This window comes from Rhodoferax ferrireducens (assembly GCF_031458075.1).
Lineage (GTDB): Bacteria > Pseudomonadota > Gammaproteobacteria > Burkholderiales > Burkholderiaceae_C > Rhodoferax_B > Rhodoferax_B ferrireducens_A.
In genome coordinates, this window is record NZ_JAVDXT010000004.1 from 449084 (window position 1) to 505416 (window position 56333).

At 65.4% G+C, this 56333-nt stretch carries 53 protein-coding genes (2 of these 53 running past the window's edge); 15 read left to right on the forward strand and 38 right to left on the reverse strand.

The window, feature by feature from the left end:
- The 13 genes in view from J2X19_RS20615 to gspG are tightly spaced (at most 55 nt apart) and all read right to left on the reverse strand, a layout consistent with a single transcriptional unit that may run on beyond the window.
- Positions 1-1630 carry the 5' portion of an ABC transporter ATP-binding protein/permease gene (locus J2X19_RS20615; RefSeq protein WP_310376082.1) on the reverse strand. The gene continues 146 nt to the left of window position 1, outside the view, so only the first 1630 of its 1776 coding nucleotides appear in the window; its start codon is at positions 1628-1630; its stop codon lies beyond the left edge, outside the window.
- A 55-nt stretch (positions 1631-1685) separates the two neighbouring features.
- Positions 1686-2588 (reverse strand): 5'-nucleotidase, encoded by a 903-nt coding sequence (locus tag J2X19_RS20620; RefSeq protein WP_116604201.1) that lies wholly within the window; start codon positions 2586-2588, stop codon positions 1686-1688.
- Between the two features lie 2 nt (positions 2589-2590).
- Complete coding sequence (gene gspF, locus J2X19_RS20625; protein WP_310376085.1) at positions 2591-3823, reverse strand: type II secretion system inner membrane protein GspF; 1233 nt, start codon at positions 3821-3823, stop codon at positions 2591-2593.
- Positions 3824-3827: 4 nt separating this feature from the next.
- Positions 3828-5216: a GspE/PulE family protein gene (locus J2X19_RS20630; protein ID WP_310376087.1), complete on the reverse strand. Its 1389-nt coding sequence runs from the start codon at positions 5214-5216 to the stop codon at positions 3828-3830.
- A gap of 2 nt (positions 5217-5218) precedes the next feature.
- On the reverse strand, positions 5219-7438 hold the full coding sequence (gene gspD, locus J2X19_RS20635; protein WP_405048705.1) for a type II secretion system secretin GspD: 2220 nt from the start codon (positions 7436-7438) through the stop codon (positions 5219-5221).
- A 3-nt stretch (positions 7439-7441) separates the two neighbouring features.
- Positions 7442-8239, reverse strand: coding sequence for a type II secretion system protein N (locus J2X19_RS20640; protein WP_116604198.1), 798 nt, complete (start codon positions 8237-8239; stop codon positions 7442-7444).
- 8 nt (positions 8240-8247) lie between these two features.
- Positions 8248-8760, reverse strand: a complete 513-nt coding sequence (gspM, locus tag J2X19_RS20645) for a type II secretion system protein GspM (protein WP_310376090.1) — start codon at positions 8758-8760, stop codon at positions 8248-8250.
- Complete coding sequence (gene gspL, locus J2X19_RS20650; protein ID WP_310376092.1) at positions 8757-10001, reverse strand: type II secretion system protein GspL; 1245 nt, start codon at positions 9999-10001, stop codon at positions 8757-8759. The genes gspM and gspL overlap by 4 nt, the downstream gene beginning before the upstream one ends.
- A gap of 41 nt (positions 10002-10042) precedes the next feature.
- Positions 10043-11083: a type II secretion system minor pseudopilin GspK gene (gspK, locus tag J2X19_RS20655; RefSeq protein WP_405048706.1), complete on the reverse strand. Its 1041-nt coding sequence runs from the start codon at positions 11081-11083 to the stop codon at positions 10043-10045.
- Positions 11080-11736: a PulJ/GspJ family protein gene (locus J2X19_RS20660; protein WP_310376096.1), complete on the reverse strand. Its 657-nt coding sequence runs from the start codon at positions 11734-11736 to the stop codon at positions 11080-11082. The genes gspK and J2X19_RS20660 overlap by 4 nt, the downstream gene beginning before the upstream one ends.
- A complete protein-coding gene (gene gspI / locus J2X19_RS20665) occupies positions 11736-12089 on the reverse strand; it encodes a type II secretion system minor pseudopilin GspI (RefSeq protein WP_310376098.1) in 354 nt (117 codons plus the stop codon). The genes J2X19_RS20660 and gspI overlap by 1 nt, the downstream gene beginning before the upstream one ends.
- On the reverse strand, positions 12086-12544 hold the full coding sequence (locus tag J2X19_RS20670) for a prepilin-type N-terminal cleavage/methylation domain-containing protein (RefSeq protein WP_310376100.1): 459 nt from the start codon (positions 12542-12544) through the stop codon (positions 12086-12088). The genes gspI and J2X19_RS20670 overlap by 4 nt, the downstream gene beginning before the upstream one ends.
- A complete protein-coding gene (gene gspG, locus J2X19_RS20675; RefSeq protein WP_310376102.1) occupies positions 12519-12956 on the reverse strand; it encodes a type II secretion system major pseudopilin GspG in 438 nt (145 codons plus the stop codon). The genes J2X19_RS20670 and gspG overlap by 26 nt, the downstream gene beginning before the upstream one ends.
- 49 nt (positions 12957-13005) lie before the next feature.
- Here gspG and J2X19_RS20680 point away from each other — a divergent pair, with 49 nt between their 5' ends.
- Positions 13006-13434, forward strand: a complete 429-nt coding sequence (locus J2X19_RS20680) for a type II secretion system protein N (protein WP_310376104.1) — start codon at positions 13006-13008, stop codon at positions 13432-13434.
- A gap of 119 nt (positions 13435-13553) precedes the next feature.
- Here the strand turns inward: J2X19_RS20680 and J2X19_RS20685 are convergent, their stop codons facing one another.
- Genes J2X19_RS20685 through ilvA form a run of 3 tightly spaced genes read right to left on the reverse strand, consistent with a single transcriptional unit; the run spans position 13554 to position 16484 of the window.
- Positions 13554-14090 (reverse strand): histidine phosphatase family protein, encoded by a 537-nt coding sequence (locus J2X19_RS20685; protein ID WP_310376106.1) that lies wholly within the window; start codon positions 14088-14090, stop codon positions 13554-13556.
- Positions 14087-14887, reverse strand: a complete 801-nt coding sequence (locus J2X19_RS20690) for an adenosylcobinamide-GDP ribazoletransferase (protein ID WP_310376108.1) — start codon at positions 14885-14887, stop codon at positions 14087-14089. Before J2X19_RS20690 ends, J2X19_RS20685 begins: the two co-directional genes overlap by 4 nt.
- 1 nt (position 14888) lies before the next feature.
- Positions 14889-16484 carry a threonine ammonia-lyase, biosynthetic gene (gene ilvA / locus J2X19_RS20695; RefSeq protein WP_310376110.1) on the reverse strand — a complete coding sequence of 532 codons (1596 nt, stop codon included), beginning with the start codon at positions 16482-16484 and terminating at the stop codon, positions 14889-14891.
- 298 nt (positions 16485-16782) lie between these two features.
- Between ilvA and J2X19_RS20700 the strand changes: the two genes are divergently transcribed.
- Positions 16783-17235, forward strand: a complete 453-nt coding sequence (locus J2X19_RS20700; protein WP_116604186.1) for an OsmC family protein — start codon at positions 16783-16785, stop codon at positions 17233-17235.
- Here J2X19_RS20700 and coq7 read toward each other — a convergent pair.
- Together coq7 and J2X19_RS20710 are read right to left on the reverse strand one after the other, a co-directional pair.
- Complete coding sequence (coq7, locus tag J2X19_RS20705) at positions 17232-17861, reverse strand: 2-polyprenyl-3-methyl-6-methoxy-1,4-benzoquinone monooxygenase (protein ID WP_310376113.1); 630 nt, start codon at positions 17859-17861, stop codon at positions 17232-17234. The two genes, J2X19_RS20700 and coq7, sit on opposite strands and share 4 nt — an antisense overlap.
- 137 nt (positions 17862-17998) lie before the next feature.
- Entirely contained in the window at positions 17999-19528 is a 1530-nt protein-coding gene (locus J2X19_RS20710; protein WP_310376115.1) for a porin, read from the reverse strand.
- Between the two features lie 141 nt (positions 19529-19669).
- Here J2X19_RS20710 and J2X19_RS20715 point away from each other — a divergent pair, with 141 nt between their 5' ends.
- Complete coding sequence (locus tag J2X19_RS20715) at positions 19670-20761, forward strand: porin (RefSeq protein ID WP_310376117.1); 1092 nt, start codon at positions 19670-19672, stop codon at positions 20759-20761.
- A gap of 74 nt (positions 20762-20835) precedes the next feature.
- Here the strand turns inward: J2X19_RS20715 and ylqF are convergent, their stop codons facing one another.
- On the reverse strand, positions 20836-21774 hold the full coding sequence (gene ylqF / locus J2X19_RS20720; RefSeq protein WP_310376119.1) for a ribosome biogenesis GTPase YlqF: 939 nt from the start codon (positions 21772-21774) through the stop codon (positions 20836-20838).
- A gap of 47 nt (positions 21775-21821) precedes the next feature.
- Positions 21822-22310, reverse strand: a complete 489-nt coding sequence (locus tag J2X19_RS20725; RefSeq protein ID WP_116604181.1) for an Lrp/AsnC family transcriptional regulator — start codon at positions 22308-22310, stop codon at positions 21822-21824.
- Between the two features lie 101 nt (positions 22311-22411).
- On the opposite strand from J2X19_RS20725, the gene J2X19_RS20730 reads away from it, so the two are divergent.
- Positions 22412-23980: an aminotransferase class V-fold PLP-dependent enzyme gene (locus J2X19_RS20730; RefSeq protein WP_310376122.1), complete on the forward strand. Its 1569-nt coding sequence runs from the start codon at positions 22412-22414 to the stop codon at positions 23978-23980.
- A 31-nt stretch (positions 23981-24011) separates the two neighbouring features.
- On the opposite strand, the gene J2X19_RS20735 is transcribed toward J2X19_RS20730, so the two are convergent.
- Positions 24012-24488: an outer membrane lipoprotein gene (locus J2X19_RS20735; protein ID WP_310376124.1), complete on the reverse strand. Its 477-nt coding sequence runs from the start codon at positions 24486-24488 to the stop codon at positions 24012-24014.
- 256 nt (positions 24489-24744) lie between these two features.
- Between J2X19_RS20735 and J2X19_RS20740 the strand changes: the two genes are divergently transcribed.
- Positions 24745-25962 (forward strand): MFS transporter, encoded by a 1218-nt coding sequence (locus tag J2X19_RS20740; RefSeq protein ID WP_310376126.1) that lies wholly within the window; start codon positions 24745-24747, stop codon positions 25960-25962.
- Positions 25963-26027: 65 nt separating this feature from the next.
- Here J2X19_RS20740 and J2X19_RS20745 read toward each other — a convergent pair whose 3' ends face one another.
- From J2X19_RS20745 to J2X19_RS20800, 12 genes are all read right to left on the reverse strand, one after another.
- Positions 26028-26648, reverse strand: a complete 621-nt coding sequence (locus J2X19_RS20745) for a PqiC family protein (protein WP_310376128.1) — start codon at positions 26646-26648, stop codon at positions 26028-26030.
- Complete coding sequence (locus J2X19_RS20750) at positions 26645-28303, reverse strand: PqiB family protein (RefSeq protein ID WP_310376130.1); 1659 nt, start codon at positions 28301-28303, stop codon at positions 26645-26647. Before J2X19_RS20750 ends, J2X19_RS20745 begins: the two co-directional genes overlap by 4 nt.
- Complete coding sequence (locus J2X19_RS20755; protein WP_116604176.1) at positions 28281-28958, reverse strand: paraquat-inducible protein A; 678 nt, start codon at positions 28956-28958, stop codon at positions 28281-28283. The genes J2X19_RS20750 and J2X19_RS20755 overlap by 23 nt, the downstream gene beginning before the upstream one ends.
- Entirely contained in the window at positions 28955-29569 is a 615-nt protein-coding gene (locus J2X19_RS20760) for a paraquat-inducible protein A (RefSeq protein ID WP_310376229.1), read from the reverse strand. Before J2X19_RS20760 ends, J2X19_RS20755 begins: the two co-directional genes overlap by 4 nt.
- A 123-nt stretch (positions 29570-29692) precedes the next feature.
- Positions 29693-31294 carry a methyl-accepting chemotaxis protein gene (locus tag J2X19_RS20765; RefSeq protein WP_310376135.1) on the reverse strand — a complete coding sequence of 534 codons (1602 nt, stop codon included), beginning with the start codon at positions 31292-31294 and terminating at the stop codon, positions 29693-29695.
- A gap of 26 nt (positions 31295-31320) precedes the next feature.
- Complete coding sequence (phnD, locus tag J2X19_RS20770; protein WP_310376137.1) at positions 31321-32325, reverse strand: phosphate/phosphite/phosphonate ABC transporter substrate-binding protein; 1005 nt, start codon at positions 32323-32325, stop codon at positions 31321-31323.
- Positions 32326-32350: 25 nt separating this feature from the next.
- On the reverse strand, positions 32351-33397 hold the full coding sequence (locus J2X19_RS20775) for an ABC transporter ATP-binding protein (protein ID WP_116604172.1): 1047 nt from the start codon (positions 33395-33397) through the stop codon (positions 32351-32353).
- A 55-nt stretch (positions 33398-33452) separates the two neighbouring features.
- Positions 33453-35657 (reverse strand): ABC transporter permease, encoded by a 2205-nt coding sequence (locus tag J2X19_RS20780; protein ID WP_310376140.1) that lies wholly within the window; start codon positions 35655-35657, stop codon positions 33453-33455.
- A gap of 81 nt (positions 35658-35738) precedes the next feature.
- Positions 35739-36716 (reverse strand): ABC transporter substrate-binding protein, encoded by a 978-nt coding sequence (locus J2X19_RS20785; RefSeq protein ID WP_116604288.1) that lies wholly within the window; start codon positions 36714-36716, stop codon positions 35739-35741.
- 138 nt (positions 36717-36854) lie between these two features.
- Positions 36855-37919: an ABC transporter ATP-binding protein gene (locus tag J2X19_RS20790; RefSeq protein ID WP_310376142.1), complete on the reverse strand. Its 1065-nt coding sequence runs from the start codon at positions 37917-37919 to the stop codon at positions 36855-36857.
- Positions 37912-38949, reverse strand: coding sequence for a sensor histidine kinase (locus J2X19_RS20795; RefSeq protein ID WP_310376144.1), 1038 nt, complete (start codon positions 38947-38949; stop codon positions 37912-37914). Before J2X19_RS20795 ends, J2X19_RS20790 begins: the two co-directional genes overlap by 8 nt.
- Entirely contained in the window at positions 38946-39632 is a 687-nt protein-coding gene (locus J2X19_RS20800) for a response regulator transcription factor (RefSeq protein ID WP_310376146.1), read from the reverse strand. Before J2X19_RS20800 ends, J2X19_RS20795 begins: the two co-directional genes overlap by 4 nt.
- A gap of 322 nt (positions 39633-39954) precedes the next feature.
- Between J2X19_RS20800 and J2X19_RS20805 the strand changes: the two genes are divergently transcribed.
- The 6 genes from J2X19_RS20805 (at position 39955) to phbB (ending at position 46376) form a co-directional block, all read left to right on the forward strand.
- Complete coding sequence (locus J2X19_RS20805) at positions 39955-40869, forward strand: aldo/keto reductase (RefSeq protein ID WP_310376148.1); 915 nt, start codon at positions 39955-39957, stop codon at positions 40867-40869.
- Positions 40866-41363, forward strand: a complete 498-nt coding sequence (locus J2X19_RS20810) for a flavin reductase family protein (protein ID WP_310376151.1) — start codon at positions 40866-40868, stop codon at positions 41361-41363. The genes J2X19_RS20805 and J2X19_RS20810 overlap by 4 nt, the downstream gene beginning before the upstream one ends.
- 2 nt (positions 41364-41365) lie before the next feature.
- The gene (gene pgeF / locus J2X19_RS20815; RefSeq protein WP_405048707.1) at positions 41366-42163 is read left to right on the forward strand and encodes a peptidoglycan editing factor PgeF; all 798 of its coding nucleotides are present in this window, start codon (positions 41366-41368) and stop codon (positions 42161-42163) included.
- A 292-nt stretch (positions 42164-42455) separates the two neighbouring features.
- Positions 42456-44174, forward strand: a complete 1719-nt coding sequence (gene phaC, locus J2X19_RS20825; RefSeq protein WP_310376157.1) for a class I poly(R)-hydroxyalkanoic acid synthase — start codon at positions 42456-42458, stop codon at positions 44172-44174.
- Between the two features lie 106 nt (positions 44175-44280).
- The gene (locus J2X19_RS20830) at positions 44281-45459 is read left to right on the forward strand and encodes an acetyl-CoA C-acetyltransferase (protein WP_310376159.1); all 1179 of its coding nucleotides are present in this window, start codon (positions 44281-44283) and stop codon (positions 45457-45459) included.
- Between the two features lie 179 nt (positions 45460-45638).
- Positions 45639-46376, forward strand: a complete 738-nt coding sequence (gene phbB, locus J2X19_RS20835) for an acetoacetyl-CoA reductase (RefSeq protein ID WP_310376161.1) — start codon at positions 45639-45641, stop codon at positions 46374-46376.
- A gap of 42 nt (positions 46377-46418) precedes the next feature.
- Here phbB and J2X19_RS20840 read toward each other — a convergent pair whose 3' ends face one another.
- Both J2X19_RS20840 and J2X19_RS20845 read right to left on the reverse strand, forming a co-directional pair.
- Positions 46419-46835 (reverse strand): hypothetical protein, encoded by a 417-nt coding sequence (locus tag J2X19_RS20840; RefSeq protein WP_310376163.1) that lies wholly within the window; start codon positions 46833-46835, stop codon positions 46419-46421.
- A gap of 133 nt (positions 46836-46968) precedes the next feature.
- Entirely contained in the window at positions 46969-48399 is a 1431-nt protein-coding gene (locus tag J2X19_RS20845; protein WP_310376165.1) for an aminotransferase-like domain-containing protein, read from the reverse strand.
- A gap of 110 nt (positions 48400-48509) precedes the next feature.
- Between J2X19_RS20845 and J2X19_RS20850 the strand changes: the two genes are divergently transcribed.
- The 4 genes from J2X19_RS20850 (at position 48510) to J2X19_RS20865 (ending at position 54731) form a co-directional block, all read left to right on the forward strand.
- The gene (locus J2X19_RS20850; protein ID WP_405048708.1) at positions 48510-49217 is read left to right on the forward strand and encodes a c-type cytochrome; all 708 of its coding nucleotides are present in this window, start codon (positions 48510-48512) and stop codon (positions 49215-49217) included.
- Entirely contained in the window at positions 49214-50479 is a 1266-nt protein-coding gene (locus tag J2X19_RS20855) for a c-type cytochrome (RefSeq protein WP_310376167.1), read from the forward strand. Before J2X19_RS20850 ends, J2X19_RS20855 begins: the two co-directional genes overlap by 4 nt.
- A 99-nt stretch (positions 50480-50578) precedes the next feature.
- Complete coding sequence (locus tag J2X19_RS20860; RefSeq protein WP_310376170.1) at positions 50579-53452, forward strand: C1 family peptidase; 2874 nt, start codon at positions 50579-50581, stop codon at positions 53450-53452.
- A gap of 61 nt (positions 53453-53513) precedes the next feature.
- Positions 53514-54731, forward strand: a complete 1218-nt coding sequence (locus J2X19_RS20865; RefSeq protein ID WP_116604158.1) for a M20 aminoacylase family protein — start codon at positions 53514-53516, stop codon at positions 54729-54731.
- Between the two features lie 86 nt (positions 54732-54817).
- On the opposite strand, the gene J2X19_RS20870 is transcribed toward J2X19_RS20865, so the two are convergent.
- The 3 genes from J2X19_RS20870 to J2X19_RS20880 all read right to left on the reverse strand — a co-directional run.
- A complete protein-coding gene (locus J2X19_RS20870; protein WP_116604157.1) occupies positions 54818-55210 on the reverse strand; it encodes a hypothetical protein in 393 nt (130 codons plus the stop codon).
- Between the two features lie 28 nt (positions 55211-55238).
- Positions 55239-55691 (reverse strand): hypothetical protein, encoded by a 453-nt coding sequence (locus tag J2X19_RS20875; protein WP_310376174.1) that lies wholly within the window; start codon positions 55689-55691, stop codon positions 55239-55241.
- Positions 55692-55846: 155 nt separating this feature from the next.
- Positions 55847-56333, reverse strand: partial view of a sensor histidine kinase gene (locus J2X19_RS20880; RefSeq protein ID WP_310376176.1) — the 3' portion only. 1592 nt of this gene lie beyond the right edge of the window; the window shows 487 of its 2079 coding nt (coding positions 1593-2079); the start codon falls outside the window, past its right edge — the gene reads right to left on this strand; its stop codon occupies positions 55847-55849.

The window sequence follows — 56333 nt, forward strand, 5'->3', positions numbered from 1 at the left end:
GCAGCTTCTGGTAGATGGAGTTTTCGGCCGGCGCATCGAGTGCGCTGGTGGCTTCGTCGGCAAAAATCCAGCGCGGCTTTTTCAGCAGAACACGGGCAATCGCCAGCCGCTGCTGCTCGCCACCCGACAGTTTCTGGCCCCAGGCCGCCTCCTGGTCCAGCTGGTTGCACAGATGCGGCAATAGTGCGTCGGTCAGCGCCTGGCACAAGGCCTCGTCGCTGTAGCCGCTGGCAGCGGTGGGGTAGGCCAGTGCGCTGCGCAGCGTGCCATCGGGGAAATAGGGCCGTTGCGGGATGAACATCGCATCCGCCGGCAGTGCCACTTTGCCGCTGGAGAACGGCCAGATCGCGGCAAACGCCCGGAACAGTGTGGATTTTCCGCTGCCCGAGGGGCCGCTGAGCAGCACGCTGTCGCCCGGTGCGGCATGCAGGTTCAGGCCGGACAGCAGCACCGTACCGTCGGGCAGGCGCAGCTGCAGGTCTTGCGCTTCCAAAGGTGCATTTGCCCCTGTATTGATAGCTACTTGCGCAGACTGTACCTGCGTCAGAGCCTGAATTTGTTCTTCAAATGAAGTCAAGCGGTCGGTGGTGGCGCGCCAGGTCGCCAGGCTGCTGTAGTTGTCGACAAACCAGCTCAGCGAGTCCTGCACCCGGCCAAAAGCCGAGGAAATCTGCATCAGCGTGCCGAGCTGGATGGCGCCGCTGAAAAACCGTGGCGCGGCCACGATGAAGGGGAACACCACCGCCGCCTGGCCGAAGAAGCTGTTGAACCAGATCAGATTCTTTTGCGCCTTCAGCAGCTTCAGGTAGTTGGCCAGCACGGCGGCAAAGCGCGTGTCCAGGTGCGTGCGTTCCACCTTTTCGCCGTGGTCCAGTGCAATCGATTCGCTGTATTCGCGCACCCGCACCATGTGGTGGCGGAAGTCGGCTTCGACCCGCTGCTGCTGGAAGTTCAGCTTGATCTGCGGCCGGCCGATGTAGAAGGTGATGATGCTGCCAGCCAGGCAGTACAGCAAAGCCATCCAGACCATGAAGCCGGGCACGAAGTATTCGCTGCCGCCCAGGTGGAACGAGAAGTCGCCCGACAGACTCCACAGAATGCCGACAAAGCTGACCAGGGTCACCAGCGCGTTCAGCACGCCCATGCACAGGCCAATGGTCAGGCTGGTGAACTGGTTCAGGTCTTCCTGGATACGCTGGTCGGGGTTGTCTGGCCCGGCGTCGGGATCGGACTTGGCGAAGCGCGCCAGCTCCATCTTGTAGAACGCCTGGTTCGACAGCCAGCGGCCCAGGTAATGCTCGGTCATCCAGGCGCGCCAGCGCATTTCCAGCAGCTGGGTGATGTAGAACTTGTAGACCGCCAGGATGATCAGCGCGAAGGCGATATAGGTAAAGCGCCCCAGCTGCTGCCAGAACACCGCCTGGTTCTTGTTCTGCAGCGCGTCGTAGAACACCTGGTTCCATTGGTTCAGCAGCACCAGCAGGTACACGCCGAGCAGGTTCAGCGCCACGATGGCGGCGAGCATGGCCCGGGCATTCCATTTTTCTTCCGACTTGAAGTACGGGATCGACAGCTGCCAGACCTTGGCGGTCTGGTCTTGGAGGACGGCGAAGCGCGATGCAATGCTCATGGAATTTTTCTGTGGGGTGGTGTCGGGGCCAAGCGATGGAGCACCGCCGCGCGATTTAGTTCGCGGGATTGGAGACGCCGCTGCTCACATGGCCGGCCGGCACATGCTGGGCGGCGGAATTCACGTGGCCGGTCTGGTCGTCGAAGAAGAAGTCGGGTTCGAACTCGCGCAGGAATTCGCCCTTGGGCAGGCCGCCGAGGAACATGGCCTCGTCCACCTCGATGTGCCAGTCCATCAGGGTCAGGATCGCGCGCTCGTGCGCCGGCGCGCTGCGGGCCGTCACCAGGGCGGTGCGTATGCGCATATGCGGCGTGCTGGCTTTCTGCAGCCGGTGCAGCGCGGCCAGCAGCGGCTTGAACGGGCCGTCGGGCAGGGGCACGGTGGCTTTCTCGATCTCGTGCTGCTGGAAGGCTGGTAGGCCGTCGCGCTGGTAGATCTGCTCGGCCTCGTCGCTGAACAGCACGGCGTCCCCGTCGAAGGCGATACGCACTTCGTTCGGGTAGTTGCTGCCGGCCTGGGTCGATTCGGTCAGCACCCGGGCTGCGGGGAAGCCCAGCGCCAGCGCGTCGCGCACGTCTTTCTCGTTGGCCGACAAAAACAGATGCGCGCCCAGCGCACGCAGATAGCCGAAGGGTGCGCGACCCTGGGTGAACACGCCGCGCTCCAGCTGCAGGTTATTGGCCTTGCCGGATCGGAAGATGCGCATGCCGCTGACCGGGTCGTTGCGCGACAGCATCACCACCTCGACCCGCTTCACGCCGTCGTCGTTGAAGGCCAGCAGCTTCTGCACCAGCGAGAACGCCACGCCCGGCTTGGCCGGCACGTCCAGCCGTTCGAACTGCAGCCGCATATAGGCCTTGTCGTCGCCCGCGTCGAACAAGCGGTTTTCTTCTTCGAGGTTGAACAGGGCGCGTGAGGAGATCGCCACCACCAGTTTGTCGTCGAGAGTCAGGGCCATGGCTATTTTGCGAATTGGTTCAATTGGATGATTGGCAAGAGTACTGCCAATACGATCAACATGACCACCAAGCCCATGGCCACGATCAGCAGTGGCTCCAGAATCGTCGCCAGCGCCATCGCCCGGCGCTGCACCTCGGTACTCAGCTGCACGGCGGCGCGCTGCAGCATCAGCGGCAGCTGGCCGGTCTGTTCGCCAAGCCGGGCGAACATCGCCAGCAGGCCGGGGAAGCGCTTTTTCTGCGCCATGGCCGAGGCCAGCGGCGCGCCTTCGCGCACCAGCACCAGGGCGTCCAGCGCATCGGCGCGCATGGCGGTGTTGTTCAGGGTTTCGGCGGCGGCCTGCAGCGCGCGCAGTATCGGCACGCCGGCGGCGGCCAGCATGGCCAGGGTGCTGGCAAAGCGCGCTGCGTTGTAGCCGCGGGCCAGCGGGCCGACCAGGGGCAGCTTCAGGAATGCGGCATCGATTTTTTCACGGATAGCGGCCCTGGCGTAGGCAGCACGTGCGCCGATAGCTATCACAATAATAGCAATCAGCATGGCCCAGCCGTAGTTGCGCACCATGCCGCTGATGGCCAGCATGGCTACCGTCAGAAACGGCAGCGCGCGCTTGCTGCCGGCAAACACGTTGGCCACCTGCGGCACCACATAGCCGACCAGGAACAGCACGATGGCGATGGCCACCAGGGTGACGATGGCCGGGTACAGCGCCGCACCAACCAGCTTGGACTGCAGCGCCTGGCGCTCTTCCAGGTCGTCGGCCAGGCGCTCCAGCACCAGGCCCAGGCTGCCGCTTTGTTCGCCAGCGCCGATCACCGCGGTGTAGATGCTTGAAAACTCGCGCGGGTGCTGGCTCAGTGCCTTGGCAAAGGTGGCGCCGGCATTCACCTCGGCGCGCAGCGAGGCCAGCAGATTGCGCTGGCGCTCGTCCTCGGCCTCTTCGGTCAAGGCCGTCAGCGCGCGCTCCAGCGGCAGGCCGCTGGACACCAGTCCGGCCACCTGCCGGGTCCAGATGGCCAGGCCGGTGGCGTTGAAGACCTTGCCTTCAAACAGCTTGGTGCGCAGACCGGTGCTGCCGGCGGCGTTGCTGCTGCTGGCGTTGACCGGCTCCACCGCCAGCGGCACCAGCGCTTGGGCGCGCAGCAATCCGCGCGCAGCCTTGGCGGTGTCGGCCTCCATCACCCCTTTGCGGGTCTGGCCTTGGGAATCTACGGCTTCGAAGGAATAGGCGGGCATGGGGCTAGTCGCGGGTCACGCGCAGCAGCTCTTCGCGCGAGGTGATGCCGGCCTGCACTAGGCGCTCGCCGTCTTCGCGCATCAGCTGCATGCCGGCCGTGCGGGCGGCGGCGCGGATCTCGGCCTCCGACGCGCGGTTGTGGATCTGCGCCTGGATCGCGTCGTTGGTCACCAGCAGCTCGAAGATGCCGGTGCGGCCCTGGTAGCCGGTCTGGTTGCACGCCGGGCAGTTCTTGCCGTGGCAGACCGGGCACAGCTTGCGCACCAGGCGCTGGGCCAGCACGCCGAGCAAGGTGGAGCTGAGCAGGAACGGCTCGACGCCCATGTCGATCAGCCGGTTCACCGCGCTGGCGGCGTCGTTGGTGTGTAGCGTCGCCAGCACCAGATGCCCGGTCAGGGAGGCCTGGATGGCGATCTGCGCGGTCTCGAAGTCGCGGATTTCGCCGATCATGATCACGTCCGGGTCTTGCCGCAGGATGGCGCGCAAGGCCTTGGCGAAGGTCAGGTCGATCTTGGCATTCACCTGGGTCTGGCCGACACCGGGTAGTTCGTATTCGATCGGGTCTTCCACCGTCATGATGTTGCTGCTGCCGGCATCGAGCCGGCTCAGGGCGGCGTACAGCGTGGTGGTCTTGCCCGAGCCCGTGGGGCCGGTCACCAGGATGATGCCATGCGGCTGGGCGATCAAATGCTGCAGCTGGTCCAGTACCGCGCCCTGCATGCCCACCGATTCCAGCGTCAGCTTGGCGCCGCTTTTGTCCAGCAGGCGCAGCACGGCGCGCTCGCCGTGGGCGCTGGGCAGGGTGCTGACGCGCACGTCGACGGCGCGGGTGCCGATGCGCAAGGAGATGCGGCCATCCTGCGGCAGGCGTTTCTCGGAAATATCCAGGTCGGCCATGATCTTCAGCCGCGAGATCAGCGCCGCGTGCAGCGCGCGATTCGGCTGCACCACTTCGCGCAGCGTGCCGTCGACGCGGAAGCGCACGCTGGAATGGCGCTCGTAGGGTTCGATGTGGATGTCGCTGGCGCCGTCGCGCGCAGCCTGGGTCAGCAGCGCGTTGAGCATGCGGATGATGGGCGCGTCGTCGCTCATCTCCAACAGGTCTTCGACGGCCGGCAGCTCCTGCATCATGCGCGACAGGTCGGCGTCGCTTTCGACTTCGCTGACCACCGAGGCGGCGCTGGATTCGCCCTGCGCGTAGGCGGCGCTGATGCGCTGCAGCAGGGCATCGAGCACCAGGGTTTCGATGTGCTGCACCGGGTATTTGCGCACCACCTCGCTAAGGGCCGAGGGTGCGGTGGCCGGGTGCAGCCACAGGGTGTACTCGCCCTGGTTTTCCTCCAGCAGCAGCTGCTGGGTGCGGGCGAAGGCGTAGGGCAGGGGGTGGCGCATCGTCAGGGCGTGGCGGGGGCGGGAGACAGCGCGGGCGGCGTCAGGGGCAAGGTGGTCAGCGGCGCTGGTACCGTGGCCTTTCTATCGCCAGCCATGGGCAGCACCGGCAGCTCGGATGCCGACGGCACGGCGGACAGTATGGGGTGCGCTTGCGGGCTCACCGATTGCTGCTGCACCCGCATCATGTCGTAGCGGTCCAGGGTCAGCGTGCTGCTGGTGTTGGCGTCGCGGACCACGATGGGCCGCAGAAAGACCATCAGATTGGTCTTCTTGCGGGTGCGCGACTCGCTCTTGAAGAAGTTGCCCAGAAACGGCACGTCGCCCAGGCCGGGCACTTTCTCTACGCTGCCCGAGTAGTCGTCCTGCAGCAGGCCGCCCAGCACCACGATGGAGCCGTCGTCCACCATCACGGTGGATTCGATGGAGCGCTTGTTGGTGGTCGGGCCGTTCGAGTTGCTGGCGGTGGCGGCGTCCACGCTGGACACCTCCTGGTAGATCACCATCTTGACCGTGCCGTTCTCGTTGATCTGCGGTCGCACGCGCAGGGTCAGGCCCACGTCCTTGCGCTCCACGGTCTGGAAGGGCGAGCTGGTGCTGGAGCCGTTGTTGGTGGTGTAGGTGCCGGTGACGAAGGGCACGTTCTGGCCGATGATGATCTTGGCTTCTTCGTTGTCCACCGTCAGCAGATTCGGCGTGGACAAGACGTTGCCGGTGCCGGTCTCGTCCATCAGCCGGGCCAGCGCGCCCAGCACATAGGTGCCGCCGATCTTGCTGGCCACACCCAGGTTCAGGCCGTTGCTGAGGGTGGTGCTGGTATTGCCGGCAGCGATGCTGGTGGCCAGGGTGGCCAGGTTGCTGCTGCCGCTGCCGAAGTTGGTGCCCAGGCCCACATTGCCGAGCACGCCTTGCCATTGGATGCCGAACTCGGCAGCCTTGTTGCTGCTGACTTCGACAATCAGGCTTTCTACCAGCACCTGGGCACGCCGGCCGTCGAGCTTGTCGATGACGGCGCGCAGCTGGCGGTACTGGGGCTCGGGCGCGGTGATGATTAGCGCATTGGTTGACGGGTCGGCCTGGATCTGGCCGCCGGTGGACGGCTGGTTGCTGCTGGCGCTGTTCAGGCTGGGGCCGCTGGTGGTGCTACTGCTGCCCGAGGTGGAACTGCTACTACTGCTGCCGGAGCTGCTGGTGTTGGACAAGCCGCTGGAGCTGCTCGTCGGGCTGGAGCTGCTGCCACTGCTGCTGGCGCTGCTACTACCGCTGCCGCTGGCCATGGCGGCGCGCAGGGTCACCGCCATCTTGGTGGCGTCGGCGTTCTTCAGGTACACCACGTAAATGTTGCCAGCATCGCCGTTGCCGCTGCTCATGGTCGGCTGGTCCAGCTTGGCGATCAGCGACTTGACCAGCGACACCCGCGCCGGGTTCGCCGCGCGCAGGATGACCGCATTGCTGCGTGGCTCGGCCAGCATGGTGGTCTTGTACGAGCTGTCGGTCTGGCCGGCGGCCGGGGCTGCGGCGCTGCTGCTGCCGGATTCGACCAGCTTGGTCAGCAGCGGCACCATGTCGGCGGCAATCGCGTATTTGAGCGGGATGATTTCCACGTCGCTGGCGTTCGATACGTCCATGGCCGCGATGATGCGGCCGATGCGGCGCAGGTTGTCGGCGTAGTCGGTGATCACCAGCGAGTTGTTGCCGGGGTTCAGGTTGATGGTGTTGTTCGGGCTGATCAGCGGGCGCAGCACCGGCACCAGGTTGCTGGCGTTCTCGTAGTTCAGCTTGAAGATCTGGGTGACGATCTGGTTGCCGACGGCGGCGTTGTTCTCACCCAGGGTCACCGGGCCGGCCTGCAGCTTGGCGTCGGCCTCGGGCACGATCTTGTCCAGGCCGTTCGACTCCACCACGGTAAAGCCTTGCAGCCGCAGCGTTGCCAGGAACTGGCTGTAGGCGGCGGCCGGCGTCACCGGGCGCTCGGTGCTCAGCGTCATCACGCCTTTGACCCGCGGATCGACCACCACGTTGCGGCCAGTAATGGTGGCCATGGTGCGGGCCACCGATTCGATTTCGGCATTCGCAAAGTTCAGCGTGACGGGCTCGCCGCGCTTGGGGGCTGCAGCCGCGGCCTGGGCCTGTGCATTCAAAGAAAACAGGGCTCCAGCGCAGCTACAGAATGCGCAGACAGCTATGGAAACAATAGCGGGCGAGAAGCGTGAGGGCATGTGCATGGATCAGCCTACTTTGATGATGGCGCGCGCGCCGTCGCGCCGCCCCAGGATGTTGAGAAGATTCGATAAAGCGTCCACCCGGTCCGGGGCCGCGGTGGCAGTGCCGTCAAAGCGCAGCCGGTTGCCGACCCACTGGCCGCTGCCGGTGAGCTGCAGGCTGCCGGCCAGGGTTTCGAGCTGCAGGGTATTCGGGTTGCCGCCGGTCAGGGTCACGCGGTAGCTGCCCATGGGCTTGAGGGTGGACAGGCGCGAGGCCATGTCGATGGCTTCCAGCCGGGCCTGGCCGGCCAGCACCAGGCGGCCGGCGTTCAGCTCGACCACCAGGCCCTGGGTGTCCAGGGTCAGCTGGCCCTCGGGCTGCAGCGTGTTCCAGGGCGCGCCCAGGCCGGCCAGCAGCGGCGCGGGCCAGTGCGACTGGCTGTCGGCCAGAGTGATGTGGGCGCCGCCCCAGCGGGCTGCGGCCTGCACCTGCAGCGGCTGGGCCATGCAGCATTCGGCCCGCAGCTGGGCCGATACGCCCAGGCCGCTGGGCCGGATGCGCCAACGCAGGCGCTCGGGTAGGGCGGTGCTGTCGCGGCTGCCGGCGCCGCCGGCCAGCACCAGCTGGGCCGAGCCGTCCCACAGCGTGCCGCGCGGGTCGGCCAGCTGCACCTGGCCCTGGCTGGCCTGGGCCAGGCCGGCGGCCAGCCAGCGCGCCGGTGCCCAGACCACCAGGGCCAGCAGCAGGCCCAGGCTGGCACCGGTCCAGGCCCAGCGCCAGGGCGCAGCCTCGGCAGTATGGCGGTATGAGCGGCGGGCCATGCAGCGGGTCAGCGGTTGCTGGGCAGGACCAGCACCAGCGAGCCATCCCAGCTGGCGATGGCGGGCGTGCCCGCGTTGGCGGATGTGGCACTGCGCACCAGCCGGGCTTCGGTGGGCAGGGCCCGGGCGTTGATGCGCACCTGGGCCAGCCAGCGCGCCAGGGCGTCGGCCGGGGTGTTCTTCAGGCTGACGGTGACGCGCTCGCCCACGGTGTTCAGCTGGGCCGTGCCACGCAGGTCGGCCTTGACCGAGGCTTCCACGGCGCGCAGTGCGTCGTCAAAGCTGAGCTTGGGCTGGCTTTGCAGGGCCTGGGCTTCGGCCTGCAGGCTGCGCATGGTTTGCAGCTGGGCGTCCAGGCTGCGGTGCTGGGCATCGGCGGCGCGCAGGGTTTGCAGCGCCGGGCCGAGGGCGATCCACCACAGCAGGGCGGCCAGCACCAGGGCCAGCGCGGCCAGCACGCTGCTGCGCTCGCGCGGGGCCAGCGTGTCCCACTGGGCTTGGAGGGAGGTAGGGAGCTTCATGGTGCGGCGCTGGGGGCGGGTTGCAGGACCAGCAGATTGCCTTCGCTGCGCAGGCTGTAGCCCTGGCTGCGTAGCGCGTCCAATACCGGTTGTTCGGTATTGCTGGGCAGGCCTTTGAGCTTGGCCTCGCCGGGTGCGAAGTCCAGCCCGGTGGCGCTGTACTGCGGCGGCAGGGCCGTGCCCAGGGCGCTGAGCATGGCTTCCAGGTCGCGGGCCGAGGTGGCGCCGGCGGCTTGGCGCAGCAGCGCCAGTTCGCGGCCCATCTGTACCGGTGCATCGACCACCACCTTGACGCCGGGGAAGGTCTGCGTCAGCGTGTTGCGGATGGCACTGCGCTTGGCATCCAGGCTGCGCGCCTCGCTCCAGGCCCAGGCGTTCAGGCCGACCAGCTGGGCGACCAGCAGCAGCGCAAAGCCCCAGCGGGCCGCCTGCCATTGCGGGGCCTGCAGCAGCACCGTGGCCTGGGCGGCCAGGCCCTTCCAGGCGCGGCTGCGGCCGGAGTTGCTGAATTCAAACTGCGCCAGATCCCAGCGGCCATGGGCGGCGGCCAGCCAGCGCTCGGCAGCCTGCTGCAGCCGGACGGGGCGTTGCGCCAGCTGTTCGGCCAGCGCTGCCACGCCGGGCTCGGCCACGATGTCGACGTTTTCGGGGGCTTCGGCCTGGGCACCCAGCGCCATGGCCAGGGTGGCGGCACCCAGTGGCAGCAGGCTGACGCCGTGCGGCCCGGTGCTGACCAGCTGGGCCTGCTCGGGGCTGCCGATGGCCTGCAGGCGCACTGCGTCGGGGGCGAATTCGGGCACGATGCGGGCCACCCGGTGCTTGGCGGCTTCCAGCGGGGCCAGTGCGCTGCGCAGCCAGGCGCGGTTGCAGGCGGCGACCCAGACCGGGCCATCGGCCGGGGCATCGGGTTGCAGCGCGAAATGCAGCTCGCTGGGCTCTTCCAGCAGCCGGTCTTCCAGCAGGCCTTCGAGCACGGCGCGCAGCCGCGGCGTGCTGGACGAGCCGCCCAGGGCGCTGCGCTGCAGGCTGCCCTTGGGCAATTCCACCCGGTGCCAGGACAGGGCCTGGGCCGGTACCACGACCACCAGCTCGGCGCCACCGGCGGCCGGCAGCAGGGTGGCTAGCGCGCGGTCGTGGCTGTCCACGTGGCGGCCATCGGCGGTACGCACATAGTCGAACAGGCTCGTGGCGCTGGCAGCACCCGAGGGCTCTAGGGGAAGGAGGACGATCAGTGTGCTCATGGGCTTGGATGGTCGGCCATTGTATGTAGACGGGATGACACTTACGGCGCCAGGTTGCCGGCCGGATCAGCGGCTGCGCGTTCGCGCCAAATGGTGCTGACGTTGATGCCGTCGCGCTGCACCAGCGAGCGCTCCAATACCGTGCTCGGCCCCATGCGCAGCCGGCCCAGCACCTCGAAGTAGCGCGTGCCCACGCCGTGCTCGCTTTCGCTGAAGCTGATGCCCGACTGGTTCAGCACTGTGCTCACATCGGCGGTGCTGCGAAAGTATTTGCTGGCCCGGGCCGCCACCAGCTTTTGTGCGTCGGCCATGGACAGATTGGCCACGCTGGCCACCAGCACGGTGGCACTTGCGGTGTTCAGGTTCACCGGGGTGCGCACCGGCAGCACGCTCACATAAGGTCGCAGCGCCGCCACGGTGGCGGGCTGCAAGCCCAGCCAGCCCAGGTCTTCAGCGCGCCGCGGCATCAGCGGGATGCGGGCGTCGGCGCTGGCGTACTTTGTGGTGTCCAGCGCCAGCTGCAGCTGTTCGGCCAGCAGGTTCAGCTCTTGTGGCGGCAGGTTCAGCTGGGTGAACAGCCGGCCGAAGGCGGCCAGCGAGACCTCGGAAATCTTGTTGTCGTCGACCAGGTTGCGCAGGTTCAGGCGCGACTGCATGTCGCTGATCTGGCCGGACAGAAAGGCATCGACCTGCTCTTCGCTGGTGGCGCCGCCGGTGTTGTTGCGGTCGGCCGCCAGAAAGGTCGACAGACGCGACTCCTGCAGCGGCACGGCCCAGGGCTCGGCCAGGTGGTCGGCGCCGCCGGAGCGCCCGTCCTCGCGCAGGATCAGCCGGGCCCAATCGAGCGCGCCGGTGAGTATCCAGGCCGACTGCATGCGCTGGCGCTCCGCCGCCTCGATCTCCACGCTGCGCCACTGCTGCCACAGCGAGCTAGCTGCCAGGGTGGCGACCAGGGTGACGGTCAGCATGGCCAGCAGCAGGGCCGCACCGCGCTGGTGTTTGCTATTGTTATGAGAGCTTCTGGCGCAGGTGGAATATGCGCTAGATGCCGATTTTCTATATGAACAGCGGAGCCGGTTCATGACTTGCCTCCGCCCACCGTCGGCCTGATCCAGTCGCGGGTCAGCACACCGCTGAGCGCCTGGCCGGGCGGCAGGGTCAGCACCAGGCGCACGCCGTCGGGGATGCTGGTGTCGGCGTTGTTGCCGGTGCCGCCAGCGCTGCTGGACAGCGGGTTGCTCCAGGCGTTGTCGCGGTAATAGAAGATGCGCCATTCGGCCAGCGGGGTAAGCGCGACTTCGGCGCGCTTTTCGGCATCACCCGGGTTTTGCGCCCACTGGGCGGCGGTGGCCCAGGCCTGGGCCAGGGCGCGGCGGTCGGCCAGCTCCGGCGACTGCCAGCGCAGCCATTGGTCGGTGCCGTCCACATTGCGGCGCGACCAGGCGACCACCAGCAGGCCGCGGGCCTGCGGGTCGCTGCTGCGCCGCACCAGGCGCAGGCCGCGGCCGTCCCAGTCGATGGTGGTGGTATTGGGCAGCTGCAGCACCGCGTCCAGGTCGGTGCTCCACTGCGACAGGCCGGCCTGCAGCGTCAGCACCGCGTCGGCGCGCTGCTGGGTCTGGGTCTGGGCCCGGGTCATGCCGTCCAGCCCGCGCCAGCTGAGCACGGCCAGCAGCGCCATCACCATCAGCGCGACCAGCAGCTCGACCAGGGTGAAACCGCGCTGCCGCTGCATTAAAACCTCCCCACGATGGTGGACAGGCGCAGGATGGGTGAGTTGCCGTCGAACACCTGGGCATCGACCCTCCGGAAGCTCGGGTTCGGCGTGGGCAGCACCGACAGGCGCACGTCGTACACGTGGCCGGCCTGTTCGCAGCTCTGGCTGCTGTCGCCCACGCCGGGCATCTGGGTCGACAGGCGCATCTTGATCAGCTCGTTCTCGGCGCACAGATGGGCCAGCAGCACATCGGTCTGGCGCGTGGCATTGGTGGTCAGCGCCTGGGTGGCCTGCAGGCCGGCGATCAGCGCGATGGACACGATGCCCAGGGCGACCAGCACCTCGATCAAAGTAAAGCCACGGGCTTTCATGGCGAGATGGTCTGCACGGTGAACGGCCGCGCGCCGTCGGTGGCGATGCGCAGCGCCTGGGCCGGCTGGCTGATGGACTGCAGCACCACTTCCTGCCGGCCAATCAGCGGCTCGGGGCCGAGTGGCACGGGGGCGGTGTTGCGGGCCACCGTGTCGTTGCCCAGCCAGCGCTCGGGCAGGGCCCCGGTGGGCAGGCCGTCAAACGCAAAGCCCTGGGGCGTGAGTCGCCAGCGCACCGGCACACCGCTGGCGCGCGACTGGGCGCGGGCCGATTCAAACAGGGCCGCCAGCCGGGCCGCGTCGCGCTCCAGCAAGGTCTGGCTGCTGTCGCGCATCGCGAAACCCACGCCGGCGCTGGCGATGGCGATGATGGCGACGACGACCAGCAGTTCTAGAAGGGTGAAGCCCTTCTGGGCAGGGAACAATGGACTACTGCCAACTGCCGATATCGGCATTCTTGCCTTCGCCGCCGGCCTGGCCATCGGCGCCGAAGGACATCACGTCGATCTCGCCTTGCACGCCGGGGTTCAGGTACTGGTAGGGGCGGCTCCAGGGGTCGTTGGGCAGCTTTTCCACATAGGGCTTCCAGTTCGGCGGTACCGGGTTGGTGCTGGGCTTGGCGACCAGGGCTTGCAGGCCTTGTTCGGCCGTGGGGTAGCGCTGGTTGTCCAGCTTGTAGAGCTTCAGGGCCTGCACCAGGTTGTTCACGTCGGTCTTGGCGGCAGTGGCGCGGGCGTCGTCGGCGCGGTCCAGCACATTGGGCACGATCAGTGCGGCCAGCACGCCAATGATGACCAGCACCACCATCAGTTCAATCAAGGTAAAGCCGTGTTGCCAGCGGCGGCGGAGTGCGGTGTGGTGTGTCATGGGCTGCGATGATAATCAATGCATGTTAATCAACGCATCCGACTCTGTTATGGCACGCTGGGCGCCGCGGCTGGTGACCTTTGCCGTCTGGGCCCTGGCCTTGGCGAGTGCCGTGTACTGGGGCTTGAAATCGACCTCCGAGCCCGGCGGCCCGCAGGCGGCAGTGCTGGCCCAGGGCCGTGCGCCCATCGATACCGGCGCTGTCGCCCGCCTGCTGGGCGGGGCGCCGCAGGGGCCGGCAACGGTGGCGCTGGTGAATCCTTCGACCCGGTTCGCACTGGTGGGCGTGATTGCCGGCCAGGGCACGGGCGGCGCGGCGCTGATCGCGGTGGATGGCAAGCCGCCCAAGCCCTACCGCGTGGGCAGCGTGGTGGATGGCGATCTGCTGCTGCAGTCGGTCGCGCCGCGCCGCGCCGAGTTGGCGCCGCGCATGGACGGCCCGGCCGCGTTCGCGCTGGAAATGCCGGCTAGGAAATAGGTACACCCCCAGGCTACACACTGCGTGTTTTCGCCAACGCCCTTGCAGGGGGCAACACCAGCAGCCTGGCGAAGCCAGTTCTGCGGTGTTTCTGGGGGGCGTGGGTTTTGGCTGAAGCGTTATTTAAAGAATATGCACTCGCCGTAGCCGGGTGCGGCCTGCGGCCATTGGCTGGCTTGTGTGATCTGGCGCAGCCCGGCGTGCAGCAGGGAGCAGGCCCGGATGACCCCGGCATGGGTGATCCACAGCGTGGGGCCATCGCCTTTTTCATCCCAGGCAGCTGCTACCCGTTGCATGAACCCTTGCACCGATTCGCCGCCGCCCGGCCGGTGCTGGGCGAAGTCGGCGGTCCAAGCGTCCAGCGCGCTCTGGCCTATGGCGTCCCAGCGCTGGCCTTCCCAGCTGCCGAAATCCATCTCGCGCAGGCGTGGGTCGAGATTAGGCATCAAATCGGGTCTTAGCGCAGATAGAACCTGCGCCAGCTGCTCGCATCTTTGTAGCGTGGAGCTGCGCACATGGCAGCCTGTGGGCAGCATGGCGGCCAGCTTTTCGGCCGCGGCCTGGGTGGCTGGCGCATCGGCTGCCAGGTCCAACGCGCCGTAGCAGATGCCAGTCGCTACCAGCGGCTGGGCGTGGCGCACGGCCCACAAAGTCATCGCAAAGCCGCGGCCGCGCCCAGGTAGAAGGCGATTTCACAGACCTGCTGGGTGGCGCCCAGGCAGTCGCCGGTAAAGCCCTGCAGCCGTCGCACAAACAGTCGGCGCATCCAGAACAGGGCCAGGCCGCTGCCAACCATGCCTGCTATTAAAAATGTAGCTCCTTGCGCATACAGTACCAGCGCCAGCGGCATAAAACACCATAGGAATGCAATCGCCAGGGCGGCGTGGCTGATCTGCTCGGCCAGCGGCTTGCTCTTGGAGGTGGCGGCGTCGCCCACATGCGGCAGCCAGCGCACCAGCAGCAGCGGGCAAAAGCGCGACCACACATGGCCGCCGACCAGGGCCGCCAGCAAGGCGGTGCCACTGTAGGCGTCCAGCAAGGCCAGCAACGCGACCTTGGCCAGCAGCGCCAGCACCAGCGCCATGGCGCCAAAAGCACCGACGCGCGAGTCCTTCATGATCTCCAGCGCCCGGTCGCGGTTGGCGCTGCCGCCCAGGCCGTCGGCTACATCGGCCAGGCCGTCTTCATGGAAGCCGCCGGTCAGCAGCACCGTGGCGATGGTGCACAGCACCGCGGTCACCAGCGCATTGCCCGGTCGCCCGTGCAGTAGCGTGCCGCTGGCGGCGGCCACCGTGCAGGCCACCAAGGCCACCAGCCAGCCGACGCCGGGGAAGTGCGCTGCACTGGCGCGCAGCATCGCCGGGCTGTAGCCGACCCAGGCCGCCAGCCGCCCAGTGACCGGGATGCGGGTGAAGAACTGGACGGCTAGCAGGTAGTGGCGCAGGGCATCCACATCAGCTCTGCAGGAACAGGCGGTACACCGGGTTCAGGGTTTCTTCGACACAGGGGTAGTCGAGCGTATCGCGGAATGTGGCAAACGCCTTGTCGTCGGCCTTGGGCACCTGGATGCCGACCAGGATACGGCCGTAGTCGGCGCCCTGGTTGCGGTAGTGGAACAGGGTGATGTTCCAGCCCGGACGCATCAGGCTCAGGAACTTCATCAGCGCGCCCGGCCGTTCGGGGAAGGTGCAGCGCAGCAGACGCTCGTCCTGGGCCAGAGCGGAATGGCCGCCAACCATGTGGCGGATGTGCTCCTTGGCGAGTTCGTCGTGGGTCAGGTCCAGCGCCTTGAAGCCATGCTTGCTGAAGTTGGCCGCGATTTTCTGCGATTCGCCCTTGGCCGAGGTGGTCAGGCCGACAAACACATGGCCTTTGACGGCGTCGCTGATGCGGTAGTTGAACTCGGTCACATTGCGCGGGCCGCCGGGCAGCTGGCCAATCAGCTCGCAAAAGCGCTTGAAGCTGCCGCGCTCTTCGGGCATGGTGACGGCAAACAGCGCTTCGCGCTCCTCGCCGACCTCGGCGCGCTCGGCGACGAAGCGCAGGCGGTCGAAGTTCATGTTGGCGCCGCACAGGATGACGGCGTAGGTTTCGCCCTTCTTCTTGTGCTTGGCCACGTACTGCTTGACCGCAGCCACGGCCATGGCGCCCGACGGTTCGACGATGCTGCGGGTGTCGACGAACACGTCCTTGATGGCCGCGCAGACGGCATCGGTGTCGACGGTGATGTATTCGTCCACCAGATGCCGGGCCACGCGGAAGGTTTCTTCGCCGACCAGCTTGACGGCCGTGCCATCGGCAAACAGGCCGACATCGGCCAGGGTCACGCGCTTCTTGGCGTTCACCGACTGCAGCATGGCGTCGGAATCATTGGTTTGCACGCCGATCACTTTGATCTCGGGCCGCACGGCCTTGATGTAGTTGGCCACGCCAGAGATCAGGCCGCCGCCGCCAATGGCGACGAACACCGCATCCAGCTTCTGCGAGCCCAGGCCTTGCAGCTGGCGCAGGATTTCCATCGCAATCGTGCCTTGGCCGGCAATCACGTCCGGGTCGTCAAAGGGGTGGACAAAGGTCAGGCCCTGCTTTTTTTGCAGTTGCAGCGAATGGTTGTAGGCGTCGGTATAGCTATCGCCAAACAGCACGACTTCACCACCCAGCGCGGCCACGGCATCCACCTTCACCTGGGGTGTGGTGGTCGGCATGACGATGACGGCGCGGGCGCCGAGCTTGCGCGCGCTCATGGCCACGCCCTGGGCGTGGTTGCCGGCCGAGGCGCAGATCACGCCCTTCTTCAGCTGCTGTGGCGTCAGGTGTGCCATCTTGTTGTAGGCGCCGCGCAGCTTGAAGCTGAACACCGGCTGGGTGTCTTCGCGCTTGAGCAGCACGGTACTGCCCAGGCGGCTGCTGAGATTGCGTGCGGGTTCCAGGGCGGTTTCAACCGCTACGTCGTAGACGCGGGCGGTGAGAATCTTCTTCAGATAGTCGGCGGGGGTCAGCGGCTGGGGTGCCTTGGGGGCTTTGGCGGGCTTGGCGGATGCGGTCGTCATGGGTTCTCCTCGGTCGTCGATGATAAGGGGCCGGTCCATACCACTGGCTCAGACGTAAAAAAGCATAAAAAAAGCCCCGAGTCGTAAGACTCGGGGCTTAAATCCACCTTTTCAGAGGGTGGAGGAGACAAGCGGTGCAACAAAGAAACTCTGTTGCGATGCCTCAATTCTAGTCGTTTTCCCTTAGAGATGTTGCGTTGCAGCAAGTTGGGTGTTGCGAAAAACGTGAAGAAGTTGGCGCCGGAGGGCAAAATCCAGGCTGCACCAGACAATCTGGGTTTGTTACTGAAAGACACCAATGGAATGCACAGTCAGTTGGACCGGCGCAGCGGGTACCCGCTCCGGCATGGGTTTTGTTGCCGAAACCGGCAGCGGCCACACTTTGACCATGGACGGCGCGCCCGACAGCGCTAAGCCGGAAAACGGCGGCCAGAACCTGGCGCCGCGCCCGATGGAAACCCTGCTGGCCGGCACCGGCGGCTGCACCGCCTATGACGTGGTGCTGATCCTGAAGCGCGGCCGCCACGATGTGCGCGGCTGTTCGGTCAAGCTGGCCGCCGACCGCGCCGAGGTCGATCCCAAGGTGTTCACCAAGATCAATATGCACTTCACCGTGACCGGTAAAGGCATTCCGGCAACTGCGGTGGAGCGGGCGATTGCCATGAGCCACGACAAATACTGCTCGGCGACCATCATGCTGGGCAAGACGGCCGAGATCACCACCAGCTTTGACCTAGTCGAAGCAGCCTAAATCCGGTGCGCCACCGTTGTCATCACCTTGGCGGCCAAGGTCATCAGGGTTTTGACCGGGGCGGGTAAATCCAGCGCCCCCGCCTGCTGGGCCTGCTGGGCGTGGCGTTCTTCGTCGTCTTTCATTTGCACCACGATGGCCTTGGACGCATGGTCGTTGGCGGGTAAACCGTCCAGATGACTTTGCAGGTGGGCCGCTACCTGGTTTTCGGTTTCCACCACAAAACCCAGACTCCAGCGGTCGCCACCCAGCTGACCCGCGATTGCGCCCAGGCCAAACGCGCCGGCGTACCAAAGCGGATTCAGCAGGCTGGGGCGGGCTCCCAGTTCGTCCAGGCGCTGCCGCGTCCAGGCCAGGTGGTCGGTTTCCTCGGCCGCCGCATGTTCAAAATGGCGGCGCAAGGCCGGGCTCTTGGTGACCAGCGCCTGCGCGGTGTACAGCGCCTGTGCGCATACCTCGCCTACGTGGTTAACCCGCATTAGCGCGCCGGCATGGGCTTTCTCGGCGGCGCTCAGCTCGGTCGTTCCTTCGGGAACGGTGGGGCGGCTGCGGCTGGCGTGGGGGATGGTGAAGAGTGTGCGTAGCATCGAGTCGGCGGTACGGCAGACTTGGTCGACAGAGGGCAAGGCGGGTAGCTGCATGCGGATAGCGTCAGGTAGGGACAGGCATCCACTGTAAAGCACGCCAGCGGCATCGGGTCCGGGCAAAAAAAAGTCCTCCACCAGGGAGGACTTTTGCAGGGCCGGCCACAGGGGCCGCGATCTCAGAAGCGGTGGCGGATGCCAAAGGCCACGTTGGTCGAGTCGGTACCCGCAGAGGCGGTGACGCCCCCCAGGAAGCCGTTGCCGCCGGGGGCAATTTGCGAGGTGTTCTTGTTGTTGAAGCGGGTCAGCACGGCATTCAGGTCGGTACGCTTGGACAGAGCGTAGGTGTAGGCCACACCGTACGACGAGCGATCGGCGTTGGCTGCCGTCTTGTCGTTCATGGTGTTGTAGGCCACCGTCGTCGTATGCGGGCCCATGGTCATGCGGTAGCCGACGTGGAACAGGTTGGAATGCTGTTTGAAGGTGTTGATAAAGGCATTTTGCACGGCGGTGGCTGCCGCCGATCCGGCTGCGGCTGCGGCTGCGGCTGAAATGCCCGGATTGGCAGCTGTTATTGCTGCAGTTGCACCAGGCGTCAAGGCTGCCGCTATCGTAGACAGGCTGGCCGGATGGTCGTCCTTGATGGTGGCGAACATTGTGCTTAAGGTGCCGGGGCCAAGATCAGCCGAAGCGCCCAAAATGGCATTGGTCAGTGATTTTTGACCTAGTTCGTTTTTCTGTGTGTTGTAGCCTGTACCGATGGCGAAACCCTCGCCTTTGTACGTGGCCATGGCGCCCAGCAAGCGGTTGGCGGAACTATTGCCTGCCACTTCGCCCATGGCGTACATCGCAGTCGCGGTCAAGCCGCCGGTTTTGATGGCGTATTGCAGCGAATTGCTGACACGGATGGTGAACGATGCGGGAACCGACACCAGTTGGCCCAATGCCAGGCTGGACTCGGTTTTCATCGAGTCAAAGCTGGCCGACGCCAAGTAGCCTGGTGTGTACTGGCGGCCTGCCGTAATTGCGCCTACTGGCGTGATCAGGCCCACATAGGCTTGGCGGTCAAACAGATTCTTGTCCACATTGTTCACGCCGATGCGTGCACCGATGACGGCATCGGCGGCGGTGACTAAGCCTTGCAATGATGCGGGCAAACCCATTTGGGTGGCGACCGAGGCCCGATCGGGCAGCTGTGCGCCGGAGGCTGGAGTATTGAAGACGGAACCATTGTCGATTTCAAACCGATTTTCCAGAGTGAAGATGGTTTTCCAACCACCGCCCAAATCCTCGCTGCCCTTGAGGCCCCAACGCGAACCTTCCATGATGCCGCTAGCGAGCTGGGTGACCGATCCTTGCTTGAGCCCTGTGACATGGTTGAAGCCGACATCGGCCAGCCCATACAGCGTGACGCTGCTGGTGGGGGTTTCTTGCGCCATAGCCGTTGTGGCCATGCAGCCCAGCACTGCGGCCGCTACCAAAGTCATTCTTGTCATATGTTCTCCAAAGTTGTTCACAAAAGCCCCCAGTTGTCCGAGCAAGGCTGCATTTACCGTTCCCGCGAACCTTAAGTTTTTACCATCGGCATCACGTGCTTTGTATGGTGCCGAGTAAGTTACCGGTAAAAGTCGCTTCTGCGACTTTTTTGTAAAGGGAAAACCCTTTACGCCTCTGGAAGCGATGTAAAGATTGCGTTGTTTAAAGCCCACAAAGGGAACTTTTTTCCCCCGCTAGTCACGCGATTGTCCGAACACGTCTGTTGTAATCGCTTCAGCTTCTGAAACAAGGAGTGGCGTCGCGGTAGCAGCCCGGCTGTGTACCCGGCAACTTTCAATCTTTGGAGAATTTGAATGAAAAAATCCCTGATCGCTTTGGCTGTACTCGCCGCCTCCGGCGCCGCCATGGCCCAATCTACCGTTACTTTGTACGGTTTGATCGATGCAAGCATCCAAGTTGTTAAGACTCCTTCTTACAACACCACTACCGGTGCTCTGACCAGCCTGTCCCAAACCAACCTGACCTCTGGTGGTCAAAACGGTAGCCGTTGGGGCCTGAAGGGTTCTGAAGATCTGGGCGGTGGTTTGAATGCCGTGTTCGATCTACAAAGCGGTTTCAACGTTGACACGGGCGTCAGCGGTCAAGGCGGCGCATTGTTTGGCCGTCACGCATTCGTCGGTCTGAGCGGTGGTTTCGGTACGCTGACCTTTGGTCGTCATGACACCTCGTACGACGATGTCAAGGGCAACGTTTTGGCTTCTGCCAACAACTCGTTTGACGCTGCAAACGGTGCTGGCGTGAGCGCTGCAACCTATGCAACCATCGTCAACCCAGCTGCTACCGCCGCACAGATCTTGGCTGTTGCCAACATCTATGGTGCTAACACTGGCGCTTGGACCGGTTACAACTCCCGCGTGAACAACAGCATCAAGTACCAAACCAACAACTACGGTGGCTTCAGCGCTGGCGTGACCTACGGTTTGGGCGAAGACAAGACGGCTACCGTCAAGGCAACCCACACTCTGTCTTTGAACGCCCAGTACGCTAACGGCCCCATCGGCGCTGCAGTGGCTTACCAAGAAGAAACTCTGTCCAAGACGGCAGCCAAGACGGTTTACCTGAAGAACACGCTGATCGGCGGTAGCTACGACTTCGGCGTTGCCAAGCTGTACGCTGCTTACAACCAAGCCAAGGTAACCGACATTGACAGCCAGAAGGAATCCGCTCTGGGCGTGTCCGTGCCAGTCGGTGCTTTGACTCTGCGTGCAGAAGTTGCCCGTTCGAAGGGTGACTTGCTGGGCAAGAACTCCGGCTACGATTTGGAAGCCCTGTATGACCTGAGCAAGCGTACCACTGTGTACACTTCCTACGTCAGCACTAAGCACGAAGTTGTGGATGACAAGCGCACCAGCGCTTTCGCAGTCGGCCTGCGCCACAAGTTCTAATCTAACGCTGGCTTAAAACCAAAAACCCCGCTGTGGCAACACAGCGGGGTTTTTTCATGCCTGCCTGTTTATGTTCAAGCCGATTCGGCTTCGGGCGCTGCGGGCTTTTTGTTCTTCCGCGCATCCTTCTTGGCCTGGCGGGCCGCATCGGCAGCCTGTCCGGCGGCTAGCCAGCTGGCGAATTCTTCGGGAGTTTCCAGCGTGACCCGGCCCAGGGTGGCGGAGCGGAATTCGGTCAGCACGATCTCGGCGGCTTTTTGCAGGTTGACCTTGCCCTTGCCCAGCAGGCCGCCGCGCTTGCGGGCGATCTCGGTCAGTACGCCGATATCGGTCAGGCCCAGAATCGGGTCCAGCTTGTAGCGTTCTTCGACCTGGCCCGCATAGTGTTTCTGCAGGATCAGCAGCAGCTCCAGCGCCACTTCTTCTTCGTCAAACGCATTTCGGCCGATCGAGCCGCAGGCTGCCAGGTGGTAGCCGCTTTGCTCGACGATGATGCGCGGCCACAGCATGCCCGGGGTGTCGTAGGCGTAGAAGTCGTCGGCCAGCACGATACGCTGCTCCAGCTTGGTGATGCCGGCCTCGTCGCCGGTCTTGGCGGCGCGCTTGCCCTTCAAGGTGTTGACCAGGGTGGACTTGCCCACATTCGGTACACCGCAGATCAATACCCGCATCGGCTTGACCATGCCGCCGCGCAAGGGCGCCAGCAGGCGGCAGGCAGGGATCAGCCGTTGGGCGGGCGCGGTTTCGCTGGCGTCCAGGGCGATGGCACGGGTGCCGGGCAGGGCGTTGTAGTAGTCCAGCCAGAGTGCGGTGCGCGCCGGGTCGGCAATATCCTGCTTGTTCAGGATCTTGAGAGTCGGCGTGCTGCCGATCAGCTCGGCCAGCATGGGGTTGGCGCTGGAGCCGGGCATGCGGGCGTCCAGCAGCTCGATCACCACGTCGGTCTCCTTGAGGCGTTCGGTGATGGCTTTCTTGGTCAGATGCATGTGACCGGGGAACCATTGGATGGCCATAGCTTTTTATCTTTCTTTAAGATTTGCGCTGCAGCGCAAGTCGTTTTCTATACTTTGGATGCGCCGAAGGACACCAGATCCAGCGGCAGCGCCGTGGTGGATTTGATCTGTTCCATGGAAAAGGCGGAAGATACGCCGCTCAAGGGCACGGCCTGTATGAGTTTTTTGTAGAAGCGATCGTAACCGCCGATGTCGGTGGTCACTACTTTCAGCAGATAGTCCACGTCGCCGCTCATGCGGTGTAGCTCCTGCACCTCGGGCAGGCTGGCCGCAGCAGCTGCAAATTGGGCCAGCCAGGCTTCGTCGTGCTGCTGGGTGCGCACGCTGACGAACACGGTCACCGGTAGGCCGACCTTGTGCCGGTCCACCAGGGCCACGCGGCCGGTGACATAGCCCTCGTCTTCCAGGCGCTTCAGCCGTTTCCAGCAGGGTGTGCTGGACAGGCCTACGCGCTCGGCCAGAGCGGCCACGGACAGGCTGCCGTCCAACTGCAGCGCACCCAGAATCGCGTAGTCCAGGCGGTCAAGTGGATTCATGCTGTATTTTATAAATTTGTAAGATATACATTCTAATTTAACCCGATTATTTAAGAATTTTGGTATCTTTATTCGCGTTTCAATGGCTAGGATAGACCGCCATGACTACCGATATCTACCTGGATTGCAATGCCACCACCCCGGTGCTACCGGCCGCCTTGGCCGCTGCACAGAATGCCATGGGGGCGCTGTTCGGCAACCCCAGCAGCAGCCACACCACGGGCCTGCAAGCCCGGCACATTGTCGACAGCGTGCGGGCTTGCGCAGCCCGGGTGCTGGGCAGTGGCGACGGCCAACTGGTGTTTACCAGCGGCGCAACCGAAGGCATACAGACGGCGGTGCTGTCCGCGCTATGCGCTGTGCGCGACCGGCAGGCGCGCGGCGAGGCCGTGGGCCGGCTGCTGCTGTACGGCGCTACCGAGCACAAGGCCGTGCCGCAAAGCCTGGCGCACTGGAACGCGGTGCTGGGCCTGCAGCTCGAGTTGCGTGCCCTGCCGGTCGATGCCGAGGGTCGGCACGACCTGGCCGTGCTGCGCGCGCTGGCGCCGCAGGCCGCGCTGGTCTGCACCATGGCGGCGAACAACGAAACCGGTGTGGTGTCGGATCTGGCGGGCATTGAGGCCGTGCTGAATGGTGTGGCGCCGCAGGCCTACTGGCTGGTGGACTGCGTGCAGGCCCTGGGCAAGCTGCCCTTGCAACTGGCGCAGACCCGCATCGACTACGCGCCGTTTTCCGGCCACAAGCTGTATGCGCCCAAGGGCATAGGCCTGCTGTATGTGCGCAGCGGCGCGCCGTTCACCCCGTTGCTGGCCGGCGGCGGCCAGGAGGCTGGCCGGCGCGCGGGCACGGAGAACATGGTCGGCATCGCCGCGCTGGGCGCGGTGCTGCAGGCGCTGGAAGACGGTGGCAGCTTTTGCAGTCCATCCCAGATGCTACAGTTTAGAGAGCGGCTGGCGCAGAGTCTGCAGGCGGCCTGGCCCGATATTGTCTTCAACGCACCGTTTGCCACGGCTTTGCCGACAACGCTGAACTTCTCGGTGCCCGGCGTGGCCAGCAGCGTGATTGTCGACCTGCTGGATGCCGCTGGCGTGCGGGTCAGCGCGGGCAGCGCCTGCTCGGCCCAGCTGGCTGCCCCCAGCTATGTGCTGCAGGCCATGGGCGTGCCGGACTGGCAGGCGGCGTCGGCCGTGCGCCTGTCGTTTGGCGCGCTGGCCGACGATGCCTTCATCGATGCCGCCTGTGCGCGGATTGCCCGTTGCGGTGCGGCCTGGCGTGCCGAGGTGGCTCCGCCCTTGCCGGACGCTCTGCCCCCACGCCATGGCCCGGCGCTGGCCGACGACCCGGCCATGCATCTGCAGCCTGAGGGCTTGAACAACTTTTTGCGCAACCACCCCGAAGCCGTGCTGGTCGACGTGCGCGAGGCCTATGAACACCGCGCCGATCCGCAGCCCTTGCGTTTTGGCCGGGCGGTGCGGAATGCGCCGCTGGGCCGCCTGGGGCCGGAGCTGGCCGACTGCCTGGGCGATCCGGTCGTGCCCCTGGTGTTTTTCTGCCGCAGCGGCCGGCGCAGCCTGCGTGCGGTGCAGACCTTGCGCCAGCTCGGCTATGCGCAGGTCTGGCAGGTGGTAGGCGGTTTAGCTACGAATAGCATAGCTGCCAGCGCAGACTAGGTAAGCGCCAGAGGCCTAAAAGGCTTAAATATTAGTAGCGGTATAGCTGGCCACCAGCCATGCGCACGCGGTCGCCTACACGCAAATCGGTGGGCGTGGCCACGCTGAAGTAGCGGTAGCTGCCGTCTTCGGCCTGTACCGTCACGCGGTAGGACGCATGCACCTGGGCGGGCTGCTGGTTGCCTTCTATGCTGTTGCCTGCAATGGCGCCACCAAATGCGCCCAATACCGTGGCGGCGCTGCGGCCCGAGCCGCCGCCGATCTGGTGGCCCAGCACGGCCCCGGCAATACCGCCGATCACCGCGCCAGCGCCGCTGGTTTGCGGGCGTTCCTGGGTTTGCAGCAGCTCCATATTGGCGACGCGGCCGAATTCGATACGCTGGGCCGGGGCGACGACCACCGGTTGTGGCTGTACTTGTGCGCGGGGCGGAGCCACCACACAGCCAGTGAGACTGCAGGCCAGCAGGCCGGTGGCAAGTAGCGATGAGGTGGAAGCAAAAATACGCATGGGAGGGTCCTGGAAAAAGTAAAGGCAATCTACTAAATGACGCGCTATCGCCAATATGGTTGACATCGCGTCCCTGCCATTCGTTCCGCGGCCAGCGGCTGCCCTCTGGGCGCGAGACAATACTTCACGCGCCACACATCTGTGTAACCGGATGTGCTTGGCCGCTGACTGCCGTTATTGCCCCTTCTTATCCTTTTTCGCCGATGGCCTCGCGTGCCCACGCGCCGGCCATGGCTTTGCCTGCGTCAACCCTTCCGTGAAACTCAAAGACTTTATTGCGCGTATTCCGTACCTGGCCTGGGTGGTGATCTACACCGCGCTGTGCGCCGGCGTTTTTGCCGCCATCCTGGGGGCTGTCACCCCCGAGCTACGCGAGGAGCTGGACAACTACCAGCAGCTCGGCGTGCTGATGATGGTCTGGTCGGCCGGCGGCGTGCTCGGCGCGCTGCAGGGCGGGCGCATGGCCCAGCGCTATGCGCCGCGGCCGCTGTTCCTCAGCTATACCGCGACGGCGCTGCTGGCGATCAGCCTGATCGTGCTGTCGCCCAACTTCGGCACTCTGCTGGCCGGTTTCTTCCTGGTGGCGCTGTGCGAGACCGCGCTGTTTACCCTGGCACACAGCATTTTGGCGAACATCAGCCCGCAGGCCGAGCTGCGTGCGCGCATGCTCAGCATGGTCGATCTGGCGTTCAGCCTGGGTAATCTGGTGGCGCCGATGGCGGTGATTGGCGTGCAGCAGTTCAGCAGCAGCTGGCGCATGCCATATGCCGTGTACTTGCTGCCGCTGCTGACGGTGCTGGTGGCCTTCTGGCCGCGCCGGCACTTTGTGAACCTGGCGCCTGTCCACCATACCGAGGCGGGCGGCCCGTCCATGGGTTATGTGCAGCTGCTGCGCCGGCCGGTGGTGTTTTGGGCCGTGTTGGGCGGGGTGCTCAGCGGCTTTCTGGAATGGGGGCAAAACTTCTGGTACGTCAGCTTCGGCATCAACGCCCAGCGCCTGAGCCCGAATGCGGCGCGCATAGGGCTGGAATTCTTTGTTGCCGGCATGATCGCCGCGCGGCTGTGGCAGGCGTTCTGGCACAGCCGCTGGCCGCTGCGGCAAAAGCTCTGGCGGCTGAACCTGCTGGCGCTGGCCGGCATGGCGATGAACGTGGCGCTGGCCGGCCAGGGTGGCTGGATGGTGGCTGGGCTGGGCAACTTTTTGTTTGGCGTCGGCGTGGGCGTGGTGTTCCCGGTGCTGCTGGCCATCATGATCGACGACATGCCGGCGCAGGCGTCCAAGCTGTCGGCCCTGCTGATGATTGGCTACAGCGTGGGTTCGCAGCTGGCAGGCGTGGTGGTGGGCAGCCTGTCGGACCTGGTGGGCCTGCACTGGGCCTATGCCAGCATGTTGCTGGTGGTGCTGGCGTTCACCGGCGTGGTGTGGCGTATCGTCGGTTTCGCGGCCCCGGCCCAGCTGCAACCCCAGGCTTGAATTTATAAGAAAAAGGCCGCTGGCGCTGATTCCACCAGCGCAAGCAGCTATTTAAATAATAGCAATCAGGCCGGGCACTGGGCGGCAGCGTCGGCATCCAGTGCACTCAGGCTGGCGGCCATGCGCTGCGCAGCCTGGGCTGTGAGCTGCTGGGCGCCCTGGGCCAATGCGGCGATGCCGGCACCCACGGGTACCGACTGGCTCCACTGGCAGGCGATATTGCGGGCCTCGTCGGAGCGGCGGATGGTCCAGCTGAAGCTGGCCTCTACCCGGCTGTTGTCCACTGCCTCCCATTGGCGCAGTTGGACCGCTACCCGGTACACCGGCTGGCCGGCCAGGCGCCCGCCGCCCGATACATCGACTGCGCCCAGCCGGGCCGCAATGCTGCTGGCCAGTGCGTCGCGTAGCTCGGAGTCGAAGGGGGCGGTCCAGCGGTGCAGCTCCAGCACATCGACCTGGTTGGCGGCAGTGCGCACCACCAGCTGTGGCCGCACCAGGCGCTCGGGCAGGGCCAGTGGCGGCACTTCGATCAGCAGCGGCTTGGCCGTGGGCGCTGTCGTGGTTGCCGCAGCGGCGGTCGCCGTGCTCAGGCTGTAGTAGCGCACCGCGGGCGTGGAGCCACAGCCGGCCAGGGCAGCCAAAGAGACGACAGCCAGCAGGGCCAGGGAAGGGCGGAACAGGCTCATTTCTTTTCCTCGGGTTTGCCACGCAGCAGCGATTCGGGGTGGCGCTCCAGGTAGTCGGTCAGCACCTTGATGGACGCGGCGGCGCGGTTTACCTCGCGCAGCGTCTGGCGCAGGTCTTGTTGCAGCGGCGCGTCTTCGGACAGGGTGCGTCCGGCGCTGCTCAGCGTCTCGTTGGCGGTGTTGATGGTCTTGCGCACGTCGCGCATGGCGGCGGTCATTTCGGGCGCGACATCGTTGTTCAGCTTCTTCACCAGCTGCTCGGCGCTGGTCAGCGTGGTGTCCAGCGTGGCCAGGGTCTTGCGCAGGTCGGCACTCAGCTCCTCGAACGGCACCTTGTTGATCTTGGTCAGGATGTCGGAAACCTGGGTTTGCAGCTGGTCCAGGCCATTGGGAACGGTGGGTAGCTCGATTGGGTCGCTGGTCTTCTTGAGATCGGCCGGTGGCGCTTTCGGGAAGAAGTCCAGCGCCACGTACAGCTGGCCGCTGAGCAGGTTGCCGGTGCGCAGCTGGGCGCGCAGTCCGCGGTTGATGAGCTGCTGCAGCCGCCGCTGCTGGGTGGCGACCGGGTCGGCCTGTTCGCTGTCGAAGTTCCGGCCCAGGCGGGCGGGGTAGACCTCGATCAGCACCGGCATATTGAAGCGCCGTTCCACGCGGTCGAATTCCACGCCTATGGATTTGACCTCGCCGATCACCACGCCGCGGAAGTCCACCGCGGCGCCCGGGGTCAGGCCGCGCAGCGACTGGTTGAAATTCAGCAGCAGGGTTTGTGAGGGGCCATCCGGCGCCTTCAGTGCGGTGGTTTCGTCTTCGGCGAGCTTGAAGCTGGCGTTCTCGGCCGCTTCGGCGCCGGGGGCGTCGTCGGGTGCCTGCATGGCAATGCCGCCCATCACCACGGTGGCCAGCGACTGGGTGCGCACCTTGAAGCCGCTGGCGCTGGCCTCCACGTCGATGCCGCTCGCATGCCAGAAGCGGGTGTTGGCGCCGACGAACTTCTCGTACGGCGTGTTGACAAAGACCCGCAGCGTTACGCCCTTGCCGTCGGGGTCGAGCGCATAGGCTGCCACCTGGCCGACCTTGATGCGGCGAAAGTACAGCGGCGAACCGACGTCGAGCGAGCCGATATTGCCGGCGTGCAGCACGAACTGCCGGCCGGAAGTGTCGCGGGTGACGATGGGCGGGGCCTCCAGGCCGACGAATTCGTGGGTGGTGTCCCCGGACACGCCGGCATCGGCCCGGATGTAGGCGCCCGACAGCAGGGTGCCGAGCCCGCTGACGCCCGCGGCCTCCAGGCGCGGGCGTATCACCCAGAAGCGGGTGTCGTCGGCGATGAAGCTCTTGGCTTCTTTTTGCAGCTGCACCGTGGCCACGATGTGGGAGCGGTCTTCGGCCAGGGTGATGGCGGTGACCGAGCCGATCTCCACCTCCTTGTACTTGACCTTGGTTTTGCCGGCCACCAGGCCTTCGGCAGTGCTGAAGCTGATCTCGATGGTCGGGCCGCGGCCCAGCACGGTCTTGACCACCAGGGTGATGCCGACCAGTGCCGCGACGATGGGGATGATCCAGATCAGCGAGGGCAGCCAACTGCGCTTCTTCTCGATGCTGGGCGTGGGCAGGTCGGACGCTGCGGGTGGATTAGGCAAGGGGTCTTGGCTCATGCGGTGGATTGTGCACGGGTGGTAGTGGGAGGGCCGGCGCCGGTGCTGGGGCGTCGTCCCAGGTCAGGCGCGGGTCGAAACTCAAGGAGGCCAGCATGGTCAACACCACGACTGCGGCGAAAGCGGCAATGCCCACGCCGGCGGTGATTTCGGCAAAGCCCTGGATGCGCACCAGGCCGGCCAGCAAGGACACCACGAACACATCGAGCATGGACCAGCGGCCGATCAGCTCGACCATGCGGTACAGCCGGGCCCGGTCTTCGCGGAAACGCGGGCTGCGCCGCTGGGCCATCCAGACCAGGGTGGTCAGCGCGCCCAGCTTGAACAGCGGCACCAGAAAGCTGGCCACAAACACAATGGCCGCCAGGCCCCAGGCACCGGTGACCCAGAAGTAGATGACACCGCTGAGAATGGTGTCCACCTTGGTATTGAGCAGGTTGCTGGTGATCATCACCGGCAGCAGATTCGCCGGCAGGTACATCAGGTAGGCCGCCGCCAGCAGCGCCCAGGTGCGGTTCAGGCTGTCGGTCTTGCGCCGGTGCAGCGGCGTGCCGCAAACGCCGCAGGCCTGGCCGTCGCCCGCACCTTGCCAGGCCGCACCGCAGTGGTGGCAGCCGACCAGGCCCAGGGAAGTGGCGGTCGCAGTCTCGGTCATTCCGTGGATTCGGCAAACGCCATGTGCCAGAAGTTGCGCGGCTGGAACGACAGGATCACGGTCAACAGCACGGTCAGCGCCACAAACGCGCCCAGCGCCGGGCCGATGATCACCTCGGCCGAGCTGGTGAGCTTGATGATGGCCACCAGCACGCCCAGCAGGAACACCTCGACCATGCCCCAGGGCAGCAGCGACTGCAGTATCCGCACCAGCCAGGCAAAGCCCAGCGGGCGGCGCTGGCGCGGCAGCGGCACCAGCAGGTAGAGCAGGATCAGCAACTGCATCAGCGGAAACAGCAGGGTGGTGGCCAGCACCAGCAGCGCGACTTCGGCCATGCCCTCCTGGCTCAGTGCCTGCACGGCGCCGGCCAGGGTGACTTCGCTGTACTGGCCGCCCAGCGAGATGGCGACGATGGGGAACAGATTGGCCACCGCAAACATCAGCAGGCCGGCCAGCACCATGGGCAGAATGCGCTGCTGCGCCCGGCCGGTGTAGCGCTCCAGCTCGGTGCCGCAGCGCGGGCAGCGCGCCACCTGGCCCCGGCCCAGAACCGCCTTCTGGTACACGGCATCGCAGCCTTCACAAATGACGACGTGGTGGACTTGCTGCATGGCGGAGGTGCTCAAGGGGCGGGCGTAGGTAATGTGCAATGGTGTGCGATGTAGGCAGGTACTTTAGTCGCTTTCGCCTGCCTGCCGCTATTCAAGCCTCTCTAGGTAAAGACATGATGAAGGCTAGGCACGCATTGGCAGCATTTGCAGGGCTCGGGGGCTGTCCGCAACCGTGCCCAGCTTGAACAGGCCGACCATCCGCGTCAAATTGCCGGCTTGCTCTTTCAGCGACTCGGCGGCAGCGGCCGACTGCTCTACCAGTGCCGCGTTCTGCTGTGTCATCTGGTCGAGCTGGGCCACTGCTCCGTTGACTCTTTCAATGCCGTCGGATTGCGCGCTGGACGAGGCGGAAATCTCGCCGATGATGAGGGAAACCTTTTGCACCGAGTCCACGATGTCCTGCATTGCATGGCCGGCGTCGCCCACCAGGGTGGTACCGGCCTGGACCTTGTCGACCGAGGCGGCAATCAGGCCCTTGATTTCCCGGGCTGCTTCGGCGGCCCGCCCGGCAAGATTGCGCACCTCGCTGGCGACCACCGCAAAGCCCCGTCCCTGTTCGCCGGCGCGGGCTGCTTCGACCGCGGCATTCAGCGCCAGGATATTGGTCTGGAACGCGATGCCGTCAATCACGCTGGTGATGTCGGAAATCTTGCGGGAACTGGCGTTGATGTCTTCCATGGTGGACACCACGCGCAGCACCACGGCGCCGCCACGGGCAGCCAGGCCCGCCGCCGAAGTTGCCAGCTGGTGGGCGTTGTGTGCCGCGTCCACGCTCTGGCGCACCGTGTCGGTCAGCTCGGCCATGGAGGACGCGGCTTGCTGCAAATTGCTGGAGGTGTGCTCGGTGCGCAGGCTCAAGTCCTGGGTGCCCATGGCCACTTCCGCGCTGGCGGTCTGGATCGATTCGGCCGATTGGGAGATTTCGCCCACCAGGGATTTCATGCGGTCCTGCATGGTGCGTATGGCCTCCAGCAGGCGGCCGGTTTCGTCCGTGGCGTGCACCTCCACCGCCGATGTCAGATCGCAGTCGGCAATCCGCTCGGCCACCACCATGGCGCGTTGCACCGGTGTGGTGACGCTGCGCGTGATGCGCCAGGAAATCAGGCCGCCCAGCGCCAGAGACACCACGACCAGCACCAGCATGGTGGCCAGCGTATGGCGCTGCTGGGTTTTTGCCAGAGTCGATGCATCCAGCGACTGTTGGTCCTGCAAGTCCACCAGCAGTGCTACTTTTTGGCGCCACTGTGCTTCTTCCTCCTGCATCTTGCCGGTCAGGGTGCTGACCGCCGCCGTGCTGTCGCCGCTGCTGCCCTGTGCGACCGCCTGGTCGATGGAGGGCAGGGCCCGCAGACTGGCTTTTACGATCTCCTGCAGAGCGGCCTTTTCTTCGTCTGTGGCCATGGCGGCGACCAGGCGCGACTGCGTCTGTGCATAGCGCGACTGGGCTTCGGCGACCTGTTTGACTTCGGCATCGATCTTCTGCATGTCGGTGAACAAGGTGACATTCCGGACGTGCAGCGCCAGTTCATTGATGTTGCCCATCAGGTCGCGGGCCAGCCGGATCTTGCTGGCGTTCACTTCGGTGATCTGTTCCAGCTGGCTGGCCATGCTGCGCAGGCCGAGCCCGCTGACCACGGCGACCGTCAGGAGAAGCGCCAGCACGGTGCCGAAGCCCAGGCCCAGGCGGCGTGCAATGGAGGAGGAAGATCTGGAGGTAGAGGGCATGGAAGTCTTTGCTGGTTGGCGGGCACTTAGGGGCTGATACGCTTGAGACGGAGCTCCAGACGGGAGCCGCGTTCTATCGCTGCATTGATACGCTGCTGTCGGTCACTGGCAGACTGTGTTTTGTCGTTGTCAATGGCTTGCCGGGTCTTGAACATTTCCAGATCGGCAATCGGCACCAGTTGCCGGTTGCTGGATGGACGGAATCGGGACAAGCCATTGACCGCCAGCAGAATGCGCTGCTCTTCGGGCTTGCTGGTGCCAAAGCCGGTCACAAATTTCTGGATGGATTTTTTCAGATCGGGTGGCAGGCTGGCTTTCCAGAGCAGAGGCGACTGCGGTATCAGTGGTGACTCCCAGACGACCTTGAGCTTGCGCGCCATGTCGGGAAAGTCGCGTTGGAAAAAGGCCAGCTCTTCGTTGTTGGCCGTGGCGATATCCACTGTGCCCTGGGCCAGCTTTGTCAGGTTCTGCTGGTGGCTACCGACTTCTACCGACTTGAAAATCGCTTGGGCATTGTTGATGCCACTTTTATGGAACGCGAAATACAGCGGCACCAGATAGCCGGACGTGCTTTTGGGGTCGCCGTCGCTAAAGCGCAGGCTTTTGGCCTGTTGCAGTACCTGGTCCAGCGAATCAGCGGTTACGCCGTGGTGCGCGACCAGAATGGACTTGTAGCCCACGCTGCCATCCTGCGCGACCATTTGGGCAAATATCTCGCCCGCCCCACTCTCCACCACATCCAGGGCCGGGACATTGCCCATCCAGGCGATGTCCATCTCTCCGACCGCAAAGGCCTTGACGATGTCGCCCTGGCTTGTGTAAACCCTGAGCTCCATCGCTTGCCCTACGGCCAGGCCCAGGCGTTTGACGAAAGGCTCCCAGTTTGCCCGCGTTTCGTCCGGGGCTCGGGGCGAGATCAGGCCAAATACCAAGGTGGAAGAGGCTGTCTTGGGCTGTGCCTGGGCCGGCACCCGCAGGCCCGTGCAGACAGCCGCCAAACCCGCAATGATGTGCCGGCGTGGATAGAGCATGTTCAGCAGACTGGCAGCGGCGCCGTCAGGCGGGCACGACCGAGATACCGCGGCTGGGCAGGTTCAAGGACACGGCGTCGCCCAGTTTCCAATCGGTGGCGACGTCTGACGACACCACAAAGATCGGGCCCAGGCCGGTATCCACCGTCAGCTCGTAGATGCTGCCCAGATAGGCTTTCTTGGCGATCACGCCCGCCAGTCCGCCTTCGCTGGGCTGGCCTACCGTCCAGGCTTCGGGCCGGATGGCTGCCTTGATAGGGCCTGGCTGGACCGGGTGCAGGGCCTTCAGGCGCAGCGTGCCCACCTGTACGCTGCCATCGGCCAATGCCTGGCCTGGAAACAACATCGCTTCGCCCATGAAGCCCGCCACAAATTCGCTGCAGGGGCGTTCGTACAGATCCGAAGGCGTACCGGCTTGCGCGACCAGGCCCTGGTCCATCACGATGATCTGGTCGCTGACCGCCAGGGCTTCGCTCTGGTCGTGCGTCACATAGGCCACGGTCAGGCCCAGGCGCTGCTGCAGCCCGCGGATTTCTTCGCGCATGGAACGGCGCAGCCGGGCGTCCAGGTTGCTTAAAGGCTCGTCAAACAGCAGTACCGAGGGCTCGAGCACCAAGGCCCGGGCCACCGCCACCCGCTGCTGCTGTCCGCCAGACAGCTCGCTGGGCAGGCGCTCGTCGTAGCCATTCAGGCCCACGGCGGACATGGCCGCGTGTGCGCGTTCCAGAATCTCGGCCGCCTTGACGCCGCTGACGCTCAGGCCATAGCTCACGTTTTCCAGCACGCTCATATGCGGGAACAGTGCATAGCTTTGGAACACCATGCTGACGTTGCGTTCGGCCGGGCCCAGGTGGGTTACGTCGCGGCCGTCGATCAGGATCTGGCCCGAGCTCGGCGTTTCCAGGCCGGCGATCATGCGCAGCGTGGTGGTTTTGCCGCAGCCGGAGGGGCCCAGAATCGTGGTCAAGCTGCCCTTGGGGACGGTGAAGCTGATGCCTTTGACGACCAGCGGCGAGCGCTCGCCGCCATAGCGTTTGCCTACGTTCTTGAATTCAATGCCTGCTTGGGTCATGTGGAATATTCCTTGGTGTGTTGCATGGGTATGGAGGGGGGGCGGTAGCCATGGGCTACTTGTTGGCGCCCACGCGGCGGCGGCCGAGCTTGCGTTCACCGACGAAAAACTGGATCAAGGCCGTGACCAGGGACATCAGCAGAATCAGCACCGTGCAATAGGCCAGCGCGACCCCGTAGTCGCCGTTGCCGACCCGGCCAATGATGTAGGTGGTGGCCAGTTCGTACTCGGCCGTGACCAGGAAGATGACGGCCGACACGGTGGTCATGGAGCGCACAAAGCTGTAGACCAGCGCGGCCACCAGGGCCGGCTTGAGCAGCGGCAGCACCACCCTGCGCAGGGTCGTCATGCTGCTGGCCCGCAGCATCACCGACGCTTCGTCCAGCGATTTGTCCAGCTGCTTGAAGGACGCGGTGCCGGCCCGCACACCCACCGGCAGGTTGCGGAACACAAAGCACAGCACGATCACCAGGCCGGTGCCGGTGAGCTCGACCGGCGGCACGTTGAAGGCCAGGATGTAGCTAACGCCCAGCACCGTGCCGGGGATCGCAAAGGTCAGCAGCGCCGAGAATTCAAACAAGCCCTTGCCCCGGAACTCGGTGCGCGCCATCAACCAGGCGATCAGCAAGCCGATGCTGGCGCAGATCGGCGCGGCGATGGCGGCCAGCGTGATGGTGGTGAACAGCGAACTCCAGGCCGTGCCCGCCCAGACCAGGCCATGCTCGCCCATCTGCACGTCGAATGCAGTTTTGAAATGCACCAGGGTCAGGCTGTAGTCGCGGCCCCAGATCTTGACGAAGCCGCCCGCAAAGGCGAACAGGTAGACCACCACCGTGAACGCCAGCCAGGGGCCGGCCACCCAGGTGCAAACGCGGCGCACCAGGGTGGGCAATTCCATGGGCACACCCGCATCGCCTTTGCCCGACACCGTGGTGAAGCTGGTGCTGCCCAGAATGCGCCGCTGGACGAAGAACACGGTCAGTGCGAACACCGTCAGCACCAGTGCCAGTGCGGCCGCCATGCCCTGGTCCAGCGAGGCGCCGACGATGGCAAAGAAGATGTCGGTGGACAGCACCGCATAGTCGCCACCCAGCAGGATGGGGTTGCCGAAGTCGGCAATGCTTTCAATGAAGCCCACCAGAAAGGCATTGGCCAGGCCCGGCGCCAGCAGCGGCAGGGTCACGGTGGTAAAGGTCTTCATGCGGCTGGCCCGCAGGGTTTGCGCGGCTTCTTCCAGCGAGGGGCTGATGCCTTGCACCACGCCGCGCATGATCATGTAGGCGATCGGGGTAAAGGCGAACAGCTGGGCCAGCCAGACGCCGAACACGCCGTAGAACCAGCGCGAAGGGACAACGCCAAACCACGACTCCAGCAGCTGGTTGATGATGCCCGCACGGCCAAACAGCAGTATCAGCCCCAGGCCGACCACAAAGGGTGGCGTGATGATGGGCAGCATGGCCAGCGCGCTCAGCGGCTTCTGGATGCGCTTGTCCGAGCCGCGCTCGGAGATCAAGGCAATCATGGTGCCCAGCACCGTGGTGCCGGCTGCTGTCAGCAAAGCCAGGTACAAGGTATTCCAGGCGACACCGCAATGCACGCCGGAACGCAGGCAGCCCAGGCCCCATACCCGTTCGGTGCCGATGCGGTTCCATACGGCGGCGATGGCAAAGTTGCCGTCTTCGGTATAGAAGGCCGCGGCCAGCGACTTGGCCACCGGAAACACCACGAACAGGCATAGCAGTGCCGCGCAACCTACCACCGTGGCCGCCACAAACACATCGCCGCGGAAGTAGCCGAGCCGGGCAATGCCCGAGCCCAGCAGCATCACCAGGCAGACCAGGACCACAAAGCCACCCCAGCCGATGCCAAATTGCCCTTGCGGCAAGGCACCCAGCGCGGCATTCAGCCATTCATACGACCAGCCGGTGGCGCCGATGGTGAAGCCGCTGACCCCGATTCCCAGCAAACCCACCAGTGCGCCGGCAACCAGCACGCCACCCTGGCGCCGGCCGGCGGGCAACAAGGCGCCCAGCCCTGCGATCAGCAGGCCGGCCATGCCTGTCCAGAGCCAGGCGCGGCCATGCACGGCGGCTTGCGTCACGCCATTGGCCGACACCTGCTCGGAAAACAGCTTGGACATGGCTGCAAGCAGCGAGCCGCTTTGCAGGAAATACCACGGCAAGGCGAGATAGGCGGCGAAGCCTATGAGGACCCAGGCGTATATCGCGCGCTGGGTTCGTTCTGTAAATTGGACTGGCATAAAGGAACGATCTGTAGGAATGGAGGGGCTGCGCTGCAGGGCGGTATCGGCGGCCCCCGCGCGGGGCTCGCCGATACGGGCTTACTTGGCCTGGTTGAAGACCTTGCGTTCCCAGTTCAGGATCAGTTGGCGGCGCACGGCGGCCTGGCCGTACTTGGCGTAGTCGTAGTCGATCAGCTTGATCTTCTTGAAATCAGGGATGCGCGGGTCCAGCGGCGTGCTCTTGTTGGACGGCAGCTGGAACTGTTTGGCGGTGACCCCGAACTGCTGTGCACCCGGCGTCAAGGCCCATTCGTAGAGCTTCTTGGCGTTGTCCAGATTGCGTGCGCCCTTGATCAGGGACATGGAGCCGATCTCGGCGCCCGTGCCATCGGCGGGAGTGACTGCGTCTACCGGGAAGCCCTGGGCCTTTTCTCCGGGCGCATCGTGCACAAAGCTGATCGACAGGGCGGCCTCGCCCCGCGCGACCGCCTTGATCGGGCCGACGCCGGAGCGTGGATAGGTGCTGATGTTCTTGTGCAATGCCGACAGGTATTCAAATGCTTTGTCTTCGCCCATGAGCTGCACCAGCGTGGCAATCATGGTGTAGGCCGTGCCGCTGGCGCGCGGGTCGGACACCTGGATTTCGCCCTTGTACTCGGGCTTCAGCAGATCGGCCCAGACCTTGGGGATGGGCAGCTTTTTCTTGGCCAGCAACTCGGTGTTGTAGCCAAAGCCCAGTGGGCCTGAGTACACGCCTACCGTCTTGTAGCCGGCTTGTTCGGCCTGCTTTTGCGCCCAGACATGCAGCTGGGGCAGGGTGGCGGATTTGTATTCCAGGGTCAGGTTCTGTTCGGCTGCCAGTAAATGTGGATCGCCTGTGCCGCCAAACCAGAGGTCGGTCTTGGGATTGGCGCGCTCTGCGGTGATTTGCGCCAAGGCCTCGCCCGAGCCCTTGAGGGTCATGTTGACCTTGATGCCGCGGGTTTTGGCGAAGGTGATCTGGATCAAGTTGCACCAGTCCGCCTGGGCAGAGCAAATCACGTTGACTTCGCCGCCGTCCTGGGCGAAGGCGGGCATGCCCAAGGCCAGCAACAAGGGGGCGATGAAGAAGCGGTTCTTTTTCACTTAAATCTCCTGGAATATGGACGCAGGGGTCCGTTTGAAAAATGGGGAATCTGTAGAAATGGCGGGTGCGGTGGGTCTATCGGTCTGGCGTCATGGGTCGTTGCTGGCCTCCGCGCCCGAGGGCATGACCACGCTGACCCCCAGGGTGTCCAGCTGCACACTGACGGGCGAGTCCACCTGGCGCGGCTGGCCCTCGCCTTGCACCAGCACCAGCAGCGTTCCCAGGGCGGTCAGCACCTGGTATTCGGTATTGCGGCCCAGAAAGGCGCGCGACAGCACTCTGCCGGCCAGGCCGGTGCCACTGGCTGGCTCCAGCCGCCAGGCGTGCGGCCGCACCACCAGGCGCACCTTGCCCTGGCGCCGCGTCAGCCCGGCGCCCACGCGCAACGGGCCCAGACGCACCGTACCGGCCGCATCGGCCTCGGCATCGAACATCACGGCGTCGCCCATGAAGGCCGCCACGAACTCGCAGTGCGGCGTCGCATACACCTGTTGCGGCGTGCCTATCTGCATGATCTGGCCATCGCGCATCACCACCACGTTGTCGCTCACCGCCATGGCCTCGTTGTGGTCATGGGTGACGTAGACCACGGTCAGTCCCAGGCTTTGTTGCAGCGCGCGGATGTCCTCGCGGATGTGGCGGCGCAGGCCGGCGTCCAGGTTGGACAGCGGCTCGTCCAGCAACAGCACCTGGGGCCGCAAGGCCAGGGCTCTGGCCAGGGCCACGCGTTGCTGCTGCCCGCCGGACAGCATGGAGGTATTGCTGGTGGCGCTGGCCTGCAGGCCGACCGCCGTAAGCGCCGCCATCGCATGGTGGTCGCACTCTTGTGCCGGCAGGTTCTGCATGCGCAGGCCGTAGCCCACGTTGTCCAGCACGTTCAGGTGTGGGAACAAGGCATAGCTCTGGAACACCATGCTGATCGGGCGCTGCGTGGCGTCCATGTCGGTCACGTCGACGCCGCCGATCTGGATCCGGCCCGTGGTTGGTTGCTCCAGCCCGGCCACCATGCGCAGCAAGGTGGTTTTGCCGCAGCCGGACGGCCCGAGCAGGGTGGTCAACTGCCCTGGCGGAATGCGCAGCTGCACATTGTTCAAGGCCCGCACCCCGTTGGGAAACACCTTGTGCACCGCCTCGAACTGCACCGCGCTAGCCATGCGACAGCTCCTGCGGCCAGCGGACCACCGCGTCCACCCCGACGATGCGGTCCTGCTGCACGCGGTTGAACAGGTCCACCGTGGCGTCCATGGACACCGCGATCTGGCGGCAGATCGACAAGCCCAAGCCCACGCCGGTGGCGCCGGACGACGACTGGAAGGGCTCGAACAGGCGGGATTGCACAGCCTCGTCCATGCCACCGCCGTTGTCCCACACCAGCAGCTCGGTGCCGCTGGGCAGCACCCGTATCACCAGGCCCAGTGCACCGCCTTTTGGGGTGTGGTGGATCGCATTCGACAGCAGATTGCGCACCATCTCCCCCAGCAGCCAGGGGTCGGTGAGCAGGCGCACCGGAATCGCCTGCAGCGCAAAGTCCAGCTTCTTGCGGGCCAGCAGCGGCGCAAATTCCAGTACCACGTCGCGGGCCACGGCCATCAGGTCGACTTCGGTCCAATGGGCGCGGCGCACCAGTTGCTCCACCTTGGCCATGGCCAGCAGCTGGCGTACCAGTGCGCTGGACCGGTCCACGGTAGCCAACATCTTGGGCAGGGTGTCGCGCGTTTCCAGCTGCCCGGACATTACGCCCTGCAGCTGGGTGCGCAGTACCGCAAACGGCGTGCGCAGCTGGTGCGAGGCATCGGCTAAAAACTTCTTCTGCTGGTCCAGCGAGGCCTGTTGCTGCTGCATCAGGCCATTCACCGCGGTGGTCAACAGCGCCAGCTCGACGGGCTGCTGGTGCGGCACCGGGCGCAGGTCATCGGGCTTGCGGTCGGCCAGGTCTTGGCCCAGCAACAGCACCGGCTGGAAGGCTTGGCGCAGCACCCACCACAGCGCAGCGGCGAACAGCAGCATTTTCAACACCCACCACTCTCCGGTGGACAGGCCCAGCGGCCACAGGCTGTTGACAGCATCCAATGCCAGCAGCAAGCCGACAGCCCAGGCGAAGACAAACCAGCGGATGGAGCGGCCGACCTTCCAGGGCCGGACGGCGGCCAGGCGCCGCCAGGATCGGGGTGGGCCAGCGCTCATGGTGCGTCCTGCTTGTCGGCCAGCGCGTCGTCCATCAGGTAGTAGCCGACGCCGCGCAAGGTGACCAGGCTGGCGCCCGAGCCCTGGATGCGCTTGCGCAGGCGGTGTACCAGTACCTCGATCGCATCCGAGCCGGCCTGGCCTTCGTCGCCGAACACGGTCTGGTGCAGGTCTTCCTTGGCCACGGCCTGGCCGGGGTGCAGCATCAAGGCCTTGAGCAGGGCCAGCTCGCGCCCCGGCATTTCCAGCGGCAGCGCGCCGCGGAAAACCCGACCCTTGTCCAGGTCCAGGCGCAAGGCACCGCAGCGGAAGTCTTCCACGCCCAGGCTGCGGCGCACCAGGGCCTTGAGCCGGGCCACCAGCTCTTCCACGTCGAAGGGTTTGCTCAGGTAGTCGTCGGCACCCGAGTTCAGGCCCAGCACCCGGTCTTCTACCGCGGTGCGGGCGGTCATCACCAGCACCGGCAGGCGCGAACCTTCGTCGCGCAAGCGCTGCAGCACCTCTAGGCCATCCAGGCCGGGCAAGGTCAAATCCAGCAGGGCCGCATCAAACTGGCGCTGCCGCAGCATCACCAAGGCCTCCAGGCCATCGGCACAGCAAACCACCTGAAAACCGCGCGCCACCAGCATGCGGCTCAGCGCATCCACCAGGTTCAGATCGTCTTCCACCAACAAGATATTCATGCCTGCATCATGCCGGCCGGCACAGGGGCCAGCCACAGAGAAAACGCCGACAGTTGGTGATAGCTAGGTGAAAGCTTGGCCCGGGCCGCACCCGAGGGGCCATTTGCCTTTGGGCTAGTTTTAGAGTCGAATCGGCTGCTGGCACATATTTACCATGTGCTGAATGCTATAAATAAAATAGCATTGCATGTGTCCAGCAACAGCCGGGTGCGGCCCTCGCTGGCAGCGGGAATCCGGTTCTCAGTAAACTAGTGTAGCGGCCCTCTGGCCATATCTCTGATCCACCCCAAACACCTACCCTTGGGCTCGGTGCCCGTCGTTCATGCCGCCATCCACGCCACGTATTTCCCTGGGGACCTCGGGCCTCGACATCAGCCGCCTGGTCTATGGCGTCTGGCGCCTGGCCGAGAGTGCCGACACCTCGGTGCCGGCCACCTTGCGCAAAATCCACGCCTGCCTGGACCAGGGCATCACCACCTTCGACCATGCCGACATCTACGGCAACTACGCCTGTGAAGCCTTGTTTGGCGACGCGCTGAAGGCCGAGCCGGCGCTGGCCGCGCGCCTGCAGACCGTCACCAAGTGCGGCATCATGCTGGCCTCGTCCAAGTACCCCGAGCGCCGGGTCAAACACTACGACACCTCGGCTGCGCACATCCGCGCCTCGGTCGATGCCTCGCTGCAGAAGCTGGGCGTCGAGGTGATCGACCTGCTGTTGCTACACCGCCCCGACCCGTTCATGGACGCGGCCGAGACCGGCGCCTGCCTGAACCAACTGGTGCAGTCCGGCAAGGTGCGCGCGGTCGGCGTATCCAACTTCCAGCCCTGGGACTGCGAGTTGCTGCAGTCGGCCATGCAGACCCCGCTGGCCACCAACCAGATCGAACTCAGCCTGCTGGCGCAGCAGCCGTTCACCGATGGCCAGCTGGCTTATCTGCAGCGCAAGCAATTGCCGCCCATGGCCTGGTCGCCATTGGCCGGCGGCGCGCTGTTTGGCGATGGCGCAGCCGCCCAGCGCGTGCGCCCGGTGCTGCAAGCCCTGGCCAGCCAGTACGGCGTGGGCCTGGACGCGGTGGCCGTGGCCTGGTTGCTCGCGCACCCGGCGCGCATCGTGCCGGTGCTGGGCACCAACGACCTGGGCCGGGTGCAGGCCCTGGGCGATGCCTTCAAGGTCCACATCGACCGCGAGACCTGGTACCAGCTGTACACGCTGGCGGCTGGCGTGGAGGTGCCATGAGCCGTGATTTGCGCGACGCCTTCGGCTGCTTTGCCACCGGTGTGACCCTGGTCACCACCCATTGGAACGGGCAGGACTGGGGCATGACCTGCAGCTCGTTCAACGCCGTGTCGCTGGACCCGGCGCTGGTGCTGTGGAACATCCGGCACAACGCCACCAGCCATGAAGCCTTTGTGCACGGCGGCGGCTATACCGTCAGTGTGCTGGGCAGCGAACACAAGGAACTGGCCCAGGCTTTTGCCCGAGGTACCCAGGCCGAGCGCTTTGCGTCGGCCAAGTTCTCGCGGCGTAAGAGCGGGCGGCTGCAGCTGGTCCATGCCCTGGCCTGGTTCGACTGCACTTTGCAGCAGGCCGTGACCGCCGGCGACCACGACATCCTGATCGGCCAGGTCGACCAGTACGGTAGCCGCGCCGGCAAGGGCCTGGTGTTCGAGCGCGGCCAGTTCGCCGTCGATACGCTGGCGGTCGGCGCCGTGGCCACCTCGCCGTTTTGAGCATGCACACCATGGACTGGCCCAGCGACTGGTTGCTGCCCGATTGGCCGGCGCCTGCCCACGTGCATGCGGTGTTCACCACCCGGGCCGGTGGCCATTCGGTGGCACCGTATGACAGCATGAACCTGGGCGACCATGTGGGCGATGTGCCGGACCATGTGCAGCGCAACCGCCAGGTGTTGGCCCAGGCGCTGGCGGCGCGGCCGGTGTTTTTGCAGCAGGTGCATGGCCGTGTGGTCGCGCGGCTGCAGGCGCCGAGTGCCGAGACCATCGTCGCCGATGCCAGCATCAGCACCCAGCCCGGCCTGGCCTGTACCGCCATGGTCGCCGACTGCCTGCCGGTGCTGTTCACCGACCGCCGCGGCAGCGTGGTGGCCGCCAGCCATGCGGGCTGGCGCGGCCTGCTGGGCGCAGACGGCCAGGGCGTGCTGGAGACAACTTACAAGGAAATAGTGGCTCTGGCGCAGGCAGGGTCTGCGCTGGCAGCTACAGAAATAATAGCTTGGCTGGGCCCGTGTATCGGCCCGCAGCAGTTTGAGGTGGGGCCCGAGGTGCCGGCGGCCTTTCTGTCCCAGCATCCGCAGGCTGCGGACTTGTTTGTGCCGCACGGCCCGGGCAAATGGCTGGCCGATCTGCCCGGCCTGGCGCGCTTGCGGCTGCAGGCGCTGGGCGTGAGCGGCATCTATGGCAACGACGGCAGCCCAGACTGGTGCACCGTCAGCAACCCGTCACGGTTCTTTTCGTACCGGCGCGACGGGGTCTGCGGCCGCATGGCTGCCTGCATCTGGCTCGGCCGCTAGCTGGGCGGCCTGCTGCGCAGCATGCTCCGCGGCCTCGCGCTGCTTGATGGCGCGGCGCCGCGCGGGCGCGCCCATCAGGTAAACCACCAGTGTCACAGGACCCAGTCCATAGAGTACAAACGTCATAACGCCACCCAGCACGGTGCCGTTACTATTAGTCGCTTCTGCGACAGCCATCATGAGGGCCACGTAAATCCAGCCAATGGGAACGATGTACATCAAATAGTGCTCTGTAGGGGGCGATTTTTAGCCGTATTGTTATCTTGGATAACATGCTTTGTGAGGAGCCACTATGCATTCTGAATCAGACTGGGCGCAAGCCGCCCAGCAATTCCAGCAAACCCTGGGAGACGGCTGGACCCGGGCTTGGGCCGAGGCCGTCAAGCCTATCCAGGGGCTGGATCTGGGTACCGCTGCCGGTCCGGCGGCATTGCCCAAAATCTCTTTCTCTCCCACCAAGCTGCAGGAACTGCAGCAGCAGTACCTGCAGGAGTCGGCCGCGCTGTGGAACCAGAGCGTGGACGCAGCCGCCATCCGCAAGGACCGGCGCTTCTCCGCCGAGGCCTGGACCGAGAACCCGCTTACCACCTATACCGCCGCCGCCTACCTGCTGACCAGCCGCACCCTGATGGGCCTGGCCGATGCGGTAGAGGCCGACGACAAGACCCGTTCGCGCATCCGCTTCGCCATCGAGCAGTGGATGGCCGCGTCGGCGCCCAGCAACTTCCTGGCGATGAACGCCGAGGCGCAAAAGCGCGCGCTGGAGACCCAGGGCGAGAGCATTGCCAAGGGCCTGAAGAACCTGATGCATGACATGCAGCAAGGCCATGTGTCGATGACCGACGAAAGCCTGTTCGAGGTCGGCCGCAATGTGGCGACCACCGAGGGCGCGGTGGTGTTCGAGAACGAGCTGTTCCAGCTGATTGAATACAAGCCGCTGACCGCCAAGGTCTACGAGCGCCCGTTCCTGCTGGTGCCACCCTGCATCAACAAGTACTACATCCTCGACCTGCAGCCCGAGAACTCGCTGATCCGCTACGCGGTAGAGCAGGGCCACCGCACCTTCGTGGTCAGCTGGCGCAACCCCGATGCCTCGCTGGGCAGCAAGACCTGGGACAACTACATCGAAGACGCTGCTATTAAAGCCATAGCGGTAACCCAAGACATTACGGGCGCCAAGACCATTAACGCCCTGGGCTTCTGCGTGGGCGGCACCATCCTCAGCACGGCGGTGGCGGTGCTGGCGGCGCGCGGCCAGAAGCCGGTCGCCAGCCTGACCCTGCTGACCACGCTGCTGGACTTTGCCGACACCGGAATCATCGACATCTTTGTCGACGAGGGCATGGTCAAGTACCGCGAACAGCAGCTGGGCAAGGGCGGGCTGCTGCCGGGCGGTGACCTGTCCAGCACCTTCAGCTTTCTGCGGCCCAACGACCTGGTGTGGAACTACGTGGTGGGCAACTACCTGAAGGGTGAGACCCCGCCGCCGTTCGACCTGCTGTACTGGAATAGCGACTCCACCAATCTGCCCGGCCCCTTCTATTGCTGGTACCTGCGCAACACGTACCTGGAAAACAAGCTGATCGAGCCCGGCAAGGCCGTGGTCTGCGGCGAAAAGGTCGACTTGCGCGACCTGGACATGCCGGCCTACATCTACGGTTCGCGTGAAGACCACATCGTGCCGATTGGCGGCGCCTATGCGTCCACCCAGCATCTGCCGGGCAAGAAGCGCTTCGTGATGGGCGCGTCCGGCCATATCGCCGGCGTGATCAACCCCCCGGCCAAGAAGAAGCGCAGCCACTGGACCAGCGACAGCGCCAAGTTCCCCGCCGCGGTGGACGACTGGATCGCCAGCGCCACCGAGCACCCTGGCAGCTGGTGGACCGACTGGTCGACCTGGCTCAAAGACTTTAGCGGCAAACAGGTGGCGGCACCCGCCAGCTACGGCCATGGCAAATACAAAGCCATCGAACCCGCACCCGGCCGCTACGTCAAGGCGCGGGCTTCGTAAGTAATATTGAGTAACAAAACCCGTGTTTTCAGGCCCTACACTGCATCGCAGACGGGCCTGAGCACCGCAAAGAGTTCTAATAAACCTACCACCCAGGAGCAAGAAAATGGAAGACATCGTCATCGTTGCAGCAGCCCGTACCGCCGTCGGCAAATTCGGCGGCAGCCTCGCCAAAATCCCGGCTACCGAACTCGGTGCCCACGTCATCAAAGAGGTGCTGTCGCGCAGCGGCCTGAGCGCCGAGCAGATCGGTGAAGTCATCATGGGCCAGGTGCTGGCCGCCGGCGTCGGCCAGAACCCGGCCCGCCAGGCCGTGTTGAAAAGCGGCTTGCAGCAAGGCACGCCCGGCCTGACCATCAATGCGGTCTGCGGCTCCGGCCTCAAGTCGGTGATGCTGGCGGCCCAGGCCGTAGCCTATGGCGACAGCGAGATCGTGATCGCCGGCGGCCAGGAAAACATGAGCGCCTCGCCCCACGTGCTGATGGGCAGCCGCGACGGCCAGCGCATGGGCGACTGGAAGATGACCGACACCATGATCATCGACGGCCTGTGGGACGTATACAACCAGTACCACATGGGCATCACCGCCGAAAACGTGGCCAAGAAATACGGCATCAGCCGCGAAGCCCAGGACGCACTGGCCCTGGCCAGCCAGCAAAAGGCCGCTGCCGCGCAAGAAGCCGGCAAGTTTGTCGCCGAAATCGCTGCATTGAGCATTCCCCAGCGCAAGGGCGACCCCATCGTCTTCTCGGCCGATGAGTTCATCAACAAGAAGACCAGCGCCGAAGCCCTGGCCGGCCTGCGTCCCGCCTTCGACAAGGCTGGCGGCGTAACCGCCGGCAATGCCTCCGGCCTGAACGACGGCGCTGCCGCCGTGATGGTGATGACGGCCAAGAAAGCGGCCGCCCTGGGCCTGACCCCGCTCGGCCGTATCGCCAGCTTTGCCACCAGTGGCCTGGACCCCGCCTACATGGGCATGGGCCCGGTGCCGGCATCGCAAAAAGCCCTGGCCCGCGCGGGCTGGAAGGCCCAGGACCTGGACCTGCTGGAAATCAACGAAGCCTTTGCCGCCCAAGCCTGCGCGGTGAACAACGAAATGGGCTGGGACACTAGCAAGGTCAACGTCAACGGTGGCGCCATCGCCATCGGCCATCCGATCGGCGCGTCTGGCTGCCGCATCCTGGTGACCTTGCTGCATGAAATGGCCCGCCGCGATGCCAAGAAGGGCATTGCCTCGCTGTGCATCGGCGGTGGCATGGGAGTTGCACTCACCATCGAACGCTAATTTTTAGCGTATTTTTTAACAAGCAAACTATTCACCTCTTAGCATCAGCAAGAACGCGACGATCCCAGAGCATCCGTGGAACTGGCTTTGCCAGGCCACTGGATGCGCCCCTGCAAGGGGGTGGGCGCAAAGCGCTTGCGCTGTAGCCTGGGGGTGTACCAATAACTCAGGAGATAAAAATGGGACAAAAAGTAGCGTACGTGACCGGCGGCATGGGTGGCATCGGGACCGCCATTTGCCAGCGGCTGCACCAGGATGGCTTCAAGGTCATCGCCGGCTGCGGCCCGACCCGCGACCACGCCAAGTGGATCGCTGAACAAGCGGCCCTGGGCTTTACCTTCTACGCTTCGGTGGGCAATGTCGGCGCGTGGGAATCCACCGTCGAGGCCTTCACCAAGACCAAGGCCGAGCACGGCAGCATCGACGTGCTGGTGAACAACGCCGGCATCACCAAGGACCGTATGTTCCTGAAGATGTCGCGCGAAGACTGGGATTCGGTGATCGAAACCAACCTGAACAGCATGTTCAATGTCACCAAGCAAGTGGTGGCCGACATGGTGGAAAAGGGCTGGGGCCGCATCATCAACATCAGTAGCGTGAACGGTGAAAAAGGCCAGGCCGGCCAAACCAACTACTCGGCTGCCAAAGCCGGCATGCATGGTTTCTCCATGGCCCTGGCGCAAGAGCTGGCCACCAAGGGCGTGACGGTCAACACCGTCAGCCCTGGCTACATCGGCACCGACATGGTCAACGCCATCCGTGAAGACGTGCTGGCCAAGATCGTGGCCACTGTGCCCGTCAAACGCCTGGGCAAGCCCAGCGAAATCGCCTCCATCATCGCCTGGTTGGCGTCGGAAGAAGGTGGCTACGCTACCGGCGCCGACTTCTCGGTCAACGGTGGTCTGCACATGGGCTGATCGCTCCTGGGCTGCTGCAAAAACCCGCTTCGGCGGGTTTTTTTATGGCTGGGATGCAGGCGTGGCAGGCACAGCCGGCACCGGCACGATGGTCACGCTCTCGCGCAGCACGCCGCCGCTTTGCGCGCTGCCTTCCACGCTGGTGGGGGCGCGCATGCGGGCTTCGCAGGCGATGCGGTCCGCACCCTGGAAGGCGTCGCAGCGCTGCACAGCATTCTTGTCGTACTGGCCGGGTGCGGCCGTCAGATCGCCGCGGCGGGCTTCGGCCAATGCGCGTTCGGCCTCGATCCGGCAGGTGGCGGCGTTCTGGTTCGAGCTGCCGTTGTTGCACACCGCCATCTCGCGCTGGTACTGGGCTTGGGCCGCGGCCGATGCTGCGGGGTCGGCGGCCAGGGCGCTGGCGGCCCATAGGCTGGCTGCCAGCAGGCTGCAATATTGGGGGAATCGATGGAATGGCATGCGGGAGTCCTTGGGTAACACAGATACGAATATGCACTGCGCCGCGGCGGTGGACTGTGCGCTGCCGCACACAGCTTTCGTGGTACTCGATTTGCTATATTTTTAAGAGCTAATTGCGCAATCAGAATATGCGCTACAGGCCTTTTCTATATAAATCCTTGGCCAGCTGACCCAAGGTGGCCATGGCGGCTTCCAGTGGTGTGCTCCATGGATGGCCGTAGTTGAGCCGGATGCTGTGGCGCCAGCCCTGGCGGGCCGAGAACATCGGCCCTGGCGCGATGCTGATGCCTTGGGCCAGGGCCTGCTGGTGCAGCGCCAGGGTGTCGAAGCCTAGCGCAAATTCCACCCACAAAAAATAGCCGCCGCTGGGCTGCACCACCTTGATGCCGGCCGGGAAGTGGCGGCCCAGCGCAGCCACCAGGTGGGCCTGCTGCGATTCCAGGGTATGGCGCAGCCGACGCAGATGCTTGTCGTAACCGCCGTGCTGCAGGTAGTCGGCCAGCGCGGCCTGGGCCGGCTGGCTGGCGCTGAGGGTGGTCATCAGCTTCAGGCGTTCTATGGCCGGGCCGAAGCGGCCGGGTGCCACCCAGCCCACACGGTAGCCGGGCGCCAGGGTTTTGCTGAACGAGCTGCAGTGCATCACCAGGCCCTGGCGGTCAAAGGCCTTGGCGGGCAGCGGCGCCTGGCTGCCGAAGTACAGCTCGCCATACACATCGTCTTCGATCAGCGGGATCTGGCGGCTGGCCAGCAGCGCTACCAGGCGTTCCTTGCTGGCTGCGGACAGGCTGGCGCCTGTGGGGTTCTGGAAGCTGGTCATGAACCAGCAGGCTTTCACCGGGTGGCGCTTCAAAGCCTGCTCCAGCGCGTCCAGGTCCAGGCCGTGCTGGGGGTGCACCGGGATTTCCAGCGCCCGCATCTTCAGCCGCTCCAGCGCCTGCAGGCTGGCGTAAAAGCCCGGCGACTCCACCGCAATCAGGTCGCCGGGCTGGGCCACCGCGCTCAGGCACAGGTTCAGCGCCTCCAGTGCACCGCTGGTTACGACCAGTTCTTCGGCCGGCTGGGCCATGCCCATGCCCAGATAGCGCAGGGCAATCTGCTGGCGCAGGCTGGCGCTGCCTCGGGGCATGTGCTGCACCGATTCCCAGGGCTGGGCGCGGCGCGCGCTGGCCGCCAGCGATTTGGCCAGGCGCGGCAGCGGGAACAGTTCAGGCGACGGAAAGGCCGAGCCCAGCGGCGCGATGTCGCGTTGCTGGGCCGCACCCAGCACGGAAAAAACCAGTTCGCTGATGTCCACCTTGGCCGCCACCCGCGCCGGGGCGGGCGCGGCGCGGGCGGTCGCCATGGGCGGTAGCGCCACGGCGCCGGTCACGTAGTAGCCCGAGCGCTGGCGCGCCCGCACCAGGCCTTTTTCTTCCAGCCGGTAATAGGCCTGGAAGGCGGTAGACGGGCTGATGCCGTGCTGCGCCGTCAGCGTGCGGATCGACGGCAGCCGGCTGCCGGGCGCGCGCTGGCCTGAGCGGATGTCGGCCGCTAGCAGCTCGGCCAGCTGTTCGTAACGTTTCATGCGTGCTCCAACTGAGCCGTAGATTTTTGCATTTTTGGCATCTGGTATGGTTTTTTAAATGCCAACTGCTGCTTACCTTGCGGGCCCAAGTCCGGCATGATTTGGCCATCGTGAAAACCACTCTGCGCTCTCTTGTCCTGCCGTTCCTGCTGGCTGCCGCTGCCAGCCAGGCCGCGCCGCCCGTGTTTGAAGACAGCATCGCCCAGCGCACCCTGGCCTGCACCGCCTGCCATGGCAAGGAGGGCCGGGCCGCCAGCGATGGCTACTACCCGCGCATCGCCGGCAAGCCGGCCGGCTACCTGTACCACCAGCTGCTGAACTTCCGCGACAACCGGCGCCACTACGGGCTGATGACGCAGATGGTCGATCCGCTGAGCGACGCCTATCTGCTGGAGATCGCTCAGTACTTTGCGCAGCTGGACCTGCCGTATCCCGCGCCCCAGCCGGGCAGCGCGCCCGCCCAGGTGCTGCGCCGCGGCCAGCAGCTGGTGACCCAGGGCGATGCGGCGCGGCGGATCCCGGCCTGCGCCCAGTGCCATGGCGCGACGCTGACCGGCGTGGCGCCGAATATCCCCGGTCTGCTGGGCCTGCCACGCGACTACCTGAACGCCCAGCTCGGCGCCTGGCGCACCGGCCAGCGCCGCGCCCACGCGCCCGACTGCATGGCCACCGTGGCGCGTCAGCTGAGCCCCGAAGACGTGTCTGCCGCCACCGCCTGGCTGGCGGCCCAGCCGCTGCCCGCCAACCCGCATCCGGTCACGGCGCTGCCGGCCCTGCTGCCCGGAGCCCAGGCCATCGCTTGCGGTAGCGCACCATGAAAAAGATAGCTTTCGCCTTGCTGGCCGTCTTAGGTTTAGCGGCCCTGGTCTGGCATCTGAACCTGCGCGACGAGGCCGATCTGTCGGCGCCTGCGCCCGTGGTCGCCGCCACCCCCGAGCTGCTGGCGCGCGGCGCCTACCTGGCCCGCGTCGGCAACTGCGCGGCCTGCCACACCACCCGCGGCGGCACACCGTATGCGGGCGGGCGCGGCATCGATACGCCGTTCGGCACGGTCTACAGCAGCAATCTCACGCCCGATGCGCAGACCGGCATTGGCAGCTGGTCGCCGGCCGAGTTCTGGCGCGCGCTGCACAACGGCCGTTCCAAAGACGGCCGCCTGCTGTACCCGGCCTTTCCCTACACCAGCTATACCGCTGTCACGCGCGCCGATTCGGATGCGCTGTACGCCTATTTGCGCAGCCTGCCGGCCACCGCCCAGGCCGCCACGCCCCATGCACTGCGCTGGCCTTTCAGCACGCAGCCGGCGTTGGCGGTATGGCGCGCGCTGTACTTCCAGCCCGGTGTGTTGCAGCCCGAGCCGCAGCAGTCGGCCGAATGGAACCGCGGTGCCTACCTGGTGCGTGGCCTCGGCCACTGCGGCGCCTGCCATACCGCGCGCAATGCGCTGGGCGCCAGCGACGACCAGCTGGACCTGGCGGGTGGTCTGATCCCGATGCAGAACTGGTACGCGCCCGCCTTGACCTCGCCGCACGAAGCCGGTGTTGCTGGCTGGCCGCGGAACGACGTGGTGCGCCTGCTGCAAACCGGCGTGGCACCGGGGGCGACGGTGCTGGGCCCGATGGCCGAGGTGGTACGCCAGAGCACCCAGCATTGGTCGCCTGCGGACCTGGCTGCCGCCACTACCTATCTGCAGGCCTTGCCCCAGTCCGATGCCAAAGTGCCGGCGCGCGATCTGCCGCCCACGCCGGCCCGCGTGGCCGAGCGCGGCGCCCAGCTGTACGACAAGCACTGCGTGCAATGCCATGGCGCCCAGGGCCAGGGCGTGGCCGGCGCTTACCCGGCGCTGGCCGGCAACCGCGCGGTCACCATGGCCAACACCGCAAACCTGGTGCAGACCGTGCTCAACGGCGGCTACGCACCGGCCACGGCGGGCAACCCGCGGCCCTTTGGCATGCCGCCCTATGTGCTGGTGCTGAACGATGCCGATATCGCCGCAGTGCTCACACATATCCGCAGCGCCTGGGGCAACCAGGCGGGCGCGGTGACCGAACTGGACGTCAACCGATTGCGCGCCAACTAAAAGGAGGGAGAAAAGCGCATACCTCAAATGAATGATGTACTTTTGGTTTGAATTGTCCACAATCCATGCTCGTCGGGAAAAAATCACGAGGAGCACACCATGGGCATTCTTCTGGTTCGGGGCTCGCAAGGCCCAGAGGTTCAGCGGCTGCGCAAAGCGCTGGTGGCGAAACTGGGGGCCGATGCCCAGGCCTTTCCGAACCTGGCCCAGGGCGACCAGCTGGATGCCGATGCAGAGGCTGCGGCCCGGCGTTGGCAGTCGGGTGTGGGCCTGGTGGCCGACGGGGTGGTCGGGCCGTACTGCCAGCAGCTGCTGGGCCTGCGTGCCGAGCCGGCCATGGAGGTGCTGCTGAGCGTGGACACGGTGCGCAAGCTGTTCCCCGCCACCAAGCCGGCGAATATCGCGCGCTACCTGCCCTATGTGGCGGCCGCGCTGGGCGCCCTGGGCCTGACCGACCGGCCCATGATTTGCGCCGCCTTGGGCAGCATCCGCGCCGAGACCGAAGGCTTTTTGCCGATCTCCGAATTCCAGTCGCAGTTCAATACCGCCCCCGGTGGCCCGCCGTTCGGCCTGTACGACGGCCGCAAGAGCCTGGGCAATACCAAACCCGGTGACGGCGCGCGCTTCAAGGGCCGCGGCTTTGTGCAGCTGACCGGCCGCTTCAACTACGAAACCTATGGCAAGCAGCTGGAGATCGACCTGGCCGGTAATGCCGACCTGGCGAACGCGCCCGAGGTGGCGGCCCTGCTGTTGGCCACCTTCCTGGCCGACCGCCAGGACGCCATGCGCGAAGCCCTGGCCAGCGGTGGCTATGCGGCGGCACGCAAGCTGGTGAATGGCGGATCGCACGGGCTGGACCGCTTCCGCGATGTGTTCCGCCTGGCCGACGGCGTGTGGCCGGCCAATCCGGTGGTTCCGCGGGTGGGCGCGGCCAAAGGCAAGGCAAAAACAGCCAAGCCAAGTACCAAGAAAGCGGCCGCAAAATCTGCGCCGGTAGAGCGCCAGCTGACGGTGCGCAAAGACCCGACCGACTTGAACGACCGGCACTACCAGCCGCCGCCGCTGGGCCTGGCCGATGCGTTTCCGTCGGACGCCGACATCCAGAAGTTCCTGCCCGCCTACACCCAGGCAGGGCTGATCCTGGACCAGGGCAGCGAGGGCGCATGCACCGGCTTTGGCCTGGCCTGCGTAGTCAACTACCTGCGCTGGTACAAGGCCGGCGGGCCCGCCAAGATGGCCTCGGTGAGCCCGCGCATGCTGTACAACTTTGCCCGCCGCTACGACGAGTACGACGGCGAAAACTATAGCGGCTCCAGCTGCAGGGGTGCGCTCAAGGGCTGGTTCAACCATGGCGTCTGCCTGGACGATGACTGGCCCTACAGCCAGCCCCAGCCGCGTTACGGCTATGCGCGCAACGCCACCAACCACACGCTGGGTGTGTACTACCGGATCGACCTGAAATGCATCACCGACCTGCAGGCGGCGATCCAGGCGGTGGGTGCGGTGTATGTGTCGGCCTTTACCCACGAGGGCTGGCACCAGCTGCCCCGGCAGAAGAAGGCGCCGGCCGGCCATGCCCAGATCCCGCTGATCCCGTTCGACGGCCGGCCGTCGGAAACCGATGGCCATGCGTTCGCGCTGGTGGGCTTCAACACCCAGGGCTTTGTGTTGCAGAACTCCTGGGGCACCGACTTCGGCGTGGGCGGCTTTGCCGTGCTCAGCTATGCCGACTGGCTGGCCAATGGCATGGACGCCTGGGTGGTGGCCATGGGCGTGCCCGGCGTGGTGGTGGGCCGCGTCAGCGTGGTGGCCTCGCAGGCCCAGGCGGTGGCGGGTGGCGCCAACACCGGCCTGTGGTGGAGCGAGGACCAGGCCTACCAGCACAGCGTGGTGCTGGGCAACGACGGCCGGGTCAAGCGCTACCTGACCGAAGACGAACTCAGCCGCACCCTGGGCCACCAGGTCTGCGACCTGCCCGACCAGTGGTTCCGCGGCCCGGCCAGCGGCGCCGTCAAGCGCCTGGTGATCTACGCCCACGGCGGACTGAACAGCGAGAACGACGCGATCCAGCGCGCCCGGGCCATGGGCCGGCATTTCGAAGGCAACGACTGCTACCCGCTGTTCCTGGTCTGGAAGACCGGCCTGATGGAGTCGCTGCGCGGCATCATCAGCGACGCCTTCCACAAGCAGCCGGCGCTGGCCGGCGGGGTGGCCGAATGGATCGCCGACAAGACCGACCTGGCGATCGAGAAAACCATAGGCCGGCCGTTGGCCCGGCCGATCTGGAGCGAGATGAAGGAAAACGCCGAACTGGCCTTCAACTCTGGGCGTGGCGGCGAGCTGCTGATCAAGGCGCTGGAAAAGCTCATGGCCACCTGGGGCAACAAGCTGGAGATCCACCTGGTCGGCCACTCGGCGGGCTCCATCATCCTCGGCCATCTGCTCAGCACGCTGGCGCGGCGTGGCGTGCCGACCGCTGCCGTCACCTCCATCCACCTGTATGCGCCGGCCTGCACCGTGGCCTTTGCCAACAAGCATTACGCGATGGACCCCGAGGTGATGGCCCGCCTGCACCTGCAGGTGCTGTCCGACCGGGTGGAGCGCAACGATACCGTGGCGGCTGTCTACCGCAAGTCGCTGCTGTACTTTGTGTCGAACGCATTGGAGGTGGATTTGCGCACGCCGATTCTGGGCATGGCCAATGTCTACAACGAGCGCTACGACGGCTGGGACGGCGGCTCCAGCACGGGCGATGCGCTGAAGGACTGGCGCCGCGCCGTGGCCAAGGCCGGCCTGGACACAGGGCGCCTGCAGGTGCTGGACCAGGACGCGGTGTTGACCGCGCTGCCCGACCGCCAGATCAAGGCCAGCCACGGCGCCTTCGACAACGACCTGGCGGTGATGACCCAGACCCTGGGCTTGGTGCTGCGCGGCCCGCTGGTGCAAGTGGTGGATGATTTGCGCGGGTTTTAGAACGGGATAGACGGCATCCTGTCCGGTACCCAGGTCTTTGCAGAGCAAGTACAGTGGTGCCATGAATGCTCCTACTCTCCAGGCCAACGGCCGCGCGTTTGCGCACATCGCCAAGTTCCATCCCGAATTGACGGCCTTGCGCCGCGACCTGCATGCCCACCCCGAGCTGGGCTACGAAGAGGTCTATACCGCCGCGCGGGTGGCCCAGGCGCTGGAGCTCTGCGGCGTGGACGAGGTGCACACCAACATCGGCAAGACCGGGGTGGTGGGCATCATCCGCGGGCGCAGCAACCACAGCGGCAAGATGGTCGGCCTGCGCGCCGACATGGATGCGCTGCCCATGACCGAGATGAATGACTTTGCCTGGAAGTCGGCCAAGGGCGGCCTGATGCACGGCTGCGGCCATGATGGCCATACGGCGATGCTGGTCGGCGCGGCCCGCTACCTGGCCGAAACCCGCAACTTCGACGGCACGGTGGCGCTGATCTTCCAGCCCGGCGAAGAAGGTTACGCGGGCGCCAAGGCCATGATCGACGACGGCCTGTTCGAGCGCTTTCCGGTGCAGGCGGTGTTCGCCATGCACAACTGGCCACACATGCGGCCGGGAACGATTGCGCTGAACTCGGGCGCCATGATGGCCGCCTCTGACCGCGTGACCATCGAGATCACCGGCCGCGGTGGCCATGGTGCGCACCCCTACCAGAACATCGACCCGGTACTGGTGGCAGCCCACACCATCACGGCGCTGCAAAGCGTGGTGTCGCGCAACATCCGCGCGATCGACAGCGGCGTGGTCAGCATCTGCGCGGTGCAGACCGGCGACCTGGGCGCGATGAGCGTGGTGCCCAGCAAGGCTACGCTGGTCGGCACGGTGCGCACCTTCAACCCTTCGGTGCAAGACCTGATCGAGCGCCGTATCACCGAGCTGTGCAGCGCGGTAGCCCTGGGCTTTGGCGCCACAGCCTCGGTGAAATACGAGCGCCTGTACCCGCCGACCATCAATTCCAGCACCGAGGCCTTGTTCACCATGCGGGTGGCCGAGTCCATCGTCGGCGCATCCCAGGTGGTGCGCGACCTGGACCCGAGCATGGGCTCGGAAGATTTCTCGTTCATGCTGCAGGTCAAGCCCGGCGCCTACATGCGCATCGGGCAGGGCACCGAGAACGGCCCGGGCAGCTGCGCGCTGCACAACAGCCGTTATGACTTCAACGACGCCATCCTGCCGCTGGGCGCGGCCATGCACGCCAGCCTGGCCGAGCAGTTCATGCCCTTGGCTTGAGTCGGTTTGCTATCAAATTAGTAGCTGCTAGCGCTGATGGAATATGCGCCAGAGCCGAGTTTTTCTTGAATACCTGCTGGCGTGGATCAGCGGCAGCCTGACTTCAGCGACGGGCACAGGTACAGGTCAAACGACTTGCCGGGTTCCAGGGTCAGGGTGTAGCCGCGGCAGACATGGCCGTGTATCGCCGTGACGTTGTAGGTGCCTTCTGGCAGGTTCAGCTCCACTAGCGGCCCGGCCGCGTCCTGGCTGAAAACCCGGCGGCCTTGCAGGTCGTCGATCTCCAGCCGCAGCACGGCGTTGGGTTCGGGGCGCTGAGTTTCGGCCGCGGGGTACAGGCCGCGCAGCCATTGCAGGGTATGGGTCAGGTACTTGCCGCTGCCCGCAGGGTTGGCCGTGGCATGGATCAGCAAGCGGGCTTCGGCGGCAGGTACATCTTGCGAGGGCGCGGTGGGCAAAGCGTTGGACATGTGGGGCATGGGCGGATCGGCCTGTATGCGGTTCGGCTTAGGCTGCGATCGAGTCGCTGCTGTCATTGGCGCGGCGGTTGCGGGCGCGTTTGACCAGCACCGTCACCAGCAGCGCAGTCGCCGCCGAACCTGCCATCACCGGCGAGTTGCTGAGAATTTTCACCAGGCCATCCACAGCCTCTACCTGTACCTGTTGCACATGGTGGACCAGGGCGACCACGTCGCTGGGGCTGACGCTTTGCGCGTCTTCCATGCGCACCTGCAGGTCCTGCCAGCCGCTGCGCAGGCGGAACTGGGCGAAGATGCCGTTGGCCACGGCGACCAGCGACAGCACGCCCAGCGGGCGCAGCAAATGCTCGAGCAAGCGGCTTTGTTCAGCCGCCGGGCCGGCCGCGTACACCTGGCCCACCAGTTGGGCGATGCGGTCGTCCGACACGGATTCACCCGGTTCTGGGAATGCGGCTGCTAAAGCATGGCGGTTGGGTTGCATGACTGTCGTCCTGGTTATGGCCACCCGCCCAAGGCGCTGGTGGTTTTTATTGTTCCTCGGCAGCTGTGGGTACACGCGTTGCCGAGAACAATTTTGCACCCTGCGGGGCGGCAACAGTATGTCTACCAGGTCTAGCTTGTGTTGCATTTGTAATATTACGAAGGCAGCAGCAGCGCCAGTGCCCGCGCCAAGTCGGCGCGCTGCATGGGCTTGGTGAGCAGCTTGGAGACCCCGGCGCTGGCCGCCCGCTGGGCCAGCGAGGCGCCGCCGTAGCCGCTGACCATCAGGATAGGCAGCGTGGGCGTCAGCTGGCGGATCGCCTCGGTCAGCTGGATGCCGGTCATGCCGGGCATGACCTCGTCGGTCACCACCGCGGCAAAGCGCTGGGGTTCGTCGCGCAAGGCCTGCAGCGCGGCGATCGGGTCGGTGTAGCCAACCGGCTGGTAGCCCATGCTGCTGAACATCTCTTCGGCCAGGGCCACCAGGGTGGGTTCGTCGTCGACCACCAGCAGGGTCTGGCCGCCACCGACAGAGGCCAGTGCGGCGCCGGCCTTGGCCGCATCTGGCGCATCGGTGCATTCCGGGAAGTACAGGGTGAAGCGCGCGCCCTGGCCGGGCTTGCTTTGTACGTCGATGGCGCCG

Coding starts and splice junctions, on each gene's coding strand:
- J2X19_RS20870 (WP_116604157.1), bottom strand. CDS start 55,210: ATGCCCCACATGTCCAACGCTTTGCCCACCGCGCCCTCGCAAGATGTA.
- J2X19_RS20840 (WP_310376163.1), bottom strand. CDS start 46,835: ATGCCATTCCATCGATTCCCCCAATATTGCAGCCTGCTGGCAGCCAGC.
- J2X19_RS20775 (WP_116604172.1), bottom strand. CDS start 33,397: ATGACCCAAGCAGGCATTGAATTCAAGAACGTAGGCAAACGCTATGGC.
- J2X19_RS20785 (WP_116604288.1), bottom strand. CDS start 36,716: ATGCCCGCCTTCGCCCAGGACGGCGGCGAAGTCAACGTGATTTGCTCT.
- pgeF (WP_405048707.1), top strand. CDS start 41,366: ATGCACACCATGGACTGGCCCAGCGACTGGTTGCTGCCCGATTGGCCG.
- J2X19_RS20795 (WP_310376144.1), bottom strand. CDS start 38,949: ATGAGCGCTGGCCCACCCCGATCCTGGCGGCGCCTGGCCGCCGTCCGG.
- gspI (WP_310376098.1), bottom strand. CDS start 12,089: ATGAAAGCCCGTGGCTTTACTTTGATCGAGGTGCTGGTCGCCCTGGGC.
- gspF (WP_310376085.1), bottom strand. CDS start 3,823: ATGCCCGCCTATTCCTTCGAAGCCGTAGATTCCCAAGGCCAGACCCGC.
- J2X19_RS20725 (WP_116604181.1), bottom strand. CDS start 22,310: ATGAATCCACTTGACCGCCTGGACTACGCGATTCTGGGTGCGCTGCAG.
- J2X19_RS20810 (WP_310376151.1), top strand. CDS start 40,866: ATGAGCCGTGATTTGCGCGACGCCTTCGGCTGCTTTGCCACCGGTGTG.
- J2X19_RS20780 (WP_310376140.1), bottom strand. CDS start 35,657: ATGCCAGTCCAATTTACAGAACGAACCCAGCGCGCGATATACGCCTGG.
- gspL (WP_310376092.1), bottom strand. CDS start 10,001: ATGAGCACACTGATCGTCCTCCTTCCCCTAGAGCCCTCGGGTGCTGCC.
- J2X19_RS20620 (WP_116604201.1), bottom strand. CDS start 2,588: ATGGCCCTGACTCTCGACGACAAACTGGTGGTGGCGATCTCCTCACGC.
- J2X19_RS20745 (WP_310376128.1), bottom strand. CDS start 26,648: ATGAGCCTGTTCCGCCCTTCCCTGGCCCTGCTGGCTGTCGTCTCTTTG.
- J2X19_RS20845 (WP_310376165.1), bottom strand. CDS start 48,399: ATGAAACGTTACGAACAGCTGGCCGAGCTGCTAGCGGCCGACATCCGC.
- J2X19_RS20730 (WP_310376122.1), top strand. CDS start 22,412: ATGACTACCGATATCTACCTGGATTGCAATGCCACCACCCCGGTGCTA.
- J2X19_RS20865 (WP_116604158.1), top strand. CDS start 53,514: ATGAATGCTCCTACTCTCCAGGCCAACGGCCGCGCGTTTGCGCACATC.
- J2X19_RS20630 (WP_310376087.1), bottom strand. CDS start 5,216: ATGCGCCACCCCCTGCCCTACGCCTTCGCCCGCACCCAGCAGCTGCTG.
- J2X19_RS20715 (WP_310376117.1), top strand. CDS start 19,670: ATGAAAAAATCCCTGATCGCTTTGGCTGTACTCGCCGCCTCCGGCGCC.
- J2X19_RS20680 (WP_310376104.1), top strand. CDS start 13,006: ATGGCACGCTGGGCGCCGCGGCTGGTGACCTTTGCCGTCTGGGCCCTG.
- gspG (WP_310376102.1), bottom strand. CDS start 12,956: ATGACACACCACACCGCACTCCGCCGCCGCTGGCAACACGGCTTTACC.
- phaC (WP_310376157.1), top strand. CDS start 42,456: ATGCATTCTGAATCAGACTGGGCGCAAGCCGCCCAGCAATTCCAGCAA.
- J2X19_RS20800 (WP_310376146.1), bottom strand. CDS start 39,632: ATGAATATCTTGTTGGTGGAAGACGATCTGAACCTGGTGGATGCGCTG.
- J2X19_RS20830 (WP_310376159.1), top strand. CDS start 44,281: ATGGAAGACATCGTCATCGTTGCAGCAGCCCGTACCGCCGTCGGCAAA.
- J2X19_RS20760 (WP_310376229.1), bottom strand. CDS start 29,569: ATGCAGCAAGTCCACCACGTCGTCATTTGTGAAGGCTGCGATGCCGTG.
- ilvA (WP_310376110.1), bottom strand. CDS start 16,484: ATGACGACCGCATCCGCCAAGCCCGCCAAAGCCCCCAAGGCACCCCAG.
- J2X19_RS20855 (WP_310376167.1), top strand. CDS start 49,214: ATGAAAAAGATAGCTTTCGCCTTGCTGGCCGTCTTAGGTTTAGCGGCC.
- J2X19_RS20685 (WP_310376106.1), bottom strand. CDS start 14,090: ATGACTTTGTGGGCCGTGCGCCACGCCCAGCCGCTGGTAGCGACTGGC.
- J2X19_RS20640 (WP_116604198.1), bottom strand. CDS start 8,239: ATGGCCCGCCGCTCATACCGCCATACTGCCGAGGCTGCGCCCTGGCGC.
- gspM (WP_310376090.1), bottom strand. CDS start 8,760: ATGAAGCTCCCTACCTCCCTCCAAGCCCAGTGGGACACGCTGGCCCCG.
- J2X19_RS20790 (WP_310376142.1), bottom strand. CDS start 37,919: ATGGCTAGCGCGGTGCAGTTCGAGGCGGTGCACAAGGTGTTTCCCAAC.
- gspK (WP_405048706.1), bottom strand. CDS start 11,083: ATGAACCGGCTCCGCTGTTCATATAGAAAATCGGCATCTAGCGCATAT.
- J2X19_RS20860 (WP_310376170.1), top strand. CDS start 50,579: ATGGGCATTCTTCTGGTTCGGGGCTCGCAAGGCCCAGAGGTTCAGCGG.
- J2X19_RS20875 (WP_310376174.1), bottom strand. CDS start 55,691: ATGCAACCCAACCGCCATGCTTTAGCAGCCGCATTCCCAGAACCGGGT.
- J2X19_RS20805 (WP_310376148.1), top strand. CDS start 39,955: ATGCCGCCATCCACGCCACGTATTTCCCTGGGGACCTCGGGCCTCGAC.
- J2X19_RS20750 (WP_310376130.1), bottom strand. CDS start 28,303: ATGAGCCAAGACCCCTTGCCTAATCCACCCGCAGCGTCCGACCTGCCC.
- J2X19_RS20660 (WP_310376096.1), bottom strand. CDS start 11,736: ATGCAGCGGCAGCGCGGTTTCACCCTGGTCGAGCTGCTGGTCGCGCTG.
- J2X19_RS20755 (WP_116604176.1), bottom strand. CDS start 28,958: ATGACCGAGACTGCGACCGCCACTTCCCTGGGCCTGGTCGGCTGCCAC.
- J2X19_RS20700 (WP_116604186.1), top strand. CDS start 16,783: ATGGAATGCACAGTCAGTTGGACCGGCGCAGCGGGTACCCGCTCCGGC.
- J2X19_RS20735 (WP_310376124.1), bottom strand. CDS start 24,488: ATGCGTATTTTTGCTTCCACCTCATCGCTACTTGCCACCGGCCTGCTG.
- J2X19_RS20670 (WP_310376100.1), bottom strand. CDS start 12,544: ATGCCGATATCGGCAGTTGGCAGTAGTCCATTGTTCCCTGCCCAGAAG.
- ylqF (WP_310376119.1), bottom strand. CDS start 21,774: ATGGCCATCCAATGGTTCCCCGGTCACATGCATCTGACCAAGAAAGCC.
- phbB (WP_310376161.1), top strand. CDS start 45,639: ATGGGACAAAAAGTAGCGTACGTGACCGGCGGCATGGGTGGCATCGGG.
- phnD (WP_310376137.1), bottom strand. CDS start 32,325: ATGCTCTATCCACGCCGGCACATCATTGCGGGTTTGGCGGCTGTCTGC.
- gspD (WP_405048705.1), bottom strand. CDS start 7,438: ATGCACATGCCCTCACGCTTCTCGCCCGCTATTGTTTCCATAGCTGTC.
- J2X19_RS20765 (WP_310376135.1), bottom strand. CDS start 31,294: ATGCCCTCTACCTCCAGATCTTCCTCCTCCATTGCACGCCGCCTGGGC.